At 40.6% G+C, this 57,671-nt stretch carries 61 protein-coding genes (2 of these 61 only partly in view); 53 read left to right on the plus strand and 8 right to left on the minus strand.

Annotation, left to right across the window (positions count from 1 at the left end; translation table 11 throughout):
- The 22 genes from spoIIIAC to ACIQCE_RS09685 form a co-directional block, all read left to right on the plus strand.
- Positions 1–162 carry the 3' portion of a stage III sporulation protein AC gene (gene spoIIIAC, locus ACIQCE_RS09580; RefSeq protein WP_353855275.1) on the plus strand. The gene continues 45 nt to the left of window position 1, outside the view, so the window shows 162 of its 207 coding nt (coding positions 46–207); its start codon lies beyond the left edge, outside the window; it ends in the stop codon at positions 160–162.
- Positions 150–572: a stage III sporulation protein AD gene (gene spoIIIAD, locus ACIQCE_RS09585; protein ID WP_400494983.1), complete on the plus strand. Its 423-nt coding sequence runs from the start codon at positions 150–152 to the stop codon at positions 570–572. Before spoIIIAC ends, spoIIIAD begins: the two co-directional genes overlap by 13 nt.
- A 32-nt stretch (positions 573–604) precedes the next feature.
- The gene (gene spoIIIAE / locus ACIQCE_RS09590) at positions 605–1,786 is read left to right on the plus strand and encodes a stage III sporulation protein AE (protein WP_483861788.1); all 1,182 of its coding nucleotides are present in this window, start codon (positions 605–607) and stop codon (positions 1,784–1,786) included.
- Between the two features lie 14 nt (positions 1,787–1,800).
- Positions 1,801–2,430, plus strand: coding sequence for a stage III sporulation protein AF (gene spoIIIAF / locus ACIQCE_RS09595; protein ID WP_400494600.1), 630 nt, complete (start codon positions 1,801–1,803; stop codon positions 2,428–2,430).
- On the plus strand, positions 2,423–3,094 hold the full coding sequence (spoIIIAG, locus tag ACIQCE_RS09600; RefSeq protein ID WP_400494601.1) for a stage III sporulation protein AG: 672 nt from the start codon (positions 2,423–2,425) through the stop codon (positions 3,092–3,094). The genes spoIIIAF and spoIIIAG overlap by 8 nt, the downstream gene beginning before the upstream one ends.
- Positions 3,094–3,726 carry a SpoIIIAH-like family protein gene (locus ACIQCE_RS09605; RefSeq protein WP_353856511.1) on the plus strand — a complete coding sequence of 211 codons (633 nt, stop codon included), beginning with the start codon at positions 3,094–3,096 and terminating at the stop codon, positions 3,724–3,726. Before spoIIIAG ends, ACIQCE_RS09605 begins: the two co-directional genes overlap by 1 nt.
- Positions 3,727–3,921: 195 nt before the next feature.
- A complete protein-coding gene (gene accB / locus ACIQCE_RS09610) occupies positions 3,922–4,404 on the plus strand; it encodes an acetyl-CoA carboxylase biotin carboxyl carrier protein (RefSeq protein ID WP_400494602.1) in 483 nt (160 codons plus the stop codon).
- Between the two features lie 11 nt (positions 4,405–4,415).
- On the plus strand, positions 4,416–5,765 hold the full coding sequence (gene accC / locus ACIQCE_RS09615) for an acetyl-CoA carboxylase biotin carboxylase subunit (RefSeq protein WP_353855280.1): 1,350 nt from the start codon (positions 4,416–4,418) through the stop codon (positions 5,763–5,765).
- 25 nt (positions 5,766–5,790) lie between these two features.
- Complete coding sequence (locus tag ACIQCE_RS09620) at positions 5,791–6,198, plus strand: Asp23/Gls24 family envelope stress response protein (RefSeq protein ID WP_400494603.1); 408 nt, start codon at positions 5,791–5,793, stop codon at positions 6,196–6,198.
- Between the two features lie 210 nt (positions 6,199–6,408).
- Positions 6,409–6,804 (plus strand): transcription antitermination factor NusB, encoded by a 396-nt coding sequence (nusB, locus tag ACIQCE_RS09625; protein ID WP_400494604.1) that lies wholly within the window; start codon positions 6,409–6,411, stop codon positions 6,802–6,804.
- A 10-nt stretch (positions 6,805–6,814) separates the two neighbouring features.
- Positions 6,815–7,666 carry a bifunctional methylenetetrahydrofolate dehydrogenase/methenyltetrahydrofolate cyclohydrolase FolD gene (gene folD, locus ACIQCE_RS09630; RefSeq protein ID WP_400494605.1) on the plus strand — a complete coding sequence of 284 codons (852 nt, stop codon included), beginning with the start codon at positions 6,815–6,817 and terminating at the stop codon, positions 7,664–7,666.
- Between the two features lie 70 nt (positions 7,667–7,736).
- Positions 7,737–9,083 (plus strand): exodeoxyribonuclease VII large subunit, encoded by a 1,347-nt coding sequence (gene xseA / locus ACIQCE_RS09635; RefSeq protein ID WP_400494606.1) that lies wholly within the window; start codon positions 7,737–7,739, stop codon positions 9,081–9,083.
- Positions 9,080–9,340, plus strand: a complete 261-nt coding sequence (locus tag ACIQCE_RS09640) for an exodeoxyribonuclease VII small subunit (protein ID WP_400494607.1) — start codon at positions 9,080–9,082, stop codon at positions 9,338–9,340. The genes xseA and ACIQCE_RS09640 overlap by 4 nt, the downstream gene beginning before the upstream one ends.
- Positions 9,330–10,220 (plus strand): polyprenyl synthetase family protein, encoded by an 891-nt coding sequence (locus tag ACIQCE_RS09645; RefSeq protein WP_400494608.1) that lies wholly within the window; start codon positions 9,330–9,332, stop codon positions 10,218–10,220. The genes ACIQCE_RS09640 and ACIQCE_RS09645 overlap by 11 nt, the downstream gene beginning before the upstream one ends.
- A gap of 152 nt (positions 10,221–10,372) precedes the next feature.
- Positions 10,373–12,274: a 1-deoxy-D-xylulose-5-phosphate synthase gene (gene dxs, locus ACIQCE_RS09650; protein WP_400494609.1), complete on the plus strand. Its 1,902-nt coding sequence runs from the start codon at positions 10,373–10,375 to the stop codon at positions 12,272–12,274.
- Complete coding sequence (locus tag ACIQCE_RS09655) at positions 12,271–13,119, plus strand: TlyA family RNA methyltransferase (RefSeq protein ID WP_400494610.1); 849 nt, start codon at positions 12,271–12,273, stop codon at positions 13,117–13,119. The genes dxs and ACIQCE_RS09655 overlap by 4 nt, the downstream gene beginning before the upstream one ends.
- Positions 13,120–13,287: 168 nt before the next feature.
- On the plus strand, positions 13,288–13,737 hold the full coding sequence (ahrC, locus tag ACIQCE_RS09660; protein WP_353855288.1) for a transcriptional regulator AhrC/ArgR: 450 nt from the start codon (positions 13,288–13,290) through the stop codon (positions 13,735–13,737).
- 36 nt (positions 13,738–13,773) lie between these two features.
- The gene (gene recN, locus ACIQCE_RS09665) at positions 13,774–15,507 is read left to right on the plus strand and encodes a DNA repair protein RecN (protein ID WP_400494611.1); all 1,734 of its coding nucleotides are present in this window, start codon (positions 13,774–13,776) and stop codon (positions 15,505–15,507) included.
- A 201-nt stretch (positions 15,508–15,708) separates the two neighbouring features.
- Positions 15,709–16,986, plus strand: coding sequence for a SpoIVB peptidase (gene spoIVB / locus ACIQCE_RS09670; protein WP_400494613.1), 1,278 nt, complete (start codon positions 15,709–15,711; stop codon positions 16,984–16,986).
- A gap of 279 nt (positions 16,987–17,265) precedes the next feature.
- Complete coding sequence (spo0A, locus tag ACIQCE_RS09675; protein ID WP_353855291.1) at positions 17,266–18,066, plus strand: sporulation transcription factor Spo0A; 801 nt, start codon at positions 17,266–17,268, stop codon at positions 18,064–18,066.
- A 405-nt stretch (positions 18,067–18,471) separates the two neighbouring features.
- Complete coding sequence (locus tag ACIQCE_RS09680; RefSeq protein WP_400494615.1) at positions 18,472–19,572, plus strand: response regulator aspartate phosphatase; 1,101 nt, start codon at positions 18,472–18,474, stop codon at positions 19,570–19,572.
- 230 nt (positions 19,573–19,802) lie between these two features.
- Positions 19,803–20,540: a glycerophosphodiester phosphodiesterase gene (locus tag ACIQCE_RS09685; RefSeq protein WP_400494617.1), complete on the plus strand. Its 738-nt coding sequence runs from the start codon at positions 19,803–19,805 to the stop codon at positions 20,538–20,540.
- 11 nt (positions 20,541–20,551) lie between these two features.
- Here the strand turns inward: ACIQCE_RS09685 and ACIQCE_RS09690 are convergent, their stop codons facing one another.
- Positions 20,552–20,812, minus strand: coding sequence for a DUF2627 domain-containing protein (locus ACIQCE_RS09690; protein ID WP_353855294.1), 261 nt, complete (start codon positions 20,810–20,812; stop codon positions 20,552–20,554).
- Between the two features lie 154 nt (positions 20,813–20,966).
- Between ACIQCE_RS09690 and ACIQCE_RS09695 the strand changes: the two genes are divergently transcribed.
- From ACIQCE_RS09695 to ACIQCE_RS09735, 9 genes are all read left to right on the plus strand, one after another.
- Positions 20,967–23,039 carry a sigma 54-interacting transcriptional regulator gene (locus ACIQCE_RS09695; RefSeq protein ID WP_400494619.1) on the plus strand — a complete coding sequence of 691 codons (2,073 nt, stop codon included), beginning with the start codon at positions 20,967–20,969 and terminating at the stop codon, positions 23,037–23,039.
- A gap of 125 nt (positions 23,040–23,164) precedes the next feature.
- On the plus strand, positions 23,165–24,070 hold the full coding sequence (gene yqiS, locus ACIQCE_RS09700; RefSeq protein WP_400494621.1) for a phosphate butyryltransferase: 906 nt from the start codon (positions 23,165–23,167) through the stop codon (positions 24,068–24,070).
- 13 nt (positions 24,071–24,083) lie between these two features.
- Positions 24,084–25,178: a branched-chain amino acid dehydrogenase gene (gene bcd, locus ACIQCE_RS09705; RefSeq protein WP_400494622.1), complete on the plus strand. Its 1,095-nt coding sequence runs from the start codon at positions 24,084–24,086 to the stop codon at positions 25,176–25,178.
- Between the two features lie 33 nt (positions 25,179–25,211).
- Complete coding sequence (gene buk / locus ACIQCE_RS09710) at positions 25,212–26,333, plus strand: butyrate kinase (protein ID WP_400494624.1); 1,122 nt, start codon at positions 25,212–25,214, stop codon at positions 26,331–26,333.
- The gene (gene lpdA / locus ACIQCE_RS09715; protein ID WP_400494626.1) at positions 26,323–27,747 is read left to right on the plus strand and encodes a dihydrolipoyl dehydrogenase; all 1,425 of its coding nucleotides are present in this window, start codon (positions 26,323–26,325) and stop codon (positions 27,745–27,747) included. Before buk ends, lpdA begins: the two co-directional genes overlap by 11 nt.
- A gap of 17 nt (positions 27,748–27,764) precedes the next feature.
- Positions 27,765–28,757 carry a thiamine pyrophosphate-dependent dehydrogenase E1 component subunit alpha gene (locus ACIQCE_RS09720; RefSeq protein WP_400494628.1) on the plus strand — a complete coding sequence of 331 codons (993 nt, stop codon included), beginning with the start codon at positions 27,765–27,767 and terminating at the stop codon, positions 28,755–28,757.
- Between the two features lie 13 nt (positions 28,758–28,770).
- Positions 28,771–29,754 (plus strand): alpha-ketoacid dehydrogenase subunit beta, encoded by a 984-nt coding sequence (locus tag ACIQCE_RS09725; RefSeq protein ID WP_353855300.1) that lies wholly within the window; start codon positions 28,771–28,773, stop codon positions 29,752–29,754.
- Positions 29,755–29,772: 18 nt separating this feature from the next.
- On the plus strand, positions 29,773–31,038 hold the full coding sequence (locus tag ACIQCE_RS09730) for a dihydrolipoamide acetyltransferase family protein (protein ID WP_400494631.1): 1,266 nt from the start codon (positions 29,773–29,775) through the stop codon (positions 31,036–31,038).
- Between the two features lie 63 nt (positions 31,039–31,101).
- A complete protein-coding gene (locus ACIQCE_RS09735; protein WP_400494633.1) occupies positions 31,102–31,449 on the plus strand; it encodes a YesK family protein in 348 nt (115 codons plus the stop codon).
- Here ACIQCE_RS09735 and ACIQCE_RS09740 read toward each other — a convergent pair.
- Entirely contained in the window at positions 31,396–32,289 is an 894-nt protein-coding gene (locus tag ACIQCE_RS09740; protein WP_400494635.1) for a YegS/Rv2252/BmrU family lipid kinase, read from the minus strand. The two genes, ACIQCE_RS09735 and ACIQCE_RS09740, sit on opposite strands and share 54 nt — an antisense overlap.
- Before the next feature lie 172 nt (positions 32,290–32,461).
- On the opposite strand from ACIQCE_RS09740, the gene ACIQCE_RS09745 reads away from it, so the two are divergent.
- The 6 genes from ACIQCE_RS09745 to ACIQCE_RS09770 all read left to right on the plus strand — a co-directional run bounded on the left by ACIQCE_RS09745 (position 32,462) and on the right by ACIQCE_RS09770 (position 37,001).
- Positions 32,462–32,899: a BrxA/BrxB family bacilliredoxin gene (locus ACIQCE_RS09745; protein WP_400494637.1), complete on the plus strand. Its 438-nt coding sequence runs from the start codon at positions 32,462–32,464 to the stop codon at positions 32,897–32,899.
- Positions 32,900–33,098: 199 nt separating this feature from the next.
- Positions 33,099–33,866 (plus strand): transporter substrate-binding domain-containing protein, encoded by a 768-nt coding sequence (locus ACIQCE_RS09750; RefSeq protein ID WP_400494638.1) that lies wholly within the window; start codon positions 33,099–33,101, stop codon positions 33,864–33,866.
- A 132-nt stretch (positions 33,867–33,998) separates the two neighbouring features.
- Positions 33,999–34,652 carry an arginine ABC transporter permease ArtQ gene (gene artQ / locus ACIQCE_RS09755; protein WP_400494640.1) on the plus strand — a complete coding sequence of 218 codons (654 nt, stop codon included), beginning with the start codon at positions 33,999–34,001 and terminating at the stop codon, positions 34,650–34,652.
- Positions 34,645–35,367 carry an arginine ABC transporter ATP-binding protein ArtM gene (gene artM, locus ACIQCE_RS09760; RefSeq protein WP_400494642.1) on the plus strand — a complete coding sequence of 241 codons (723 nt, stop codon included), beginning with the start codon at positions 34,645–34,647 and terminating at the stop codon, positions 35,365–35,367. Before artQ ends, artM begins: the two co-directional genes overlap by 8 nt.
- Positions 35,368–35,484: 117 nt before the next feature.
- Positions 35,485–36,438 (plus strand): aromatic acid exporter family protein, encoded by a 954-nt coding sequence (locus tag ACIQCE_RS09765; protein WP_353855308.1) that lies wholly within the window; start codon positions 35,485–35,487, stop codon positions 36,436–36,438.
- Positions 36,439–36,491: 53 nt separating this feature from the next.
- Positions 36,492–37,001 carry a L,D-transpeptidase gene (locus ACIQCE_RS09770; protein ID WP_400494643.1) on the plus strand — a complete coding sequence of 170 codons (510 nt, stop codon included), beginning with the start codon at positions 36,492–36,494 and terminating at the stop codon, positions 36,999–37,001.
- 33 nt (positions 37,002–37,034) lie between these two features.
- On the opposite strand, the gene prli42 is transcribed toward ACIQCE_RS09770, so the two are convergent.
- On the minus strand, positions 37,035–37,127 hold the full coding sequence (gene prli42, locus ACIQCE_RS09775; RefSeq protein ID WP_400494645.1) for a stressosome-associated protein Prli42: 93 nt from the start codon (positions 37,125–37,127) through the stop codon (positions 37,035–37,037).
- A gap of 109 nt (positions 37,128–37,236) precedes the next feature.
- Between prli42 and mce the strand changes: the two genes are divergently transcribed.
- From mce to ACIQCE_RS09795, 4 genes are read left to right on the plus strand one after another with little or no spacing between them, the layout of a single operon-like run.
- On the plus strand, positions 37,237–37,650 hold the full coding sequence (gene mce, locus ACIQCE_RS09780; protein WP_400494648.1) for a methylmalonyl-CoA epimerase: 414 nt from the start codon (positions 37,237–37,239) through the stop codon (positions 37,648–37,650).
- Position 37,651: 1 nt separating this feature from the next.
- On the plus strand, positions 37,652–39,118 hold the full coding sequence (locus ACIQCE_RS09785) for an acyl-CoA carboxylase subunit beta (protein WP_400494650.1): 1,467 nt from the start codon (positions 37,652–37,654) through the stop codon (positions 39,116–39,118).
- A gap of 15 nt (positions 39,119–39,133) precedes the next feature.
- Complete coding sequence (locus ACIQCE_RS09790; protein WP_353855312.1) at positions 39,134–40,255, plus strand: M20/M25/M40 family metallo-hydrolase; 1,122 nt, start codon at positions 39,134–39,136, stop codon at positions 40,253–40,255.
- A 14-nt stretch (positions 40,256–40,269) separates the two neighbouring features.
- The gene (locus tag ACIQCE_RS09795) at positions 40,270–40,734 is read left to right on the plus strand and encodes a chemotaxis protein CheW (RefSeq protein WP_400494652.1); all 465 of its coding nucleotides are present in this window, start codon (positions 40,270–40,272) and stop codon (positions 40,732–40,734) included.
- A 43-nt stretch (positions 40,735–40,777) separates the two neighbouring features.
- Here the strand turns inward: ACIQCE_RS09795 and ACIQCE_RS09800 are convergent, their stop codons facing one another.
- A complete protein-coding gene (locus tag ACIQCE_RS09800; protein ID WP_400494654.1) occupies positions 40,778–41,596 on the minus strand; it encodes a membrane protein insertase YidC in 819 nt (272 codons plus the stop codon).
- Between the two features lie 26 nt (positions 41,597–41,622).
- Positions 41,623–41,904 (minus strand): hypothetical protein, encoded by a 282-nt coding sequence (locus ACIQCE_RS09805; protein WP_400494656.1) that lies wholly within the window; start codon positions 41,902–41,904, stop codon positions 41,623–41,625.
- A 110-nt stretch (positions 41,905–42,014) separates the two neighbouring features.
- Here ACIQCE_RS09805 and ACIQCE_RS09810 point away from each other — a divergent pair, with 110 nt between their 5' ends.
- The 9 genes from ACIQCE_RS09810 to ACIQCE_RS09850 all read left to right on the plus strand — a co-directional run bounded on the left by ACIQCE_RS09810 (position 42,015) and on the right by ACIQCE_RS09850 (position 50,990).
- Positions 42,015–43,271, plus strand: coding sequence for a DNA polymerase IV (locus ACIQCE_RS09810; protein ID WP_400494657.1), 1,257 nt, complete (start codon positions 42,015–42,017; stop codon positions 43,269–43,271).
- A 98-nt stretch (positions 43,272–43,369) separates the two neighbouring features.
- On the plus strand, positions 43,370–44,779 hold the full coding sequence (gndA, locus tag ACIQCE_RS09815; protein ID WP_353855317.1) for an NADP-dependent phosphogluconate dehydrogenase: 1,410 nt from the start codon (positions 43,370–43,372) through the stop codon (positions 44,777–44,779).
- A gap of 111 nt (positions 44,780–44,890) precedes the next feature.
- Positions 44,891–45,736, plus strand: a complete 846-nt coding sequence (locus ACIQCE_RS09820) for a GRP family sugar transporter (RefSeq protein ID WP_400494659.1) — start codon at positions 44,891–44,893, stop codon at positions 45,734–45,736.
- A 12-nt stretch (positions 45,737–45,748) separates the two neighbouring features.
- Positions 45,749–46,534, plus strand: a complete 786-nt coding sequence (locus tag ACIQCE_RS09825) for a glucose 1-dehydrogenase (RefSeq protein WP_400494661.1) — start codon at positions 45,749–45,751, stop codon at positions 46,532–46,534.
- Between the two features lie 151 nt (positions 46,535–46,685).
- On the plus strand, positions 46,686–46,997 hold the full coding sequence (locus tag ACIQCE_RS09830; RefSeq protein WP_400494662.1) for a PTS sugar transporter subunit IIB: 312 nt from the start codon (positions 46,686–46,688) through the stop codon (positions 46,995–46,997).
- 3 nt (positions 46,998–47,000) lie between these two features.
- Positions 47,001–47,333 (plus strand): PTS sugar transporter subunit IIA, encoded by a 333-nt coding sequence (locus tag ACIQCE_RS09835; RefSeq protein ID WP_400494664.1) that lies wholly within the window; start codon positions 47,001–47,003, stop codon positions 47,331–47,333.
- A 26-nt stretch (positions 47,334–47,359) separates the two neighbouring features.
- The gene (gene celB / locus ACIQCE_RS09840; RefSeq protein ID WP_400494666.1) at positions 47,360–48,706 is read left to right on the plus strand and encodes a PTS cellobiose transporter subunit IIC; all 1,347 of its coding nucleotides are present in this window, start codon (positions 47,360–47,362) and stop codon (positions 48,704–48,706) included.
- A complete protein-coding gene (locus ACIQCE_RS09845; RefSeq protein WP_400494668.1) occupies positions 48,690–50,096 on the plus strand; it encodes a glycoside hydrolase family 1 protein in 1,407 nt (468 codons plus the stop codon). Before celB ends, ACIQCE_RS09845 begins: the two co-directional genes overlap by 17 nt.
- 171 nt (positions 50,097–50,267) lie before the next feature.
- A complete protein-coding gene (locus tag ACIQCE_RS09850; protein WP_400494670.1) occupies positions 50,268–50,990 on the plus strand; it encodes a GntR family transcriptional regulator in 723 nt (240 codons plus the stop codon).
- 107 nt (positions 50,991–51,097) lie between these two features.
- Here ACIQCE_RS09850 and zwf read toward each other — a convergent pair whose 3' ends face one another.
- Positions 51,098–52,573: a glucose-6-phosphate dehydrogenase gene (zwf, locus tag ACIQCE_RS09855; protein ID WP_400494672.1), complete on the minus strand. Its 1,476-nt coding sequence runs from the start codon at positions 52,571–52,573 to the stop codon at positions 51,098–51,100.
- 220 nt (positions 52,574–52,793) lie between these two features.
- Between zwf and rnz the strand changes: the two genes are divergently transcribed.
- Together rnz and ACIQCE_RS09865 are read left to right on the plus strand one after the other, a co-directional pair.
- Positions 52,794–53,720, plus strand: a complete 927-nt coding sequence (rnz, locus tag ACIQCE_RS09860; RefSeq protein WP_400494674.1) for a ribonuclease Z — start codon at positions 52,794–52,796, stop codon at positions 53,718–53,720.
- Positions 53,721–53,851: 131 nt separating this feature from the next.
- A complete protein-coding gene (locus tag ACIQCE_RS09865; protein WP_400494676.1) occupies positions 53,852–55,159 on the plus strand; it encodes an aspartate aminotransferase type Ic in 1,308 nt (435 codons plus the stop codon).
- 45 nt (positions 55,160–55,204) lie between these two features.
- Here the strand turns inward: ACIQCE_RS09865 and ACIQCE_RS09870 are convergent, their stop codons facing one another.
- Together ACIQCE_RS09870 and namA are read right to left on the minus strand one after the other, a co-directional pair.
- Positions 55,205–55,969 (minus strand): alpha/beta fold hydrolase, encoded by a 765-nt coding sequence (locus ACIQCE_RS09870; RefSeq protein WP_400494677.1) that lies wholly within the window; start codon positions 55,967–55,969, stop codon positions 55,205–55,207.
- Between the two features lie 119 nt (positions 55,970–56,088).
- On the minus strand, positions 56,089–57,105 hold the full coding sequence (namA, locus tag ACIQCE_RS09875; RefSeq protein WP_400494679.1) for an NADPH dehydrogenase NamA: 1,017 nt from the start codon (positions 57,103–57,105) through the stop codon (positions 56,089–56,091).
- 141 nt (positions 57,106–57,246) lie between these two features.
- Between namA and ACIQCE_RS09880 the strand changes: the two genes are divergently transcribed.
- Positions 57,247–57,671: the beginning of a M20/M25/M40 family metallo-hydrolase gene (locus ACIQCE_RS09880; protein WP_400494681.1), read on the plus strand. Its footprint extends 1,186 nt past the window's final position; the window shows 425 of its 1,611 coding nt (coding positions 1–425); it begins with the start codon at positions 57,247–57,249; its stop codon lies beyond the right edge, outside the window.

Genomic DNA, 57,671 nt, shown 5'->3' on the forward strand with positions numbered 1-57,671 from the left:
ATTGTGGTGGCCTTTCTCCATACCATTTTAGATCAAATGGGAAAAAAGGAGTATGCCCAGTGGGTGACGCTGCTTGGGTTTATTTACATTTTGTTTATGGTGGCAACCATTGTGGATGATTTGTTTAAAAAGATTAAAGCCGTATTTCTATTTCAAGGGTAGGGGAGGGCTTACAAATCGAAATTATACAAATTGTCGGACTTGGTTTAATCGCCACTTTTTTAGCATTAATCGTCAAAGAACAAAAGCCGACCTTCGCCTTTATGCTTGTTGTGTTTACAGGGTGTGTCATTTTTCTTTATTTAATTGATCAAATCTATGCCATTATCTCGATGATTGAAAAAATTGCCGCAAATGCCGGCGTGAACATGAAGTATGTTGAGACCATTTTAAAAATTATTGGGATTGCCTATATTGCAGAATTTGGATCTCAGCTGACAAAGGATGCCGGACAAGGAGCTATTGCTTCAAAAATAGAACTTGGCGGTAAAATCCTCATATTGGTCATGGCAGTACCCATTTTAACAGTCATCATTGAGACCATATTAGGCATGATTCCTTCCATGACTTGATTGAAAAGAGGTGAAGAGGGGTGAAACAGGTTATTGCCGCAATTGGGCTCATGCTTTCCTTATGGCTGATTGCCCCGCTTGCTTATGCAGAGGGAAAGGAGCCTGAAAAAAGTGAAGAACCAGTCGCAGAAGAAGTGGCTAATGGACAGGCTGATGCACTTGAGCTTAGTTCCATCAGTGACTTCTGGGAAACGATTTTGGACGAGTATGGCGGCTTTCTGCCAGAAAGCCAAAAAGGCACAGTGAAAGAAATGATTGATGGCGACAAAGAACTGTCTCCACAAACGTGGCTCAAAGCGTTTGTTCAATATCTCTTTCACGAGGTCATTGCAAATGGGAAACTGTTAGGAACCCTTATTTTACTTACCATCTTTTGTTCTCTTTTGCAGCTACTGCAAAATGCCTTTGAACAAAGCACTGTCAGCAAAGTCGCTTATGCACTTGTTTATATGGTGCTGATCATTATTGCGCTCAACAGCTTTCATGTTGCGATCTCCTATGCAACAGAAGCTATTCAAACGATGACCAGTTTTATTCTTGCTCTTATTCCTCTTTTATTAGCGCTCATTGCTTCATCAGGAGGGCTTGTCTCAGCCGGCTTTTTTCATCCTGTTATTTTATTTCTGATGAACACGAGCGGCATTTTTATTCAATCTGTTGTCCTACCGCTGATCTTCTTGTCGGCCATGTTAAGCATCGTAAGCACCCTGACCGAACAATACAAAGTCACGCAGCTTGCCCAGTTGTTAAGAAACATTGCCATCGGCGGACTTGCGGTCTTTCTGACCGTTTTTCTTGGCGTCATTTCAGTACAAGGTGCATCTGCTGCCATCAGTGATGGAATCGCCTTGCGTACTGCAAAATTTATTACTGGAAATTTTATTCCTGTCTTAGGAAGGATGTTTACGGATGCAACTGATACAGTCATTAGTGCTTCTGTGTTGCTGAAAAACACCGTTGGACTTGTTGGTGTCGCCATTTTGATTTCAATTGCTGCCTTCCCGGCCATTAAAGTCTTGTCGCTTGCCCTTATCTACAAGCTTGCGGCTGCCATCCTTCAGCCTCTAGGCGGCGGACCAATCATTAGCTGTCTTGATGTGATATCGAAAAGTGTTCTCTATATATTTGCCGCACTTGCTGTTGTGTCGCTCATGTTCTTTTTAAGCATCACCGTCATCATCACCGCCGGTAACCTCACAATGATGATGAAGTAAGGGGGGGAACACCTTTGGGCTTTCTCACAGAATGGATTACGAGCATTATCTTATTTATCTTATTTGCGATTGTCATTGATCTTTTGCTTCCTAATTCAAGCATGCAAAAGTATGCAAAAATGGTTGTCAGCTTACTATTAATTGTGGTAATGCTTAATCCCATTTTTGCCTTATTTCGAGCTGATCCGGATCAAATCTTCTCAGAATTAATGAAAGGGAAGGAAGAAGCACAGTCAGATGAAATAAAAAATCAGATGAATTTAGAAAAAAAAGAAATACAAGCTTCTCATCGTGCATATATTTTAAAGCAAATGGCTGTCCAACTAGAAAAAAGTGCAAAGGAGTCACTGGAGAAAGAGAACTATGAAATGAAACAGGTAGAAGTGTTGACAGATGAGGAGCACCTTGATCAGAACATGGAAGCAAATCAGTTTCGTATCAAAGCGGTCATTTCTCCATTAACTCAGGATGCTGTAGAAACTGTGGCAAAGGTTGAAATTGATCTATCCAGTCAAAAGGAAGAGAGAGCTGGATCGTCACAAGAGATGGTGAGGGTGAAAAAGGAGCTTGCAGATATATGGAATATGAATCCTGAACACATTACAGTGCATATTGAGGGAGGTGACACGGTAGATCATGAATAATCAAGACTGGAAACAGAAGCTGAAAGCATTGTTCCAAGCACCTGAAAAGGGTGAGGGAAAACCGAAATTAACAAAACATCACTACTTGTTACTCGTTTTCATTATCGGGGTGTCTTTCATGCTAGTCAGTCAAATGCTGTCACCGCCATCAAGCAATAAACAGGCAGTCGTTCCCGCTTCTAAAAAAACACCCTCAGAAGAGCAAGCGGTGTTTAAACCTTCATCAACAGGTAAATCGAAGGACTCCATTGAGGATGTTGAGCAAGAATATGAAAATCAGTTAAAAGACATTTTAGAGACCATCATTGGGGTCGAAGATGTTTCTATTGTTGTCAATGTGGACGCAACTTCTTTGAAAGTATTTGAAAAAAACAAATCCAATAAAAGCACAACAACTGAAGAAACAGATAAAGAAGGCGGAGTGAGAAGTGTAACCGACCAGACAAAGGAAGAAGAGGTTGTGATCATCAAAAATGGCAATGAAGAAACACCAGTCGTCGTTCAAACGAAAAAACCAGAAATTCGTGGTGTTCTCGTTGTTGCTCAAGGAGTAGACAACGTTCAAATAAAAAAAACCATCATTGAAGCTGTTACACGAGTGCTTGATGTACCGAGCCATAGAGTAGCTGTTGCCCCTAAAAAAATCAAGGAGGATTCGGAATGATGTTAAAAAAACAAACGGTTTGGCTATTAACGATGCTAAGTTTAGTTGTCGTATTAAGTGTGTACTATATTATGTCTCCACAAGGTGAGAACGCAGTGACAGTAGAGGATACAAAATCAAAAGGAACTGAAGAGAAAAAGACAGAAACAGAAAAAGGAACTGATAAAGGAACAGAAAAAGGCAGTGACTTAAAGTCTTCTGACAAAGAAACAAGCGGTGAACAAGAGGATGTTGAAACAAGTGGTGAAGAAGGAAAAGCTGTCTCAGAGCAAACAGACGACGAACTCTTTACAACTTATCGGCTAGAGCTTGAAGACAAACGAAGCAAGCAGCGCGAAGAATATAATGAGATCGTCTCTAGTGACGATGCAACAGCTCAAGAAAAAAGTGAAGCCTATGATCAAATGACGGCACTCAGCGAGGCAGAAGGAACAGAGCGCCAATTGGAAACATTGATCAAAACAAAAGGCTATAAAGATGCGCTTGTAAGTGCTGAAGGAGATAAAGTGAGCATCACAGTGCGTTCTGATAAAAAATCAAAGTCTCAAGCAGCGGATATTATTGATATGGTCACAAATGAAATCAAAGGATTAGATAACGTTGCCGTCACGTTTGAGCCGTCCAATCAATAAAAAAATGAAAAAAACGTCCTTCACGAAAAAGGGCGTTTTTTCATGCGGCTTGACGCCTTGTTTAAGAAGTGCGTACAATGTGCCTGTTCACAATAGTAGTTGAATTCAACGAAATCCTCCTGTAAGATGATTATAGTATGTACTTTTAGTACTAGCCTATAAAAAAGATAAATCCATACATAGGGGTGCAAATCCATGTTAAAAATTGAAGAAATTCATGAACTGATTAAATTAATTGACGAATCCACAATTGATGAATTTACGTACGAAAACGAAGGTGCAAAAATTAATCTCAAAAAAAATAAAGAAATCGTTCAGCAAGTTGCGGCACCTGCACAAGTGGCTCCTGTTCAAGCAGCTCCAGCACAACAAGCTCCTAAAGCACAAGCTTCTGCTCAGACCGAAGCCCCTGTGCAAGAGGTAACTGCATCTGAAAATCTGCATAAAATTACATCCCCAATGGTTGGCACATTTTATGCTTCATCTTCACCAGAAGCAGATCCTTACGTGACAACAGGTTCTAAGGTGAAGGAAAATACAGTTGTATGTATCGTTGAAGCGATGAAACTGTTTAATGAAATTGAAGCAGAAGTAAAAGGCGAGATCGTCGAAGTGTTAGCGGAAAACGGTCAGCTTGTAGAATTTGGACAACCCCTCTTTCTAGTGAAAGCAGAGTAAGGAGTACAATCATGATTAAAAAGCTATTAATTGCAAACAGAGGAGAAATCGCAGTTAGAATCATCCGCGCTTGCAAAGAGCTAGGAATAGAAACAGTGGCAGTATTTTCTGAGGCAGATCGCGATGCACTGCATGTTCAAATGGCTGATGAAGCATATTGCATCGGACCCAAGGCATCAAAGGACAGTTACCTAAATGTTACAAACATTGTCAGTGTGGCAAAGCTAACGGGTACTGATGCTATTCACCCAGGATACGGCTTCCTAGCTGAAAATGCGGACTTTGCAGAGCTATGCGAAGAGTGTAATGTGATCTTTGTTGGTCCAACTGCATCAGCTATTTCTAAAATGGGAACCAAAGATGTGGCAAGAGAAACAATGAAACAAGCAGGTGTACCAATTGTTCCTGGTTCTCAAGGAATTGTAAAAGATCTTGATGATGCCGTTTCAACGGCAGCAGATATTGGGTATCCTGTTATTATTAAAGCAACTGCAGGCGGCGGTGGTAAAGGTATCCGCGTGGCTCGTACAGAAGAAGAGCTGATTAACGGAGTGAAAATCACCCAGCAAGAAGCCGCACAAAACTTTGGGAACCCAGGAGTCTACTTGGAGAAATTCATTGAAGACTTTAGACACGTAGAAATTCAAGTGCTTGCAGATCAGCATGGCAATACCATTCACCTAGGTGAGCGTGATTGCTCGATTCAAAGAAGGATGCAAAAGCTTCTTGAAGAAACGCCATCACCAGCCTTGAATGCAGATATTCGCGAGCAAATGGGTGAAGCAGCAGTGAAAGCCGCCGAGGCTGTTGAATACACAGGAGCAGGAACGGTCGAATTCATTTACGATTATAATGAAGAGAAGTTTTACTTCATGGAAATGAATACACGTATCCAAGTGGAGCATCCTGTTACGGAAATGGTCACAGGTGTCGATTTAATTAAAGAACAAATTAAAGTTGCATCAGGTGAGCCGCTTTCTCTTACGCAAGATGAAGTGGTCTATGAAGGCTGGGCGATTGAATGCCGTATTAACGCAGAGAACCCAGAGAAAAACTTTATGCCTTCTGCTGGTGAGATTAAAATGTATCTTCCGCCAGGTGGTTTGGGTGTACGTGTTGATTCTGCAGCTTATCCAGGATATGTCATTCCGCCATATTACGATAGCATGATTGCAAAAGTGATCACGTATGCTAAAACGAGAGAAGAAGCCATTGCAAAGATGAAACGTGCACTTCAAGAATTTGTCATTGAAGGAGTGTACACGACAATTCCATTCCACTTAAGACTGCTGGAGCATGAAACGTTTGTGAGCGGTCATTTTAATACGAAGTTTTTAGAAACGTATCAAATCATGAAATAATCACAGTTTTCGGAGGTGAATGATCGTGTCAGAAAACAATTTGCTTGAAATGAACCTTGATGAAGATCAATTGGGGAAAGTGCAAATTGCACCAGAAGTGATTGAAGTAATTGCAGGGATTGCAGCTTCAGAGGTTGAAGGAATCGCTGAAATGCGCGGCAACTTTGCTGCTGATGTAGCAGAACGTTTTGGAAAGAAAAATCACCGTAAAGGTGTAAAGGTAGATGTCTCTGATAAAGGCATTACAATTGATGTGTATTGCGTGGTTGAATTTGGTCTATCCATTCCAAAAGTATCCACTGCTGTTCAAGAAAATATTCGTCAAACCCTTTTAAACATGACTGCTTTAACCATTAATGAAATCAACATTCATGTGGTCGGCATTCAGTTTGATACAAAATCATCTGAGGCTGAAGTAGATCAAGAAATGTAAAAGCGGTTTGAAATGAAACCAAGGAGGAATCCCCTCTTTGGTTTTTTAAAAGCCTATTTTTGGGCAAGTTCCGAATATTGATTACGTCACGTGTTTATTTATTCGTTTTTTATCACAGCTGGCATGGATCTTGGTGCGACCTCGGTCAAAATATGTTATGATCTCTGTATGGCTTAACGACAAGCGGATAAATGGTTAAAGGAGTAAATGATGAAGAGAAGAACTGCAAGAGAAAAGGCGCTACAAACATTATTCCAAATTGATGTCAGCAATATTGATCCGAAAGAAGCAATCACGCATGCTCTTGATGAACAAGAATCAGATCCTTTTTTTGAGGAGCTGGTTTTCGGTGTGCTTGAATACAAGGATAAGCTAGATGAAATGATTTCAAAGCATCTTGTGAATTGGAAGTTTGATCGTATTGCAAATGTAGACAGAGCCATTTTAAGATTGTCTGTTTACGAAATGGTTTATCAAAAAGATATTCCGGATAGTGTCTCAATGAATGAAGCCATTGAGCTGGCCAAACTGTTTGGTGATGATAAAGCGCCGAAGTTTGTAAATGGTGTCCTTTCGAATATTAAAAATGACCTAAAGCAACAATAGGAGGATTGACATGACAGCAACGATCATTGATGGGAAAGAAACAGCAAAAGAAAAGCGTAAACAATTAGCACAAGAAGTAGAAGAGCTAAAACAAAAAGGCGTCACACCTGGTCTTGCCGTTATTCTGATCGGTGATGATCCGGCCTCACTTTCTTATGTACGCGGGAAGAAAAAAGCAGCAGAAGCGATGGGTATGCACTTTCAGCTTGATCATTTAGATGCTTCTTTAACAGAAGGAGAATTGCTAAAGCTTATTGATCAATATAATGCTGATGATCAATTCCATGGGATTCTTGTTCAGCTTCCACTGCCAAAACACATTTCTGAAAAAGCCGTCATTGAACGTATTTCACCAGAGAAAGATGTTGATGGTTTTCACCCATTAAATATCGGGAAAATGTTACTTGGGGAAGACACATTCCTTCCTTGTACACCAGCGGGTATTATTGAGCTGCTCAACAAAACAGGTGTTGATCTTTCTGGGAAAGAAGTTGTTGTGGTCGGACGAAGCAATATTGTTGGCAAACCTGTTGGTCAATTGCTCTTGAACGAAAATGCAACTGTCACCTATTGCCATTCAAAAACAGCTAATATTTCAGAACACACGTTAAAAGCGGATATTCTAGTTGTTGCCGTCGGTCGAGCAAACTTTATGAAAGCTGACCAAATAAAAGAGGGCGCTATTGTCATTGATGTAGGAGTGAATCGTTTGGATAATGGTAAACTTGTGGGAGATGTTGATTTTGAAGAAGCGAAAGAGAAAGCTTCATATATCACACCTGTTCCTGGCGGAGTCGGTCCAATGACAATTACCATGCTTGCACATAATACTGTCAAATCAGCAAAACGTACATTAGCATAAGCTTTATTCATTCATCCACCTGCATCTTGCTGGTGGATGAATGTGCGTTTTTGAAGAGGAGGAATACGTCATGAGTGAAAGAGCCTTTGTGACGGTCACAGCCCTTACAAAATACATAAAAAGAAAATTTGATGTTGACCCTCATTTAGAAGACATCTGGATTAAGGGTGAGTTATCTAACGTAAAAATTCACTCTAGAGGTCACGTTTACTTCACCTTGAAAGACGAGCATGCTCGAATGCAAGCTGTCATGTTCCAGCGTTCTGCATCGAAGCTGCCTTTTTCACCAGAGAGCGGAATGAAGGTGTTAGTGCGCGGCGGAATCCAAGTATATGAGCCGAGTGGCAACTATCAATTATATGCAAAGGAAATGCAGCCTGATGGTGTGGGTGCGCTTCATCTTGCTTATGAAGAGCTGAAGAAAAAATTGGCAAGTGAAGGCTTATTTGATGCGCGATATAAAAAGCAAATTCCTGAATATCCAGAAGTAGTTGGCGTCATTACATCACCAACTGGTGCAGCGGTTCGTGATGTCATTACAACCATCAACCGGCGTTACAAGCAAGCCAAAATCATTGTGCTTCCGGCGTTAGTCCAAGGAGAAAATGCGACTCGCTCCATCGTTGAACGAATCAAAGAAGCAAACGAAAAAAAGCTGTGTGATGTCTTGATTGTCGGAAGAGGCGGAGGTTCGATTGAAGAACTTTGGGCCTTTAATGAAGAAGCAGTCGCAAGAGCAATCTTCGCATCAGACATTCCGATCATTTCTGCGGTAGGACACGAAACGGACTTTACAATCAGTGATTTTACCGCCGACATGAGGGCACCTACACCAACAGCAGCAGCCGAGCTGGCTGTTCCAAGTACAACCGATTTAATTGAACGAATCAAATCCATTGATGTCCGCTTAACAAGGGCTGTGAAAAATCGATCCTCCCAAGCAAGGGAGCGACTTGTTGCTCTTCAATCTTCATATGCCTTCCGTTTTCCAAAACGATTACAAGAGCAAAAAGAACAGCAATTCGATATGGTATACGACCGTTTTCAAAAACAACTGTTGAGACAGATAGAATTAAAACGTGGTCAACTTGAACGCCAGATATACAAACTAAAACCTCTTCATCCAAAAGAGCAACTGCTTCAGGCGAAAAAACGTCATGCAAAGGAAACAGACCAACTCATCCGCGGGATGAATGTACAATTAAAATCAATTCATTCGCAGTTCCAATCCGTTCTTGGTAAACTAAATGCATTAAACCCGCTTCAGGTGATGGAGAGAGGCTACAGTTTAGCTTATAAAGAAGATGAACTGATTAAAAGCGTGAATCAAGTAGAAACGCAAGATCAACTGACGATTACGATGAAAGACGGACGTCTCATTTGTGAAGTGATTGAAAAGGAGGGGCAATCATCATGACAGAATCAAACAAAACCAAAAAAGAACAAATGACATTTGAAGAAGCAATGAAAGGTCTTGAAGAGATTGTAGGCAAGCTCGAAGAAGGAGACGTACCACTTGAACAAGCCATTCATTATTTTCAAGAAGGCATGACACTTTCAAAGCTTTGTCATGAAAAATTACAACAAGTTGAAAAGCAAATGGACTTCATTTTAAAAGAGGACGGTGAGCTCGCTCCTTTTTCAGTGAAGGAGGCAGATGCTGGTGACAAATAAATTAAATGAATTTTTAATCACACGAAAAAAGACCATTGAAGATTACCTATTTACATATGTTCAGAAATTACACATCCCAGAAAATCTGAAATCTTCTATGCTCTATTCACTAGAAGCAGGCGGAAAAAGGCTTCGTCCTATTCTCGTCCTAGCACTATTACATGCTTATGGGAAAAATGAGAAAGACGGTATACCGGTAGGCTGTGCAGTTGAAATGATTCATACGTATTCTTTAATTCATGATGATCTTCCATGCATGGATGATGATGATCTCCGCCGAGGAAAGCCTACCAATCACAAAGTATACGGCGAAGCAACGGCTGTTCTTGCCGGTGATGCACTTTTAACCGAAAGCTTTCGCCTGATCACCTCTCATTTATCTGATCATGTACCCGCAGAGAAGAAGTTGAAAATCATAGATGAGCTGGTACAGTCAGCCGGTGCGCAAGGAATGGTTGGTGGTCAATTTGATGATATGGAAGCAGAGCAAAAACAAGTATCTCTTGCTGAGCTAGAATCAATCCACGCCCGAAAAACAGGAAAACTGCTGACATTCAGTGTGACTGCGGGTGCTATTTTAGCAGGCGCACCTGATGTTGAAATCGAAAAGTTGAAAGAATTTAGCTATCATATTGGGATTGCATTCCAAATACGTGATGATATTTTAGACCTTGAAGGAAGCGAAGAAAAAATAGGGAAGCGTGTAGGCTCTGATATAGCAAACGAAAAGTCGACATACCCTTCTTTATTAACGCTTTCAGGAGCAAAAGAAAAACTAGATGAGCATATGACTTGTGCGAAAGAGATTGTCTCAAAGCTTCAGCTAGAGCAGCACTTGTTGCATGATTTATGTGATCTGATTGCCTCAAGAGATCATTAAAAACAGCCTAGATTTGAGGGTTCTCAAGCAATTGTGGTAAACTGTAAACAGTTTATCATGATGAGACAACTCTTATCCTTTTTTTTGATTTGTGCAGGGATAAGGCATTATATATGTTTATAGAAATTTTGTTGAAAGCGAGTTGATCCTGATTGGATCTTTTATCAATAAAAAATCCAACGTTCCTAAAGGGTATGTCAATTGCAGAATTAGAGGAGCTAAGTGCTGACATTCGTACGTTTTTAATTGAGTCTCTGGCTAACTCTGGCGGTCACATTGGTCCAAATCTTGGTGTAGTCGAACTCACCATTGCACTTCATAAAGTATTTGACAGCCCGAAAGACAAATTCCTTTGGGATGTTGGGCATCAGTCTTACGTTCACAAGCTATTAACTGGAAGAGGTGCGGAGTTTGATACACTTCGTCAATATAAAGGTCTCTGCGGTTTTCCTAAACGAAATGAAAGTGAACATGATGTATGGGAGACTGGTCACAGTTCAACCTCATTATCAGGGGCAATGGGTATGGCGGTTGCACGTGATATAAAAGGAACAGATGAATATATTCTCCCAATCATTGGAGATGGTGCATTAACGGGCGGTATGGCATTAGAAGCTTTAAACCATATCGGTGATGAAAAGAAAGACATGATTGTGATTTTAAACGACAATGAGATGAGTATTGCACCGAATGTGGGCGCAATTCACACGATGCTTGGCAGACTGCGGACAGCGGGTAAATATCATTGGGTAAAGGACGAGCTCGAATATTTATTCAAGCGAATTCCTGCGGTGGGCGGAAAACTTGCCGCAACAGCAGAGCGCATTAAAGACAGCTTAAAATACTTGCTTGTCTCCGGCATGTTTTTTGAGGAAATGGGATTTACCTACTTAGGTCCTGTAGATGGTCATTCCTATGAAGATTTATTTGAAAACCTTGAATACGCTAAAAAAACAAAAGGTCCTGTCCTTCTTCATGTGATCACGAAAAAAGGAAAAGGCTACAAGCCAGCAGAATCCGATAAAATTGGAACTTGGCATGGTACAGGTCCTTACAAAATTGATACAGGAGATTTTGTCAAACCGACAGCAGCGGCCCCGTCATGGAGCAGTCTGGTAAGTGAGACAGTTAGGAAACTTGCGCGAGAAGACGAACGAATTGTCGCCATCACACCGGCTATGCCTGTAGGCTCAAAGCTAGAAGAATTTGCAAAAGAATTCCCAGAAAGAATGTTTGATGTTGGGATTGCAGAGCAGCATGCGGCAACAATGGCAGCTGGACTTGCAACACAAGACATGAAGCCATTTCTAGCGATTTATTCAACCTTTCTTCAAAGAGCCTATGACCAGGTGCTTCATGATATTTGCCGGCAGAATCTCAATGTGTTCATCGGGATCGACCGTGCAGGTCTCGTTGGAGCAGATGGAGAAACGCACCAAGGCGTGTTTGACATTGCTTTCTTGCGTCATATGCCGAATATGGTGTTAATGATGCCAAAAGATGAAAATGAAGGACAACATATGGTTCATACAGCAATTCAATATGATGACGGTCCAATCGCAATGCGCTTCCCGCGTGGGAATGGATTAGGTGTCAAAATGGATGAACAGCTAAAAACCATTCCGATTGGGTCATGGGAAGTTCTTCGTCCAGGTAAGGATGCTGTTATTTTAACTTTCGGTACGACAATTAAAATGGCATTGCAGGCAGCAGAAGAATTACAAAAAGAAGGGAAATCTATTCGTGTGGTCAATGCTCGTTTTATCAAACCGCTTGATGAACACATGCTAAATGATATATTATCCGAAGGGATTCCGATTTTGACCATTGAAGAAGCTGTTCTCCAAGGCGGTTTTGGAAGTGCAGTATTAGAATATGTACATGACAAAAAAGCATCACATATAAAGGTAGAACGTATGGGAATCCCAGATGAATTTATTGAGCATGGAAGTGTGGATGCGCTGCTCGAAGAAATTGGTCTGACAAAAACACAGGTTGCTCAGAACTTACGTGACCTGCTTCCCGCAGCACCAAGAAAAGGAATTGGATCATGACTTCAAAGAAAGAACGACTTGACGTTTTATTAGTCGAAAAAGGACTAATGGACACGAGAGAGAAAGCAAAACGAGCCATTATGGCAGGGATCGTTTACTCGAATGAAAATCGCTTGGATAAACCTGGAGAGAAGATCGACCGTGATACACCGCTTACCGTAAAAGGAAATCCTTTGAAATATGTGAGCCGCGGTGGTTTAAAACTTGAAAAAGCGCTAAAGGAATTTGACTTAACTGTAGAAGGGAAGCTGCTTATCGATATCGGCTCATCAACGGGCGGTTTCACAGATTGTGCACTCCAAAATGGCGCAGTCAAATCATACGCAGTGGACGTTGGATACAATCAGCTTGCTTGGAAACTAAGGCAGGATGACCGTGTAATTGTCATGGAACGCACCAATTTCCGTCATTCCGTTCCAGCGGATTTTACTGAAGGTTTGCCTGAGGTTGCGTCAATTGATGTATCCTTTATTTCACTCAAGCTGATCCTCCCAGCATTAAAGCATATTCTTGTTCCGGGTGGTGACTGTATCGCTCTTGTCAAACCTCAATTTGAGGCAGGCAGGGAGCTTGTTGGGAAAAAGGGCATTGTACGAGACCCTTCCGTTCACCTTGGTGTGCTAGAAGAAATAAATCAATTTGCTTCAAAGCAAGGATATGACGTAAAGAATGTTTCTTATTCACCAATTACTGGCGGTGACGGGAACATTGAATTCCTGCTTCATTTGGTGCTTCGTCCAGATCAAGAGAAGAATACGGCTTTGCCGTTTTCAGCGCTCGAAGAGATAGTAAAAGAAGCCCATATAGCACTGAAAGAAAAGAAAAACAATCCGAAAGCTGAGTGAGATCAGATCAATTGATACAGAAGGAATAATAGCTCGCTATTATTCCTTTTTACATGGCAAAAAGACGAGAATTGACAGTTTCTAACGTAATGCTTGTTTTTTAAAGTGCGCATCATATAACATAGAACGTATAGACATTCTGAGAAGAAAACGCCTAGGGGGGTCAAAATGAATAAAGGTCAAAGGCATATTAAGATAAGAGAGATCATTGCGAGTCAAGAAATAGAAACGCAAGATGAATTAGTAGATATTTTGAAAGCTGATGGATATAACGTCACACAAGCAACCGTTTCAAGAGATATTAAAGAATTGCATTTAGTGAAAGTGCCGACGAACAACGGAACGTATAAATACAGTCTTCCTGCCGATCAACGATTTAACCCACTTTCAAAACTAAAGCGTGCCCTCATGGATGCATTCATTAAAATGGACGCAGCCAGCCACTTAATCGTACTGAAAACAATGCCGGGAAACGCTCAGGCCATCGGTGCCTTAATGGATAATTTAGACTGGGAAGAAATCATGGGAACAATTTGTGGTGATGATACCATTTTGATCATTTGCCGTACAACGGATGATGCTGAAACGGTCTCTACCAAAATTCTAGAGCTTCTATAAAAAGTGATAAGGTTGACAAAAAGAGGTGTCAAATGAGTGTTAGCAGAACTAACCATTAAAAACTTTGCAATCATTGAAGAGTTAACGGTTTCATTTGAAAAAGGGCTCACCGTCTTAACGGGGGAAACAGGTGCAGGGAAATCGATTATGATTGATGCTGTTTCACTTCTCGTAGGAGGAAGAGGATCTTCTGAATTTGTTCGATATGGAGAAAAAAAAGCAGAGCTAGAAGGACTTTTTCTTGTGCCGGAACATCATCCAGTTTTTGCATTGTGTGAAGAACAAGGAATTGAAGCGGCTGATGGAATGATAATCCTTCGCCGCGATATTAATAGTAACGGGAAAAGTATCTGCCGCATTAATGGCAAGCTAGTGACCATCTCACTTTTAAGAGAAGTAGGGAGGCTGTTGCTTGATATTCATGGGCAGCACGATAATCAGCTATTGATGGAGGATGAAAATCATCTGCACTTGCTAGACCAATTCGGGGAAGAAGAAATTGCACCTGCCTTGTCTCAATATCGCGAAGTATATGATCAATATATCAAGACCGCCAATAAGCTAAAGAAGCTGTCTGAAAATGAACAAGAAATGGTGCAACGATTAGATTTATTGCAATTTCAGTTTGAAGAGATTGAAGCGGCTCAATTAGAGCCAGGTGAAGATGAAAAGCTTCAAGAAGAGCGCCACCAAATGAGTAACTACGAAAAAATCTATTCCTCTCTTCAAAATGCTTATAATGCTTTGCGTAATGAGCAAGGAGGGCTGGATTGGGTTGGCATGGCTTCAAGTGAGCTTGAGCAGGTATCTAATATCAACGATGATTTAAAGAAGCTGTCGGAGCAAGTCTCGAATTCCTATTACTTATTGGAGGATTCAACTTTCCAAATGCGCGGACTGCTTGATCAATTGGAATTTGACCCAGCACGTCTTGATTTTATTGAGTCTAGGCTAAATGAAATGAAGCACCTGAAGCGAAAATATGGCTCAACTGTTGAGGAAATTTTAGAATATGCTGCAAAAATCGAAGAAGAGATAGATCAAATTCAAAATCGAGACAGCCACTTGCAAACGCTCAAAAACAAGTTGGATGCGATAAGTCGAGATGCATTACTGGAAGCACTTAACGTATCTGAACTTCGCAAAAAATGGGCCAAAAAGTTAGCAAAACAAATTCAAGCTGAATTAAAGGATTTATATATGGAGAAGTCATCCTTTGATACGGATTTTGCGATTCGCTATGCGCCTTTTGGCAGTAGTGATTGCCCATTTTTAGATGGAAAACCAGTTCAGCTTGGGAAAAACGGAATAGACCAAGTGCAATTTGTGATCTCAACAAATCCCGGTGAACCGATGAAATCTTTATCAAAAGTAGCATCAGGCGGAGAAATTTCACGTGTTATGCTTGTTGTGAAAAGCATTTTTTCTGCCAAACAAGATGTCACGTCCATTATTTTTGACGAAGTTGATACAGGTGTCAGCGGCAGAGTAGCACAGGCCATTGCTGAAAAAATTCATAAAGTTGCGGCAGGCTCACAAGTGCTATGCATCACGCATTTACCGCAAGTTGCTGCGATGGCTGATACACATCTGTTTATATCTAAACGCTCTAAAGCTGGAAGAACATTAACAAGTGTGAAGCCATTAAGTCACGAAGAGAAAATCAATGAAATCGGGCGAATGATTGCGGGTGTTGAAGTAACCGAGTTGACAAAACAGCATGCAAAAGAATTATTACACCAAGCAAATAATGTCAAAACGACAGGGTAGCTGGATAATTAGCTACCCTCATTATGTTGTCTCAAATTCGCTGTATATACGCATGAAATCGTCTTTTTCTTTTATCAATTTATCCAATCATTTTCTAAACGACTCGGTTATAAATCCAAGCTAAGAAGGCAAAAGTAAAGATGTAGCCAAAACAATCACATTGTTCTGGTGTGGGTAAGGAGCGAGGAGAGTGAAAAATGAATGCCCGAAAAGATGAGAAAAGCCATTGGTGTAATTCTCCTTGTTTCTTTAATAAGTACAGGGTTTATGAGCATAGTGAAGCAATATGTCAGTATTCCAACGAATGTCACTGTATTTGAAAAAGAGCAGCAATCGATTAAAACATCAATTGAAGCTTCAGCAAATGCCTCTTCAACTGCCTTTCGTCTGTCAGAGAAAAAGAATCAGCTTGAAGTGACTGGGCAAAAGGCTGGAAAAGCCGAAATTGTTTATGATTTTAAAGGGTTTCCTATTAAGAAAACAAAAGTCGATGTTCTTCCAGAATTAAAAGTCGTTCCTGGAGGACAGTCCATTGGTGTCAAGCTCCATTCCGTTGGTGTTCTCGTTGTGGGGTTTCATCAAATCACAACGGCAGACGGCAAAAAATCGCCAGGTGAAGCCGCAGGTATTCAATCAGGGGATATGATTATGGAAATTAACGGTCAAAAAATGGAGAAGATGAATGACCTCACCCCATTTATTCAAAAAGCAGGTAAAACAGGGGAAACACTTTCTTTACTGATTAAAAGAGATCATAAGACGTTTCAAACAAGATTAACACCAGCAAAAGATGAAAGTGAAGGAATTTATCGCATTGGTCTCTACATTCGTGATTCCGCAGCAGGGATCGGAACTATGACATTCTTTGAACCGACATCTAAAAAGTATGGTGCACTCGGACATGTGATTTCTGACATGGATACAAAAAAACCAATCGTTGTCGATAACGGAGAAATTGTGAGATCGACTGTGACCTCAATTGAAAAAGGGTCAGATGGTAATCCTGGAGAAAAATTAGCCAAATTTTCAACAGAACGAAAAACAATTGGTGATATCTCACGCAACAGTCCATTCGGTATATTCGGTAAACTAACTGAAAAGCTCGAAAATCATGTAGTGGATAAAGCACTTCCAGTCGCTTTATCGAATGAAGTAAAAGAGGGACCGGCAGAAATTTTAACGGTTGTCGATCATGATAAAGTTGAAAAATTTGATATCAAAATTGTCAGTACAACACCACAAAAGTTCCCAGCGACAAAAGGGATGGTACTAAAAATAACAGATGAACGGTTACTCAGCAAAACCGGCGGCATTGTTCAAGGCATGAGTGGAAGTCCAATCATCCAAAATGGCAAAATCATTGGTGCAGTTACTCACGTATTCGTGAATGACCCAACAAGCGGTTATGGAGTACACATTGAATGGATGCTTTCAGAAGCAGGGATTGACCTTTATCAAAAAAACAAAAAAGCTAGCTGAAGAAAAACTGCCGAAAATGAGGCAGTTTTTTTCTCCCTTACTTTCTAGGTAATCGTGTTATAATATAGGAAAAAGAGATTTTTCGACAAAATGGAAAATGAAATGTTGTCAAATTGTATTTATCGTCGAATAGTTAAGAAAAACGTAGAAAAAGCTAGATAATGCTCTATTATTCGGAAATTTAAAGTTTTTTAAAGGGGATAGCTTGGTTTTGTCGAATTGAACACTCAGAAGAGAATTTCAAAAGAATAAAGGAATCGACATTGGGGAGGAAAGAACGTGGAGAAAATTAAAGTGTGTGTAGCTGATGACAATCGAGAACTTGTTGGCCTTTTGACAGAGTATATTGAAGGACAAGAAGATATGGAAGTACTTGGCGTGGCGTATAATGGTCAGGAGTGTCTGACATTATTTAAAGATAAAGAGCCTGACGTTCTCCTCTTAGATATTATCATGCCTCATTTAGACGGTCTTGCAGTACTTGAACGACTTCGTGATTCTGATATGACTAAACAGCCAAGTGTTATTATGCTGACGGCGTTTGGACAAGAAGATGTGACGAAAAAGGCAGTCGATTTAGGCGCTTCCTACTTCATTTTAAAGCCATTTGATATGGAAAACCTTGTAGGTCATATTCGTCAAGTCAGTGGAAACGGCACACAAATCACACATCGATCTTCATCTATCCAAAGCAGTGTCCTTCGAAACAAACCTGAACCGAAACGTAAAAACTTAGATGCCAGCATTACAACGATTATTCATGAGATCGGTGTTCCAGCCCATATTAAAGGGTATCTATACTTAAGGGAAGCCATTTCAATGGTTTACAATGACATTGAACTTCTTGGGAGCATCACAAAAGTTTTATATCCAGACATTGCAAAGAAATTCAACACCACCGCTAGCAGAGTGGAGCGAGCGATTCGTCATGCAATTGAAGTAGCTTGGAGCAGAGGAAACATTGATTCCATTTCTTCGCTCTTTGGCTATACTGTCAGTATGTCTAAAGCCAAACCAACTAACTCCGAATTCATTGCCATGGTTGCAGACCGCCTGCGTCTAGAGCATAGAGCAAGCTAATACTTTACCACATAAAAAGCGTTTCTTGATTGAAACGTTTTTTTATTTTGTCTAGGTCAAAAAATGGTTCGATTATTTTCATAAGAAAATGAAAAAGAAAGCATGAATGAAAATAAAATGACATAAAGTAGTGATAATCAGCTGCGTTATTCAATCAATGGTATTGTGTGAAAGAACAAAAAATTCTCGACCATCAGAAAAGAGTGGGAGAACAAAATCTTATGTGTTGGAAGATAAATCAAATAAGATCAAAAGTTCTAATTCTATTTACCTGATTGATTGACGTTTTAAAGTCAATGGCTTCTTTGAGGTTGTGCCATTTGTACTGAATATTCCCCTTGACGAATTTAATAATTTTCACAATCTTTTACTATGCTATAATAATGAAAAGAAGAGGGTGAGGTTATGGGAAAGCTGAAGATCCACTCTGCTGAGGTTGCAAACGAAATTAGCAAGTGGACGAGGGTCATTTCTCAAAATGATCTAGAAAAATCTGCTGTCTATAAAGATAAAATTCAGAATTTGCTAAAAAATACAGACGAGGACAGAGAAGTTCTCCTTTATTACCAGCTCGTTGATGGCAGGCATGAAATGTTACTTGGAAATATTGAAAAAGCCAATCAGATCATGAAAAGTGTCGGAACGTTAGATGAAAAAGCAGATGACATTATCAATTTTTACTTTTACTTTTACAAAGGCCAATATGCCGCCTATGTGAAAAAGTATGATGAGGCGATAAGTTTCTACAAGATTGCAGAACAGCGTTTAAAACGTGTGAATGAAGATCTGGAAGTCGGAACATTTCACCACAAAGTCGCTTCCATCTATTACGAGTTGAAGCAAAACTTTATTTCCATTAACCATATTAAAAAAGCGATCGATACATTCAAAGCGCATGAAGAATATACAGCGCAGGCGATTGATAGTTTAATTTTACATGCGAGCAATTGTATTGATCTATTCCAATTTGATGAAGCGGAGTCTAAATACCAAGAGGCTTTGGAAAAAAGTAAGCGCATGAACAATGAAGTGCTCATTGGAAAGTGCTATCACAACTTGGCTGTGCTGTATTATGCAAAGCGCGATTATGAGAAATGTTTGGAATATGCAAAAAAAGGAATGGGGATTCAAATTCATCGTGACAATAGCCATTATTACATTCAATCCTTATATGTACTAACGAACGCTATGGTTCATTTAGGACTTCATGAGGCGAAAGAATATGTAAAACAGGGGATTCAATACAGTTGCGATATCCAAAATGATGAATATATAGTAAAATTTGAAATTTTAGATTTAATGTGCGAAAATAGTGAAGCGGCAGACATATTCTCTGAAAAATTAGACTACATAGAAAAAAATAGATTATATGTGGAGCTTGAGGATTTGTCTGAACAAATATCGAAATATTTCAAGGAACGAAATGATTATCAAAATGCCATGCGTTTTCTTGAAAAGAAATTCGATGCGCAAATACTTCAAAAGAAAGTGGAGGTTATTCTATGAAAAAGTTGTTGTTAGGTGTAACAGTCGTTACAGCAGTCGCAGTTGTTTCTTCCCTTTTTGCTCTTGACGCAGAGACGACAGAGCAAGCCATCAGAGCGATTACGTGATCAAAAACATCTATACAACCTCTTCTGTCTCTGTAGGAAGAGGTTTTTTTATATGTCTTCAAACTGGAAAAATAGAAAAAAACACGTCATAATAGATGTACGCATTATATTTAGAGGTGACATATGACGAAAATTTTTGCGCATAGAGGCTTTAAAGGAATTTATCCTGAAAACACCATGATAGCCTTTGAACATGCAATGAACTCTGGAGCCGACGGGATTGAGCTTGATGTTCAGCTAACGAAAGACGGCAGACTGGCTGTCATTCACGATGAAAAGCTAAACCGTACAACGAATCTAAAAGGCTTAGTAAAAGACCATACATATGAAGAATTAAAAGCAGCGGATGCAAGTCATACTTTTTTTGAAAAAACAGGAGCTGTATCGATTCCACTTTTAGAGGAAGTGTTAGAGCTTGTTGTGCCAAAATCGTCTTTACTCATCAATATCGAACTGAAAAACTCGATTTTTCGATATCCAGGTATAGAAGAAAAAGTGAAAGAACAAATTGAGCACTTTCAAATAGAGGATCGGGTGCTTGTCTCTTCGTTCCACCACGGAAGTTTAGCCCATTTCCACAAGCTCATGCCAGATGTTGAGCTTGCTGTGCTGACAATGGATGTCATTCATCAGCCTGAAGTGTATATTAAGACGATACCGGCAAAGGGTTACCATCCGAATATGAAGGGAGCAGGGGTGACAAAAGAGGTCGTAACCGCTCTTCAGTCAACGCATCAAGCGATCAGACCATTTACTGTGAATAGTGAAAAACAAATGAAAAAGATGTTTTCCTTAGGTGTAGATGGCATTTTCACTGATTTCCCTGACCGTGCAGTAAAAATAAGAGATGAAATGAAATAAAGACTTGCCGATTATGGCAAGTCTTTTTTGATTGTTCGCTTTTGTTTAAAGCGATTTGCGACTTTATTTCGTTTGCGGTCTCTGTATAAAATAAATCCAGCCAGAACATACAGTCCTGCTCCTAAAAATAATAACCCTGCAATTCCTTGCAACCACAAAAATGGAAATGGCGCAATAATGATCCCAAACACGGTATCACGGAGCAGCTTAATCCCAAGAGCGGCTAAGGCGCCAGGTATCAATATAATGACTAATGCAAGTATTCTCCCCATCAAATATCCCCTTAAACGTCATTTACTTTTATTGTCTAATTCAAAAAATATTTTGTCAAGAAAGGAAAACGTGGTAATATAAGAGTTGTGCAATTTTTTGCAACGGAAGAATATAGTATAGTATGCAAAATTTTTCATATAAAGGGGTAATGGGATGCAGAGAGTCTTGATTGTCGGTGCAGGACAAGGTGGATCAGCTTTGCTGGAAACATTGTTGAAAACAAATATGATTCAAATCATTGCAATCGCCGATCTTGATCTTGGGGCGCCGGGGATGGAAGAGGCGAAAAAGAATGGAATTAGGACGACAACAAATTGGAAAGAATACATAAAAGATGATATTGATATCATCATTGAAACAACAGGAAGCTCAACTGTCTTAAAAGAGCTGATAGAAGAAAAGCCTGAGGATGCCGTCATTGTACCTAGTTCCATGGCATACGTGATTTCTGAGTTAATGGAAGAAAAACAACAGCTTATCCAAATGCTAAAAGAACAAACCTATAAACATGACCGCATTTTTAATGCGACCAATGACGGCATGATTTTTATTAATATGGACGAACAAGTTGTTCTGTTTAATCGCTCAGCTGCTAAGATGGTGGGGTGTTCTCAAAAAGACGCAATAGGCCGACACATTAGAGAAGTGATTCCGAACACGAAACTTCCTGATATTTTAAGATCAAGAGAGCCGGAATTTAACCAAAAACAATTTTTGAATCAACATATACAAATTGTGACAACGCGTCTTCCGATCATTGATGATGCTGGGAAAATGTTAGGTGCCTTGTCTATTTTTAAAGATATTACAGATGCGGTAGAGCTTGCTGAGGAAGTGACGAACCTAAAGGAAGTTCGTACGATGCTAGAAGCTATCATTCAATCATCAGATGAAGCCATATCAGTCGTCGATGAAGAGGGCAAGGGTATTCTAATTAACCGTGCTTATACGAAAATGACCGGTTTAACGGATAAAGAGGTTGTTGGTAAGCCTGCGGGTGCAGACATTTCTGAAGGGGAAAGTATGCATTTGAAGGTACTTGAAACAAGAAGACCGGTTCGAGGCGTGAGAATGAAGGTGGGTCCGAATAAAAAAGATGTGATCGTGAACGTAGCACCTGTCATTGTTGATGGCATTCTTAAGGGTAGTGTAGGGGTGATTCACGACGTGTCTGAAATTCAATCACTCACCAATGAATTAAATAAAGCGAGACAACTCATTCGCACACTTGAAGCGAAGTACACCTTTGAAGACATCATTGGAGAAAGTGAACAAATGCTTGTTGCGCTAGAACAGGCAAAGCTTGGTGCGAAAACACCTGCAACGATTTTACTCCGAGGGGAATCAGGTACCGGGAAAGAACTGTTTGCGCACGCCATCCATAATGAAAGTGATCGGAAATATAACCGATTTGTCCGGGTAAACTGTGCGGCATTGTCAGAGACTCTCTTAGAATCAGAGCTTTTCGGATATGAAGAGGGGGCGTTTTCTGGTGCAAGACGCGGCGGGAAAAAAGGTCTGTTTGAAGAAGCGAATCAAGGCAGTATCTTTCTTGATGAGATTGGTGAAATGACCCCAAGTACACAGGCGAAATTACTTCGCGTCATGCAAGAGAAGGAAATCGTCAGAGTGGGCGGAACAAAGGCAATTCCAGTAGATGTCCGTGTAATTACGGCGACAAATGTCAATATTGAAAAAGCAATGGCGGAAGGAAAATTCCGTGAGGACTTATATTATCGAATGAACCGATATCCGATATCGATTCCCCCGCTTAGGCAACGTCTCGAAGATATTGAGTCATTAAGTAAACGATTGATTCAAAAAATTAATTTAGATTATGGACGGAATGTCCACGGTTTAACAGAGAAAGCACTTCATAGGCTGCGTACGTACAGTTGGCCTGGGAATGTAAGAGAGCTCGAGAATGTTCTAGGACGAGCCATGATCTTTTTAAATCCACAAGAAGAGTGGATAGATGAAGGGCATATTGCTTTCATGGAGACGGAAGAAAATGAAGAAAAAGAGAAAAATGGTTTTGTTATAGATCAGTATGAGGGCGAAACATTGTCAGACGCTGTAGAAGCATTTGAAGCTCAGCTCATCAAAAAAACCCTTGAAAAGCATCAATTCAATCGGACGAAAACAGCTAAAACATTAGGGATTAGCATTCGGAACCTTTACTATAAAATGGATAAATATGAACTTGCAAAAGATAGCATGCAATAAAATGCACGTTACCTGCAAAGAATTGCACTGTGCGATAGCTAAAAGGTATTTTACCTATAGTTTTTAAGCTGGCACACAACTTGCATAAAAAAAGGTGAACTGAGCATAAGGAAAGGTGGGCATGTATGAAGCTTGACGATCTGATTATTAAAGCCTCTAAGCTTCAGAATAAAACAGCGGCTGTAGCTCATGCAGAAGACGAAGAGGTGCTTCTTGCCATTAAAATGGCCATTGAACGAAAGGTTGCTCGCTTCTTGCTGGTTGGCAACAAACGCAACCTAAAAGAGCTAGTAAAACAGCATGAGATCAATGAAGGCTGGATAGATATTATACATTCTGATTCACCCGAAGAATCTGCGAAAATCGCCGTGCAGGCAGTCAGTGAGAACCATGCAGATATATTGATGAAGGGCCATGTGCCAACTGCAGTACTTTTAAAAGCCGTGTTAAATAAAGAATACGGTCTCCGTACAACCAGTGTTTTATCACATGTTGCGGCATTTGAAGTACCGGGATTCGACCGCTTTATTTATGTAACAGATTCTGCGATGAATATCGCACCGGACTTAAAAATGCTCAAAGAAATTACGATCAATTCAGTTCAAGTAGCGCATGCCGTCGGCAACGACATGCCAAAGGTGGCTGTATTATCTGCGATAGAGGTTGTAAACCCTGCAATGGATTCAACCTTGACGGCAGCAAGTCTTGCACAAATGAATCGACGAGGTCAAATTTCCGGCTGCCTGATTGATGGGCCTCTCGCTTTAGATAATGCCATTTCTCAATCGGCTGCTTCTCATAAAAATATTACGAGTGATGTAGCCGGAGATGCAGATATTTTGCTTGTTCCAACAATTGAAGCAGGCAACATCTTATATAAATCACTTATTTACTTTGCGCACGCAAAAGTGGGAGCAGTGGTAGCAGGAGCAAAGGCACCGATTGCTTTAACAAGCCGGTCCGACTCAGCCGAAAGTAAGCTTTATTCAATTGCACTTGCCATCTGTACATCAAATGAAGTGGAACAATAGGAGGATATGAACAATGGAGCTTTTTAAATATATGGAAAGATATGATTATGAACAGCTTGTTTTTTGTCAAGATGAACAGTCTGGCTTAAAGGCCATTATTGCTATACATGATACGACACTTGGTCCAGCACTTGGTGGAACGAGAATGTGGACATATGAAAATGAAGAAGCAGCGATTGAAGATGCTCTTCGTCTTGCAAAAGGGATGACGTATAAAAATGCAGCAGCAGGGTTAAATCTAGGCGGTGGGAAAACGGTCATCATTGGCGATCCGAGAAAGGACAAAAATGAAGAAATGTTTCGAGCGTTTGGGCGGTACATTCAAGGACTTAATGGCCGCTACATCACAGCAGAAGATGTAGGAACAACTGTAGAAGATATGGATCTCATTCATGAGGAAACCGACTTCGTAACAGGTATTTCTCCTGCATTCGGCTCATCTGGGAATCCATCTCCTGTGACAGCCTACGGTGTGTATAAAGGAATGAAAGCCGCTGCAAAAGCCGCATTCGGCACAGATTCACTAGAAGGAAAAACGATCGCCGTACAAGGTGTTGGGAATGTCGCCTACAATCTTTGCAAACATCTTCATGAAGAAGGTGCACAGCTGATTGTAACAGATATCAACAAAGACTCTGTTCAGCGTGCCGTCGAGGACTTTGACGCAAAGGCTGTAGACCCTGACGATATTTATGATCAAGATTGTGATATTTATGCACCGTGTGCACTTGGCGCAACAATCAATGATATGACGATTCCGAAATTAAAGGCAAAAGTCATCGCTGGTGCTGCGAATAATCAATTGAAAGAAACCCATCACGGTGATTTGATTCATGAAATGGGCATTGTGTATGCACCTGATTATGTCATCAATGCAGGTGGTGTGATTAACGTTGCAGATGAGCTGTATGGATATAATGCTGATCGTGCCATGAAAAAGGTCGAAGGCATCTATCAAAATATTGAGCGTGTCATTGAAATCTCAAACCGTGATGCTATCCCAACATATAAAGCAGCAGACCGTTTAGCTGAAGAGCGAATTGAAAGAATGCGTAAATCAAGAAGTCAATTTCTGCAAAATGGTCAACATATTTTAAGCCGTCGCTAATTTGATGAATGAGTTGAAACGGAGGTTTTGTTTTTGCTGACAAAAGAATGGCGTATTCTCACTATTAATCCAGGCTCTACTTCAACAAAAATTGGTGTGTTTCATAACGATCGATCGATCTTTGAAACAACACTTAGACATACAGATGAGGAATTGAAGAAATTTCCTCATATCATTGATCAATTCTCATTTCGTAAGGAAAAGATTTTGGAAACACTTCATGAGCAGGGAATGAACATCTCTAAATTTGATGCAGTTTGTGCCCGCGGCGGTCTTCTTCGTCCGATTGAAGGCGGGACGTATGAAGTAAATGAGCAGATGGTTCAGGACTTAAAAGAAGGTTATGCAGGTCAGCATGCTTCCAATTTGGGCGGAATCATTGCAAGAGAAATTGCACTTGGTCTCAATATACCTGCGTTTATTGTTGATCCAGTTGTGGTGGATGAACTAAAGCCGATTGCTCGAATATCTGGTTTGCCAACCATTGAACGTAAAAGTATTTTCCATGCACTGAATCAAAAAGCTGTCGCAAGAAGAACAGCTGCTTCATTTGGGAAACGTTATGAGGATTTAAACATGATCATTACGCATATGGGCGGCGGCATTACAATTGGTGTTCATGAAAAAGGGAAGGTCATTGATGTCAATAATGGACTGCATGGTGAAGGTCCTTTTAGTCCAGAACGGGCAGGTACAATCCCAACAGGAGATCTCGTCAATCTTTGCTTCTCTGGAGAATACACACAAGAGGAGATGCTTAAGCGCATTATTGGTGAAGGCGGTCTTGCAGGCTATCTTGGCACGACAGATGCTGTAAAAGTAGAGAAAATGATTGAAGCAGGTGATGAGCGTGCTGCACTCATCTATGAAGCGATGTGCTATCAAATCGCAAAAGAAATTGGAGCCGCAAGTGCTGTCTTAAAAGGAGTAGTTGATGTCATTGTCTTAACGGGCGGTCTTGCGTACAGCAAAAAAATCACCTCAAGTATTAGAGGCTATATCGACTGGATTTCAGATGTCGTGGTATATCCAGGTGAAAACGAATTGCAATCCTTAGCAGAAGGTGCACTACGTATTTTAAAAGAAGAAGAAGCAGCGAAAGAATATCCAAATGATCAAAGGGAGAAGAAAGGAGTGACAAGTCATGGCAACTGAATATGACCTCGTCATTCTTGGTGGAGGCACAGGCGGCTATGTTGCTGCCATTCGTGCCTCGCAACTTGGATTGAAAACAGCAGTTGTAGAAAAAGCAAAGCTTGGAGGAACATGTCTTCATAAAGGCTGTATTCCATCTAAAGCGTTACTTAGAAGCGCAGAAGTGTACCAAACAGTAAAGCGTGCAGCAGATTTTGGCGTTGAGACAAATGAAGCAACCTTACAGTTCAAAAGCGTACAAAAAAGAAAATCAGATATTGTTGAGAAATTAGCTGGCGGCGTCAAACATTTGATGAAGCAAGGGAAAATTGATGTATACGAGGGGATTGGCCGTATCCTCGGTCCTTCTATTTTTTCACCCATGCCGGGAACCATTTCAGTCGAAATGACGAATGGAGACGAAAACGAGATGCTTATCCCAAAGCAGGTCATCATTGCTACTGGATCAAGACCGCGTGTACTGCCGGGTCTTGAGGTAGATGGTACGCACATTTTATCATCAGATGAAGCACTTGAACTAAATGAACTTCCCCAGTCTATGTTGATTGTAGGCGGCGGTGTTATTGGTATTGAATGGGCATCAATGATGAACGATTTTGGTGTGAAAGTGACTGTGATCGAGTTTGCTGATCGCATTTTACCAACAGAGGACAGGGACATTTCTAAAGAAATGGAAAAGCTCTTATCAAAAAAAGGCATTACATTTATCACAAATGCGAAAGTCCTTCCGGATACAGTAGAAAAGCATGAACACCTTGTCAAAATTCAAGCTGAAAAAGGTGGAGACATCCAGTCCTTTGAAGCGGAAAAACTGTTACTTTCTGTTGGGCGTGTTCCGAATATTGAAGGGATCGGTCTTGAAAACACTGAGATCCAAACAGAGAAACACGGCATTGTGGTGAATGAACATTATCAAACGAAAGAATCTCATATTTACGCGATAGGAGATGTGATTGGTGGACTTCAGCTTGCACATGTGGCTTCGCATGAGGGCTTAATTGCCGTGGAACATATGGCTGGAAAAAAACCGAAACCGCTTGATGAAACACTTGTGTCAAAATGTGTATACTCTCATCCAGAAACAGCAAGTGTTGGACTGACTGAACAGGCAGCAAAAGAGCAAGGCTATGAAGTCAAGATTGGTAAGTTTCCTTTCATGGCTATTGGAAAAGCGCTTGTATTTGGCGAATCAGATGGATTTGTCAAAATCATTGCAGACAAAAAAACAGATGACATTTTAGGGATTCATATGATTGGTCCTCATGTAACAGATATGATATCTGAAGCTGGATTAGCCAAAGTGCTTGATGCAACGCCGTGGGAAGTGGGTCAAACGATTCATCCTCACCCAACTTTGTCAGAGGCGATTGCAGAAGCAGCACTTGCTGTTGAAGGTAAGGCGATCCATTTTTAATCAAGGAGGGAAACATGATGAGTAACATGCGTCATCAAGAATTAGGATTATCAGATGAACAAGCAATTGACATATATAAGACGATGCTTCTTGCGAGAAAAATCGATGAACGGATGTGGCTGTTAAATCGTTCAGGAAAAATTCCGTTCGTGATTTCTTGCCAAGGACAGGAAGCGCAGCAAGTCGGAGCTGCCTTTGCATTAGATAGAGAACAGGATTACTTATTACCTTACTACCGTGACATGGGACTTGTACTTGCGTTTGGAATGACGGCCAAAGATTTGATGATGTCAGGTTTTGCGAAAAAGGACGATCCGAACTCAGGTGGAAGACAAATGCCAGGTCATTTTGGGCAAAAATCAAACCGAATTGTGACAGGATCGTCTCCTGTGACGACACAAGTGCCGCATGCAGTTGGTATTGCACTCGCTGGGAGACTAGAGCAAAAGAACTTTGTCAGCTTTGTCACATTTGGAGAGGGCTCTTCGAACCAAGGTGATTTCCATGAAGGAGCAAACTTTGCTGCTGTGCATAAATTGCCAGTTATTTTCATGTGCGAAAATAATAAATATGCGATTTCCGTTCCATATGACAAACAAGTGGCATGTGAACGTATTTCTGATCGAGCGATTGGTTACGGTATGCCGGGTGTAACAGTGGATGGGAATGATCCGCTTGAAGTATATGCAGCAGTCAAAGAGGCAAGAGACCGTGCGATAAGAGGTGAAGGTCCAACATTGATCGAGGCAATTTCCTACCGCTTAACTGCGCATTCAAGTGATGACGATGATTCAAGCTATCGAGAAAAAGAAGAAGTGCTCGAAGCAAGAAAGAAAGACCCACTCATTCAATATGAAACCTACTTAATTGAAGGAAACATCATGACCTCTGACATGAAAGAAGAGATGTCTAAAGAAATCATGCAAATTGTAAACGAAGCTACTGATGAAGCGGAAAACGCAGCTTATGCAGATGCAGAAAGTGCGCTTCGTTATGTGTATGCGGAGTAAGGGGGAAGAAAAAGTGCCTGTTATATCATATATAGACGCCATTACACTGGCAATGAAAGAAGAAATGGAACGTGATCCGAAAGTGTTTGTGCTCGGAGAGGATGTTGGGAAAAAAGGCGGCGTGTTTAAAGCGACATCTGGTCTTTATGAACAATTTGGAGAAGCGCGCGTGATAGATACACCACTTGCAGAATCAGCCATTGCTGGTGTTGGCATCGGGGCAGCCATGTATGGAATGCGCCCGATTGCAGAAATGCAATTTGCGGATTTTATTATGCCTGCTGTCAACCAAATTATTTCAGAGGCTGCAAAGATTAGATACCGCTCAAATAATGATTGGAGTTGTCCGATGGTCATCCGTGCACCTTATGGTGGCGGTGTTCATGGTGCGCTGTATCATTCTCAATCGGTTGAAGCCATTTTTGCAAATCAGCCTGGTTTAAAGATTGTCATGCCTTCTACACCTTATGATGTAAAAGGGCTACTGAAGGCCGCAGTGCGTGATCCGGATCCTGTATTGTTCTTTGAACACAAACGTGCATACAGACTCATTAAAGGCGAAGTGCCGGAAGAGGATTATACTCTCCCAATTGGGAAAGCAGATGTGAAACGTGAAGGGGACGATATCACTGTGATGACGTATGGCTTATGTGTACACTTTGCCATGCAAGCAGCAGATCGTCTTGCGAAGGACGGCATTTCTGCTCATATCCTAGATTTACGAACAGTTTACCCGCTTGATCAAGAAGCGATTATCGAAGCGGCATCGAAAACAGGGAAAGTTCTTCTATTAACGGAAGATACAAAAGAAGGAAGCATTATGAGTGAAGTTGCGGCCATTATTTCGGAACATTGCTTATTTGATTTAGATGCGCCAATTAAACGACTAGCAGGCCCTGATATTCCTGCAATGCCTTATGCGCCGACAATGGAGAAATTTTTCATGGTTAACCCAGATAAAGTAGAAGCTGAAATGAGAGCGCTAGCTGCATTTTAAGAAAGAGGAGGATTTCAAGTGGCTATTGAACAAATGAAAATGCCTCAGCTAGGTGAAAGTGTAACAGAAGGAACCATTAGCAAATGGCTCGTTGCACCTGGCGATCATGTGAATAAATACGATCCGATTGCAGAAGTGATGACGGATAAAGTAAACGCAGAGGTTCCGTCATCCTTTACGGGGACGATTGCAAAGCTATCGGCTGAAGAAGGCGATACACTTCAAGTAGGGGAAGTGTTTTGTGAAATTGAAGTAGAAGGCAGCGGTAGCCCACAACAGAGCGCAAAAGAAGAAAGAGCACCTGAACAAAAAGAAGCGGCGGCTGTTGATCAAATAGAGACAGATCAAAGTCAAAAGAAGCGTTATTCCCCAGCAGTACTACGTTTAGCAGAAGAGCATGGAATTGATTTGTCAACTGTTCAAGGGACAGGAGCAGGCGGACGAATTACAAGAAAAGATTTATTGCAAGTGATAGAAAATGGAGGCACTGAAGAGAAGGCAGCTTCCATGACAAATCATACAGACGTTCAAACGGAGCCTGTGCAGTCAACTCAAGAACAAACTGCATCTTCTATCGCGAGAATGTCTGGTGACGTCGAGCTACCAGTGACACCGATCAGACAGGCGATTGCAGCAAATATGCTAAGAAGCAAACATGAAATTCCGCATGCATGGACCATGATGGAGGTTGACGTGACAAACCTTGTGTCGCGAAGAAATCAACTGAAGGACCAGTTTAAAGCAAAAGAAGGGTTTAATTTGACATTCTTTGCGTTCTTTGTAAAAGCTGTGGCACAGGCATTGAAGGAATTCCCAGAAATAAATAGCATGTGGGCAGGAGATAAAATTGTCCAAAAGAAAGCTATCAATATATCCATTGCAGTTGCAACAGAGGATGCTCTTTTTGTACCAGTTATTAAGGATGCTGATGAAAAGACAATTAAAGGCATTGCCAAAGAAATCCATGAGCTGGCAGTCAAAGTTCGCCAAGGTAAGCTAAAGCAGAGTGATATGGAAGGCGGCACGTTCACGGTGAACAACACTGGATCATTTGGTTCTATTCAGTCAATGGGCATTATTAATTATCCTCAAGCGGCGATCTTGCAGGTTGAGTCCATCGTGAAGCGACCAATGATTGTAAATGGGATGATTGCGGCAAGAGATATGGTCAATCTTTGTTTATCACTGGATCACAGGGTACTCGATGGTCTTGTATGCGGCCGCTTCCTTCAGAGAGTGAAACAAATTCTTGAAGGAATTGACGAACAAACATCAGTTTATTAAACGACTTTTCCCCCTCCATACGATGAGAGGGGGATTTTCCATCAAAGAGAAAGGAGCGGCAGTATGTCGGGATTAGACTTTTTTGCGTTTCTGACAATCGGACTCATGTTTATAACGGCGATTGCGCTTGCATTTCTTCGATATATTTCGAAATCACGCAATCATCCTGAGAAATTATTCCTCTTATTATCCATCGTTTCGTTCATTCAAATGGCGTACTGCTTGTTCATTGTCGGCGGATTTAAAGGGGCTGCGAATAGCTTTCTAGGCGTCTCGTTGCTGCTTGGTATACACTTGAATATTTATACAGACGCTATATCAAAAAAACGCCCGAATCCAAATGAATTCGGGCGTTTTTTATTCTGCTGGAACAATAAAGGTCAGGTGCTGTTTAAGAACCTCAAGATGTGAGGGTGCTTTCATGTAGACTTCACCATCTGTATCTGCATCCATCTCCTTTTTTGTTAGAATATTGATGTGAGACGCCTGTATGAGGGATAAGTCACCTGTAAAATCCTCTAGTTCTTCTCGATTCATTGAAAAAATTTCTTTTAAAGCAGAGAAACTTGTGTTTCTGCAAATCAAAATTTCGGCTTTTCCGTCATCAATCGCTGCATTCGGTAAATCGATTTTATTTGTTCCGATGTATTGCCCATTCATGACAAGAACGATGACGGCTTCTTCTTCCCAGTTTTCCTTTTCAGTTTCAATCCGAACGTGAAAAGGCTCGGTTTGCTGAAGTGTCCGAATGGCGCTTGTGAAATAACTGATTTTACCGAGCACGGCTTTTTCTTTGTCATTAATATTATTTGAGGTTTCTGCAATGAGCCCGATTCCCCAGAAGTTTAAAAGGTATCGATCCTCGGCTTTGATCAAGTCAACCTTTTTTTCAGTCCCATTCACGATCATTTGAGCTGCTTTTTGTATTTGTTGCGTCATTCCAAGTGTTCTAGAGAAATCATTACACGTCCCTCCCGGCAAAATGGCAACTGCAGGCCTTTTTGTTAAACCGGCAATTCCATTGATACACTCATGAACGGTTCCATCACCGCCTAATATGATTAGTAGCTCAATCGTCTCATCAATCGTGCGGCAAAAATGATAGGCATCCTCAGGCTGTCTAGTAGGTTTAAGAATGAGTTCATCGATATGTAGAGAGAGGAGAGGCACTGTTTGAGCTAGTATTTTTTCAATGTTTTTTTGTCCAGCATTTCCATTATAAATGAGCATTGCTTGATTAAATTGTGCCACGGCGCGGTTCTCCCTTCCAACTTTTTATTCATCACTTTTCCCCAATTTGGCATCTCATAAACGATGGTGCTGAAAAAGAGGGGATGAAAAAGACAACACATTTGCCCGTTCCAGCTTTCCTTGATATGATGAAGTGAAAATGATGAAGGATACGTAGAAGGAGTGAACGGATATGAATATTGATTTTAACTTATTTATGAATGATATTGTCAGACAAGCAAGAGAAGAGATCAGGCAAGCAGGTTACACAGAACTTACAACACCTGAAGAAGTGGATGAAGCACTTACTAAAAAAGGAACGGCACTTGTGATGGTGAATTCAGTTTGCGGATGTGCAGGGGGAATTGCAAGACCAGCAGCTAGCTATTCTGTTCATTACGATAAGCGCCCAGATCAATTACTGACAGTGTTTGCTGGTCAGGATAAAGAAGCGACTGCGAGAGCACGTGAATATTTCGAGGGCTATCCGCCATCCTCTCCATCTTTTGCACTTTTAAAGGATGGGAAGATCATAAAAATGATAGAACGTCATGAAATTGAAGGGCACGAGCCTATGGAAGTGGTCTCGAAGCTTCAGGCGGCTTTCGATGAGCATTGTGAAGAAATTTAAAGAACCCCTACAATTGTACTAAATAGATGTGAAACAGTTTGGTCTTTAGATCGGACTGTTTTTTTGTTTTATAAGACATTAGAATCAAAATGATTTTAGCAAAATACTATTGCATCTTAAAAAGAAAGTGTTTAAAATACATTATAGTGAATAAATATTCAAACCTACACATGAGTTTAAATACTGGGAGGCATTTTATATGAAAAAGTGGTTATTATTACTTATGACAGTTGGTCTTGCAACTGCACTCGCAGCTTGCGGAACTTCTTCTAATAATTCAAACGCATCAGGAGACGACAAAACACTCGTGATGGCGACATCAGCAGACTATCCGCCATTTGAATCTAAAGATGGCGATAAAATTGTCGGTTTTGATGTAGACCTTGCAAAAGCACTTGCGAAAAAAAATGGCTATAAGCTAGAAATTCAAGACATGGACTTTGCGAGCCTTGTATCAGCCCTAAAAACGAACAAAGCAGACATTGTTCTTGCGGGGATGACACCGACAGAAAAACGTAAAAAACAAGTCGATTTTTCAGACATTTACTACAATGCAACAAACATGCTCGTAACTAAGAAAGATAGCGGTATTCAATCTGAAAAAGACCTTCAAAACAAAACAGTAGGTGCTCAGTTAGGCTCTATACAGCTTGATGATGCCAATGCAATGAAAGATAAATATCACTTGAAAGTAGAAGATCGTAATAAAATTTCTGATTTAGTGCAAGAAATTAAAGCAGGTCGCTTTGATGCAGCGATTATCGAAGATAAAGTGGCTGCTGGCTATTTGAAAAAAGAAAAAGATTTCCAAGCATTTCAATTAAATAGTTCAAACGAAGGCTCAGCGATTGCATTTAAAAAGAATAGCGATTTAACAGCGAAATTTAATCAATCATTAAAAGAAATGAAAAAAAATGGCGAGCTTGATCAATTAATTGAAAAATGGTTTGCGAAAGAAGGCAAATAAACCATCATAAAAGGTCAGCGTCATCTTATTTAAGCTCATGCACAATCACGCTGAAAAGTTCAACATGTGTTGAGCTTTTTTCCTTTTATTTTAATCATTGCCTTTATATGAAGGCAAAAAGGAGATTTGAAAATGAATTTCACAGAAGTTATTCCTCAAATGCCATTTATTTTAGAAGGATTAAAGGTAACACTCTCAATTGTTGTTGTTTCTCTTTTTCTCGGATTTATTCTTGGCGTTTTATTAACCCTATGTAAAATTAGTGTGTTTACACCACTCATTTGGATTGCAGATTTTTATACATCGATTTTTCGAGGCACACCACTTGTTCTTCAGCTATTAATTATTTATTTTGGATTACCTCAATTGATTGGTTTTCAAATTGATCAGTACTGGGCAGCAGTAGCGGCATTTTCATTAAACTCAGCAGCGTATGTATCAGAGATTATTCGTGCAGGCATTAATGCGATTGATAAAGGTCAAAAAGAAGCTGCGATCGCTCTAGGTGTTCCTTATGCTAAAATGATGAAGGACTTACTGCTTCCACAGGCATTTAGGAATATTTCACCAGCCCTTGTGAACGAAATGATTACACTGACAAAAGAATCCGCTATTGTGACCGTCATTGGACTAGGTGATGTCATGAGGCGTGCCTATCAAGCAGGGGCGATTACGTATAGTTATCTCGAACCGCTTATTTTTGCCGGTCTCATTTATTATGTTATCGTGCTGATTCTCACCTTTGTCGGCAAAGCGGTGGAAAGGAAGTTAACAATAAATGATTAAAATAGAAAAGCTCACAAAATCATTTGGGAAAAATGAAGTATTGAAAGGAATCGACACAACCATTGAAGAGGGACAAGTTGTGGCAGTCATCGGACCGTCTGGTTCAGGAAAATCTACGTTCCTTCGCTGCATGAACTTACTTGAGAAACCGACTTCAGGCGTTATTACGATTAAAGATACTGAAATCACTAACCCTAAGACAAATGCTTTAAAAGTGCGTGAGAACATCGGAATGGTATTTCAGCACTTTCACCTATTTCCACACAAAACGGTATTGGAAAATATTACGTATGCACCTATAAATGTGAAAAATCAGTCTAAGGAAGAAAGTATCAAAAAGGCCGAGTCCCTTTTGAAGAAAGTCGGGCTTTTAGAGAAGAAAAATGATTATCCGAACCGTTTATCGGGTGGACAAAAGCAGCGTGTAGCCATTGCACGTGCTCTTGCCATGAAACCAGACATCATGCTTTTTGACGAACCAACCTCCGCACTTGACCCTGAAATGGTCAAGGAAGTATTAGACGTCATGAAAGAGCTAGCTCAATCGGGTATGACGCTTGTGATCGTGACACATGAAATGGGCTTTGCCAAAGAAGTGGCTGACCGTGTAATCTTTATGGATGATGGGAAAATTGTGGAAGATGCAAATCCTGTTCAATTCTTTGAAACGCCATCTTCACAGCGAGCTCAAGAGTTCTTACAAAAAATATTATAAAGAAAAAAGAAGGAGACTTAACATCTTCTTCTTTTTTTGATTATAATGGGAAAAGTAAAAAAGTTCATCATTTCACAAAAGTGAATAGAATAAAGACAGAAAAGAGTGAAACGCATCATGTTTAAAATCGGCTATCGAACGCTGAAAACAGCTTTAGGAACAACTCTAGCCATCTATATTGCTCAATTGCTTGGTCTGCAAAATTATTCATCTGCTGGCATTATTACGATTCTTTGTATTCAAGTAACGAAAAAACGGTCATTGCACGCATCGGGAGCTCGTTTTGCAGCGTGTAGCCTTGCCATTTTATTCTCTTACTTATTTTTCGAGCTCATCGGTTATCATCCATTCGTCATTGGTTTGATGTTGCTTCTCTTCATTCCTACAACCGTCTTATTGAGAATGAAAGAAGGCATTGTGACAAGCTCTGTCATCATCCTTCATTTATACATGTCTGGCGGGATTACCCTTAGCTTAATCTGGAATGAGCTTCTTTTAATTACAATTGGTGTCGGTGTTGCCCTTATTATGAACCTGTACATGCCGAGCGTTGATAAAAAGTTAAAACAATACAGTGAACAGATCGAAGCCAATTTTGCCAAAATCTTTGAAGAAATCGAACAATACTTAATGACAGGGAAACAAGATTGGACAGGAAAAGAAATATCAGAGACACATCAATTGATCAAAGAAGCGAAAGCCCTTGCTTACCGAGATGTCGAAAATCATGTACTGCGGCATGAAAATCTGTATTATCATTACTTCAACATGAGACAAAAGCAATTTGAAATCATTGAGCGTGTCCTTCCTAAAATTACGTCTATATCTATTACTACAGAGCATGGACAAATCATTGCAGAATACATCAGAGATTTACGTAAGCACATTCACCCAGGGAATACGGCGCATAAGTTTTTAAGAAGGTTGATTGATATGAAAAAAGAGTTTGAAGCACTTCCGCTTCCAAAAACAAGAGAAGAATTTGAAGCAAGAGCAGCACTTTTTCATTTCCTTGGAGAAATGGAACAGTATTTAGTGTTGAAAAGCTATTTTAAAGGGATAAAAGAATAGAGACGCATGAGTTCCCCCTTCATTGGTCAATCTAATGAAAAAAGGAGGAGCTTATGCGTCTTTTATTTTATACAATGCTTTCTATGTCTCTCTCGCCCATATGGCCGCTCGGACAGAACCCGCTTCCGGGAGACCCCTTTGTGATTATTAATAAACAGACGAATGAACTTGCTTATATTGATGATGGAAAGGTGCAAGCAGTGTACCCAGCTTCTACAGGGAAAACGGCTGATTTGACGCCAGAAGGAGAGTTCACCATTATGATCAAAGCGAAAGACCCTTATTACAGAAGAAAGAATATCGAAGGCGGTGCAAAGAACAATCCTCTAGGCCGAAGATGGATTGGATTTGATGCAAGAGGGACAGATGGAAGAACTTATGGAATTCATGGAACAAATGACGAAACATCAATTGGAAAATTTATCACTGCAGGCTGCGTGAGACTGCATAATCGGGATGTGGAACAGTTATTTGATCAAATCCCGATTGGAACAAGAGTATGGATTACGAAAACAAGCGATTCGTTTGTAAAGCTTGCCAAAGACAAACAGGCGATTCGTTAACAGAACGAGTGACCTGTTTGTCTACTTTAAAACTTATAAAAAAGTAGCAGCTCCTGCTAATAGTGAGGAAATAAGTAGCAAGCTAATCATAAGTAACACCATAAATTTCATGAATCTCTGTGACATATCGCACCCCTATAACCCAAGTTTTTGCGACCAGCGCACCTTTTTTTATTTTATCTGGTTTTTTCATACTCGACAAGTAATCAGAAAAAGGAAGTGAACATGTGAACAGATGAACCAAATTGATCATATTGCCATTGCTGTTTTCTCTATTAAAGATACGAGTCAAACGCTTCGGGAGCTTTTCAACTGGCGATTTTCAGTCGTTCAAGAAATCCCTGATCAGCTTATCAGGGCTTCGTTTGCATCACTTGGTGACATTCACATTGAATTGATTGAACCGATGTCAGATGACAGCAAATTGCATACTTTCTTAACAAAAAGAGGAGAAGGTCTTCATCATATCGCCTTAAAGTCGGATGATCTCAAATATCATCTCAAGAATTTTGATCAGCTTGGTGTACAACTGCTTCAAAAAGAGGCGGAAAAGGGTGCTGACGGGAAGCGTATTGCGTTTATTTCTCCGAAGGAAGCTTCTGGTGTGTTATTTGAACTGTGTGAGCCTTTGAAAGGAGAGGGAATATGACATGAATGAATCGATCAATGAGTTATATAAATGGCGTAAGCAAGCGGCAATGGGCGGCGGAGATAAGCGTTTAAAGGCTCAAGAGGACAAAGGAAAGCTTTCCGTCAACGAACGGCTCGATATGCTTCTCGATCCAGGAAGCTTTATGGAAATTCAACCATTTGCAAAAGGTCATCACTCTGAGCACCTAGGAGACGGAGTCATCGTTGGAACGGGTTTGATTCATGACAGACCTGTATGTGTCTATGCACAAGATGCAACAGTATATGGCGGTTCATTAGGAGAGATGCATGCTAAAAAAATCACATCCTTAATGGATTTTGCCGCTAAAAATCAGATGCCGATCATCGGTCTGAAAGACTCAGGTGGTGCGAGAATTCAGGAGGGTGTGGTATCATTAGAAGGGTACGGTCAAATTTTTAAACGAAATGTGTTGTACTCTGGTCAGATTCCGCAAATATCAGTTATTCTAGGCTCATGTGCAGGTGGTGCTGTGTATTCACCTGCATTGACAGACTTTGTATTGATGACCGAACAAACGGCCCACATGTTTTTAACTGGTCCTAAAGTAATAGAAAAGGCAACTGGAGAAACGGTCTGTCCTGAGCGGCTAGGCGGTGCATTTATTCAGCACCAGACAAGCGGCAATGTGCACTATACTGGGAAAGATGAGAAGGACGTGTTAAAGGCTGTTCGCACACTTTTAACGTACATACCGACTAAACAAAAGACTGCCTGTCATGCTGTGGAAAAAACGAAGCATGACCCAAGTGACCCTGGTACTATTTTACCAAAGGATCCGGCACGAACCTATGATGTGAAAAAAATGATTACTGCTTTAACTGATCACGTCTCATTTTTTGAAACGCAGCCTTGTTTCTCTAAAAATATTGTCACTGGTTTTGCAAGATTACAAGGGTCTTCTATTGGAATTGTAGCCAATCAGCCCAAGGTGCTGGCAGGAAGCCTTGATCTTGACGCTGCAGATAAAGCAGCAAGGTTTATTCGTTTTTGTGATGCGTTTCATATTCCTATTTTAACGCTTGTTGACGTCCCAGGTTTTTTACCTGGGGAAAAGGCGGAGCATGCAGGGATTATCCGGCATGGAGCAAAGCTGCTTTATGCGTATGCTGAAGCAACTGTACCTAAAGTCACTGTTATTTTAAGAAAAGCGTTTGGCGGTGCTTATGTCGCAATGAATAGTAAGGGCTTAGGGGCTGACTTCGTATATGCATGGCCAGAAGCAGAAATTGACGTGATGGGAAAATTATTTGCAGATGAGATTGTTAAATCCGTTACGCACAAGTCAGACGACGAACCAACTGTATTGAAAGCGGCTCAGTTGGGGATCATAGACGATATTTTAACTCCAACTGAAACGAGAGAGCGATTGATTCGCTCGTTTGACCTGCTTCGCAGTAAAGATGAAGATAGACCATTAAAAAAGCATGGCAACATGCCGCTATAGAGGAGGAGCACGATCATGATCAATGAGAAACGCTTACTAGACGAATTTTTAGAACTTGTTCAAATCGATTCTGAAACAAAACACGAAGAAAAAATTGTTGAAGTATTAAAAGAGAAATTTACGCAGCTTGGTCTTAAGGTGGTAGAAGATGACTCTAAAAAGACAACAGGTCACGGTGCAGGCAACTTGATCTGCACACTTGAGGGGAATCAAGAGGCGGATACAATCTATTTCACCTCTCATATGGACACAGTTGTTCCAGGTAAAGGTGTGAAGCCGATCGTTGAAGACGGCTATGTCAAAACAGATGGAACAACAATTCTAGGTGCAGATGACAAAACAGGACTTGCTGCTATGTTTGAAGCCATTAGGGTGCTGAAAGAGAAAAATTTGCCTCACGGTACCATTGAATTTGTCATTACAGCCGGCGAGGAATCAGGGCTAGTCGGAGCAAAAGCGTTAGATCCTAAGCTGATGACGGCTAAATACGGCTATGCACTAGATTCAGACGGTGAGGTCGGGACCATTATCGTTGCGGCCCCAACACAAGCGAAAGTAAAAGCAACCATCTATGGAAAAACGGCTCATGCAGGAGTTGCACCTGAAAAAGGCGTGTCAGCGATTACTATTGCAGCAAAAGCGATTGCGAGCATGCCGCTGGGGCGCATTGATGAAGAAACAACGGCTAATATCGGTCGTTTTGAAGGCGGAACTCAAACAAATATCGTCTGTGAACAAGTAGATATTCTTGCTGAAGCACGCTCATTAGAACCTGCAAAAATGGAGGCACAAGTAGCAAAAATGAAAGAAGCCTTTGAAAAAACCGCTAAAGAAATGGGCGGAAGTGCCGATGTACAAATTGACATCATGTACCCAGGCTTCAAATTCTCTCATGGCGATCAAGTCGTTGAAGTGGCGAAAAAAGCGGCTGCAAAAATTGGCCGTCCTGCTGAACTTCAAACAAGTGGAGGAGGCAGTGATGCAAACGTCATCGCAGGTAACGGCGTTCCAACAGTGAACCTTGCTGTTGGATATGAAGAGATTCATACAAAAAATGAGAAAATGCCGATTGGAGAATTAGTCAAAACAACTGAAATGGTTCTCGCCATTATAGAAGAAACGACAAATCCATCGTAAAGGCAGGAGACACTGTGAGCACCCAAAAGATCATTATTTTCCAAGTAGGACAAGAGGATTTTGGCATCAGTGTAGAACATATTCGTTCAATAGAGAAGGTCCCCTATTTACAAGAGGTATCTAATCTTCCAAAAGAGATCAAAGGACTCATGTCATTAAGAGGAGAAGTCATTCCAGTCTGTGATACTGGCACGATGCTTCACGGCAAACCTCTTGAAGTCAACGAAAAGTCTAAGATTCTGCTATTTGAACTAAACGATCACATGATTGGTTGCCTTGTCTCAGATGCAAAGGATATCATTAATATCACGCTGGACGAGATTAAGCCATTTCATATGAACACGAAAGCATCCGAGTATTTCTTCGGGGTAATTGAGAGAGAAAACAAGATGATTTTACAAGTGGACCCTAATAAGTTTCTCGGGAAAATTGATGATGTAGATCATTTGCCACAACTCATCAAAGAAGAAATGGCTTAATAGAAAAGCCCTCTTATCAAAAAGTGATAAGGGGGCTTGTTTATTAATCAGCAGCTGGCTTTATTTGCTCATTTTTCGTAGCTTTCGTTTTTGACTTTTGGTACATCTCATTTAGAATAACCGTTTGGATCGTAAGTAAAAATCCACTTGTCATCCAGTATAAAGGAAGAGCTGCCGGAGCATGAATTGAGAGAAATAGCATCATGACCGGAAAAATCATGCCCATGATTTGTGCTTGCTTTAGTGCAGCTTCCGTTTGTGTACCTGATTGCTTCGCATATCTTTGCGTGACATAAAATTGCAAGAAATACATCGCACCTGCAAAGATCGCCACCAATAGATCGGTTTGTCCTAAGTTAAACCATAAGAACGAATGTGTAGCAATCTCTGGTGTAGAGCGAATCGCAGAATAAAAGCCAAGAACAATCGGAATTTGAATGAGCATTGGCATACAGCCCATAGCCAGCGGATTGACATTGTTCTCTTTGTAAACTTTCATCATTTCCATTTGTAGTTCTTTTTGTTTTTCAGGTTCTTTCGTTTTCTTTAGTTTGCTTTGAATTTGGTCAATTTGTGGCTTGATCTGAGCCATTTTTTCCTGCATCACTTTTTGTTTTTTAAATTGATTAGCAAAAAGCGGGAAAATTAATAGGCGGACAATCAGCGTCACAAACATAATTGATAAACCATAATCATCATGAAAGAAGTTCGCAAGCCAAATGATCAATTCAGAAAAAGGTTGTACAAAGTAATGATGAAAAAACCCATCAGTATTCGTATTTGTTTGCGCACTTGTAGCAAATACGGGAGAAGCTGCCATCATCAAAAATAAAGTAAAACCTACAGTAAATAAACGTTTCAATTCGTTTCCTCCTTCAATTATTAAATCTAATAAGAGAGAGGAAGCGAATGGTCTTCGTCATCATTTGATGATCTTTTCATTCGAATGACTTTACTAATCCAAGTTGTAATGCGATCATAGATGATAAACAGAAAGTCTGTTCGATTCAATAAAGATGCGCTCAACTCTTCTAAACGATCTCCACCAAGGTGCTCGTTCATCCGGCAATCTTTTAATAAGAAAGCAATGCCGATGGCCGTAAGCGCTGGAAGAACAATCGTAAAGAATTCAACAAGGAAAAAGACTTCATTGAATGTATCAATAATCATGATTATCACATCCATTTCATTACTGACAGTGTACTATACACCATATGAAATGTCTATTGGAACAAACAGGTCAAATCAGGATAAGACATAAGGATGAAGGAGGAAAGGAAATGGCGAATTCTCACAGGAAGGGACGTATCATTTTTCACATTGATATGAATAGTTTTTATGCATCGGTTGAAATGGCGTATGATCCTTCACTGAGAGGAAAACCTGTAGCCATTAGCGGAAATGCAAAAGAGCGTAAGGGAATCGTCGTGACTTGTAGCTACGAGGCAAGGGCATTAGGTGTGAAGCCGCCGATGCCATTGTGGGAAGCGAAGCGGCTTTGTCCTGGACTGATTGTACGAACGCCAAATTTTGACCGGTACCGTAGCTCTTCACAAGAAATGTTTGCGATATTAAGAGAATATAGTGATTTAGTCGAGCCAGTTTCCATCGATGAAGGTTACATTGATCTCACGCATACACCTTATGCACAGCATGCAGTCAAGACAGCAAATGATATTCAGTCAAGGCTTGTAGAAGAGTTAATGCTTCCTTCAAGTATCGGCATTGCGCCGAATAAATTTTTAGCTAAGATGGCCTCTAACTGGAAAAAGCCGATGGGGATCACCATTATGCGTAAACGAGACGTGCCGAATATGCTTTGGCCGCTTCCAGCAGGTGAAATGCATGGCGTTGGTCAAAAAACTGCCGATAAATTGAAGAAGGTCGGAATTTATACGATTGAAGATTTAGCCAAAGCGAATGAGCACGTATTAAAAGAATTATTAGGCATCAATGGACCAAGGCTAAAGCAAAAAGCGAACGGCGACCATAACGGAATTGTAGATCCAGAGCGAATATATGAATTTAAATCAGTTGGAAACTCTTCAACACTTCCTCACGATTCAGATGATGCCGTTGAGCTGACAGCATTAATAGAGAAGTTATCACAATCTGTGAGTATCAGGCTCAGACGAAAAGAAGTCATGGCGAACCGGCTTTTGATTATGATACGGTATGCAAGCTGGAAGAATATCACAAGAAGTGTCATGCTCACGAATCCAACAGATCGTAAGGAAGACATTTTTGAAGCAGCGAAACAGCTATTTCTAAAGCACTGGAATGATCAGCCAGTGAGGTTACTTGGCGTAACAGGTACAGATCTTGTTGAAAGAAAAGCAGCCGTCAAGCAGCTTGATCTATTTTCTTATACTGAAGATGCGAAAGAAGAGCCGCTTCAATCCATTTTAGATGGATTAAAAGAAAAATATGGCAAACCATTGATTCAGCGAGGGGTGACCATCAAGGAAAATGAGAGCAAAACAAGTGGAACAAGTTTTAATAAAGACTTTTTTCAGGATGAAAGAGGAAATGACTAGCCTGAAAACTTGATAAAAGAGGTGATGTTGTGGTAATTTCAAAGGGTACATCATTTCAGCAGTAATCAATAAAGTGTGTTAGAAGGGACGTCAGAATTATGTCAAAACAACAAATCGGTGTGATTGGATTAGCCGTTATGGGTAAAAACCTTGCCCTTAATATTGAAAGCCGCGGTTTCTCCGTTTCCGTTTATAACAGATCTAGCAACAAAACAGAAGAGTTTCTTCAGGAATCGAAAGGGAAAAACGTTGTTGGAACATACAGCATTGAAGAATTTGTTCAGTCACTTGAAACACCACGTAAAATTCTTTTAATGGTAAAAGCTGGTGCAGCAACTGATGCAACCATTCAATCATTACTTCCTCACCTAGAGAAGGGTGACATTTTAATTGATGGTGGAAATACATATTACAAAGATACACAAAGACGTAATCAAGAGCTTGCAGAAAGTGGTATTCATTTCATCGGAACTGGTGTATCTGGCGGTGAAGAAGGTGCACTTAAGGGACCATCTATCATGCCCGGCGGTCAAAAAGAAGCACATGAGCTTGTGAAGCCAATTTTAGAAGCAATTTCTGCTAAGGTTGACGGTGAGCCATGTACGACTTACATCGGTCCAGATGGAGCAGGACATTATGTCAAAATGGTTCATAATGGAATCGAGTACGGAGACATGCAGCTTATCTCTGAATCATACTTTATCCTGAAGCATGTAGCTGGACTTACTGCACAAGAGCTTCATGAAGTATTCTCAGAATGGAATAAGGGAGAGCTTGACAGCTACTTGATCGAAATTACAGCAGATATTTTTACTAAAGTGGATGAAGAAACAAATCAGCCGCTTGTTGATGTCATCTTAGATAAAGCAGGACAAAAAGGAACAGGGAAATGGACAAGCCAAAGCTCACTTGATCTAGGTGTACCTCTTCCAATTATTACAGAGTCTGTATTTGCCCGCTTTATTTCAGCAATGAAGGACGAGCGTGTTGAAGCAAGTAAATTGATTAAAGGACCTGAGCCGACGCAATCAACTGAAGATAAACAAACTTTAATTGAAGCGGTGAGAAAAGCGTTATTCATGAGTAAAATCTGCTCATATGCTCAAGGATTTGCGCAAATGAAAGCAGCGTCTGATGAATATAACTGGGATTTGAAATACGGCGAAATTGCGATGATCTTCCGTGGCGGATGTATCATTCGTGCAGCATTCTTACAGCAAATCAAAGAAGCGTATGACCGTAACCCTGAGCTGAAAAATCTATTGCTTGATCCTTATTTCAAGAATATCGTTGAAAGCTATCAATCATCACTTCGTAAAGTCATTTCACTTGCTGTAGAACAAGGAGTGCCTGTTCCTTCATTCTCAAGTGCGCTTGCTTACTTTGATAGCTATCGTACAGCTGTACTACCAGCAAACTTGATTCAAGCACAGCGTGACTACTTCGGTGCACATACGTATGAACGTACTGATAAAGAAGGTGTATTCCATACTGAATGGATGAAATAAGATCGAACACATAAAACCTTACCTTTACTTTAGGTAAGGTCTTTTTGCGTTTTTATAAAAATGCGAAAAAGAGGGATGCTATGTAAAAAAGAATAGAAAGTAGGGATTGAAGTGGGCATCTTATATGCGCTTCTCCCAGCTATATTTTGGGGAAGTATTGTTCTAATCAGTGTGAAACTTGGTGGAAATGCGTATCAGCAAACGCTTGGCATCACCCTCGGTGCATTTTTATTTTCGATTGGTGCTTTTTTTATTAAAATGCCAGAGCTAACGCCGCTTATTTTTGGGGTGTCTGTGATTTCAGGGATTTTCTGGAGTATTGGACAGATGAACCAGCTTTCAAGTGTGGTCTATCTCGGGGTTTCAAAGGCTGTGCCTTTATCAACGGGCATGCAGCTTGTCAGCACGACATTATTTGGCGTTCTGATCTTTAAAGAATGGCAAACCATGACGGTGATACTTATTGGTTCTTGTGCGATTTTGTTGATTATTGCAGGGGTTGTGATGACATCTCTCGGTCAAAAAAGGAGTGGTGAAAACGGTGGGGGCAATTTTAAAAAAGGGATCATTATTTTGCTTATCTCAACCGTCGGCTACGTCGGGTATGTCGTCATTTTAAGATGGTTTGATATTGATGGATGGTCCGCACTTGTTCCGCAATCAGTTGGTATGCTTCTTTCATCCTTGGCTATTAGCCTAAAGCAGCAGCCACTTAGCAAGTACACATTCAGAAATATCCTTGCAGGTTTTATTTGGTCGACAGGGAATTTGGGACTTCTTTTGGCCATACCACTCATCGGGGTAGCTGTTAGCTTTTCCATGTCACAAACAGGTATCGTCATTTCGACATTAGGCGGTATTTATTTTTTAAAAGAGAAAGCATCAAAAACAAGCTTTGTTATTGGGGGCTGCTTGATGATCATTCTAGGCGGCGTGCTATTAGGTTTTACAAAATAGGAGGTGATACGAATGTATCCAGATTTGGAAGGAAAAACAGTATTGATTACAGGAGCTGGTACAGGAATAGGTCAAGCGATGGCACTTCGGTTTGGTCAAGAAAAAGCAAATGTCGTTATCAATTATTTCTCTGACCAAGAGAATCCGGATGAAACGATTGCTGAAATTCAAAAGAATGGAGGACAGGCCGTCAAGATTCAAGGTGATGTGTCAAAAGAAGAGGATATGCAAGCAATGATTGACCAAGCAATCCATACATTTGGAAGTCTTGATGTCATGATCAATAATGCAGGAATAGAAAACGAAGTCCCTTCAACAGAAATGACTCTTGATAATTGGAACAAAGTGATGTCAACCAATTTAACTGGCATGTTCCTAGGCTGCCGTGATGCACTTAAATATATGACGGAAAATGGCATTGAAGGGTCCATTATTAATATGTCATCGGTGCATCAACAAATTCCTTGGCCTCATTTTGTCCATTATGCAGCAAGTAAAGGAGGCGCTAAGCTTCTCACAGAAACATTAGCTTTAGAGTATGCGCCTAAGAAAATTCGGATCAACAGCATAGCACCGGGAGCGATTGATACCCCGATTAATGCTGATAAATTCAATGATCCAGCATTGAAAGAAGGTGTCATTGAGCTGATTCCAATTGGTTATATTGGAAAACCTGAAGAAGTGGCAGCATGTGCAGTTTGGCTCGCCTCAAAAGAAGCAAGCTATGTGACAGGATTGACATTATATGTTGACGGAGGCATGACAAAATACCCTGGATTTCAAGCAGGAAAAGGGTAAACAGAAAAGGAAAAAGCAGCGTAAAAGCTTAAAAAACGCTGCTTTTTTATATAAAATACAAACATATAACATTAAATGTATAGACATTTAAAAACAAAAATATATAATATTAATTGGAAGCGCTTTTATTATGAAGAAGGGGTGAGAGAAATTGAAACGTATTTTATTGGCATGTAGCTCAGGAATGTCTACAAGTTTACTAGTCACTAAGATGAAAACTCATGCAGAGGCGATTGGAGAAGAAGCCGAGATTTGGGCAGTAGGGCAAGATCAAGTAAGAAAGGAAATGGCGCAAGCAGACGTAGTGTTAATTGGACCTCAAATGAGTTTTTTAAAAGGAGAGCTTCAGCAAAAGGCGAAAAAATACGGTATTCAGGTAGATGTCATTGATATGCAGGCGTACGGACTCGCGGATGGGCAAAAAGCATATGAACAAGCGGTTTCATTGATGGGAGAATCTTGAAGGATGGAAAAAAAGACACTCGAAGGGCTTACAGAGGAACAGGTCAGTTTTCAATTGATCTTACATAGTGGCAATGCTCGAAGCAAATTGTTGCAATCACTTAAACGATATAGAGAGTATGCAGAAGAAGAAGCGTTCGAGCTGATGAAGGAAGCGGAAGAGGACTTACGGAATGCCCATGATATTCATTTTCAAATGGTTCAAAAAGAGGCAAGCGGAGAAGTCGCAAATTTTTCCTTACTGCTCATACATGCTGAAGATCATTTAATGTCGACCATTACGATCAAAGAGCTTGTAGGGGAGCTCTTGCCGCTATTTCAATCGTTGAAACAATAAAGGGTGTAAAACAAGGGGGGAAACCAATGTTTGATAAAATCAGTGCGTTTTTGGTTCCGATTGCTGGAAAATTGAACAACAATCGCTATTTAGGTGTGTTGCGGGATGCCTTTATGCTTGCGTTTCCGTTAACCATTTTTGGATCCATTATGGTTGTTTTAATGAACTTGCCTTTTTTAAATACAATCATGAGTCAGTCTGCATTGGAAGGGTTCCAGTCTGCACTGAATATTGCACCAAGTGCTACAATTAGCATTATGACAGTGTTTGTTGTCTTTGGGATTGGCTATTATTTATCAAAAAGTTATGAGGTGGAAGCTGTATTTGGAGGCGTGATCGCTCTTGCCTCTTTCTTATTACTTACTCCATTTTTATTAGAGCAAGAGGGAGTCGGATCAATTGCTGGTGTCATTCCCGTCGATCGTTTAGGTGCAAAGGGAATGTTCCTTGGAATGATTACAGGCTTCTTATCTGCTGAAATTTATCGGTATTTTGTCAAAAAGAAATTGGTGATCAATATGCCACAAGGTGTGCCGCCAGCTGTTTCAAAATCCTTTGCTGCACTGATTCCGGCTACCCTTACACTGACAGCCTTTTTGATGATCAACATCATCATAACACAAGGTTTTCACACAAATATGCATGATCTGATTTATCATGCAGTTCAAGCGCCGCTTGTTGGACTTGGGAGCGGTATCATTCCGACGCTTATCGCTGTTTTCTTTATTCAAATTCTTTGGTTCTTTGGCTTACATGGCCAAATTATTATCAATTCGGTCATGGATCCCATCTGGAATACCCTTTCTATTCAAAACCTTGAGAGCTATACAAAAACAGGTGAGGTTCCAAACATCATTAGCAAACAGTTTATCGAAGTATACACAGTTGGAATGGGTGGAACGGGCATGACGCTTGCAGTTGTGTTTGCGATTTTAATATTCCTAAAAAGCAAGCAATTAAAACAAGTGGCCAAGCTCGGCTTAGGACCAGGATTATTTAACGTGAATGAACCGATTATCTTCGGTTTACCAATTGTGATGAATCCGCTCATATTGATTCCATGGATATTGGCTCCAATGGTCATTACATGTGTGTCTTATTTTGCAATGGTAGCAGGAATTGTTCCGCCGCCTACAGGCGTGAATATTCCTTGGACGGTGCCTATCTTTATCAGTGGGATTATGGCAACTAATTCATTAGCCGGTGGTCTGCTTCAACTGTTTAATTTAATGATTGTGTTTGTCATTTGGTTCCCATTCCTGAAATTTATTGACCGTATGAATGTCAAAAATGAAAAAGTATCAACAACAGAAAAAACGAAACAAACAAACATCAAAGGAGAAGGGGATTCAATTCATGTCGATGGAAACTAGTCAGCAAACATATACATTTCCAAAAGGTTTCTGGTGGGGATCAGCAGCATCTGCTACCCAAACAGAAGGCAGCGTCCCTGGAGATGGGAAAGGTCCGAATATTTGGGATTATTGGTTCGAGCAAGAACCGACTCGATTCTTTAACGGAGTAGGGCCAGGAGAAACATCACAATTTTATCGAAAGTATAAAGAAGATATTCGTCTCATGAAAGAAATTGGGCATAATTCGTTTCGATTATCCATTTCATGGTCACGCCTTTTACCTGAAGGGAAAGGAGCCATCAATGAGGAAGCTGTTGCTTTTTACAATGATGTGATCAACGAGCTTATCGCAAATGATATCGAACCATTTGTGAATCTGTACCACTTTGACATGCCAATGCAATTACAGAAAATTGGTGGATGGGTGAACAGGCAGGTGGTGGACGATTATGTGAACTATGCCACATTATGCTTTCAATTATTTGGCGACCGTATCAAAAAGTGGTTTACTCATAATGAACCCATTGTGCCTGTAGAAGGCGGGTATATGTATAGCTTTCATTATCCAAACGAAGTGGATTTCCAAAAGGCTGTACAAGTAGGTTTTCATGAAATCTTATCAAATGCCAAGGCGATTCAGGCCTATAAACAGCTCAAGCAAGGAGGGAAAATTGGCATCATCCTAAACCTGACACCATCGTATCCTAGAAGTCAGAATCCACAGGATGTAGAAGCAGCAGAGATCGCCGATGCTTTCTTTAATCGGTCATTTTTAGACCCTGCTGTGAAAGGAAATTTCCCGGGAAAACTAGTGACGATTTTAAAGAAAGAAGGGTTTATGCCTCATATGGAAGAAGGAGACCTTGCACTGATCAAAGAGAATACTATCGACCTTCTCGGAATCAATTATTATCAGCCGAGAAGGGTGAAAGCGAAAGAGCATTTGCCGCACCCGAGTGCACCTTTTATGCCAAACCATTATTTTGATTCGTTTGACATGCCGGGCCGAAAGATGAACGTATATCGAGGCTGGGAAATCTATGAAAAAGGCATTTACGATATTTTGAAAAAGATTCAAGCAGACTATGATAATATTGAATGCTTTATCTCCGAAAATGGAATGGGTGTTGAAGGAGAAGAACGTTTCATGGATGAGGAAGGTGTCATTCATGATGATTACCGAATCGAATTTATTTCAGAGCATTTAAAGTGGGTCCATCAAGCGATTCAAGAGGGAAGCAATGTAAAAGGGTATCACTTGTGGACGTTTATGGACAACTGGTCATGGACGAATGCGTATAAAAATCGCTATGGGTTTGTCTCTGTTGATTTGCAAGAAGACGGAAAACGAACCATAAAAAAAAGCGGACATTGGTTTCAATCGGTTTCAGAGAAGAATGGTTTTTAACGAAATATTTACTTGCTCTTTCATCAAAAAGAGCAGTTGTTTTTCTATAGCTACGGAGAGAACGAAACTTTTAAGCTGATCAGGCTTCGTGTAGAATGAGAGAAAGGCAAAAGATCGCTGCCATATAAACAGAAATAACGCGAAATAAAACATGTCAGTTGGTGGTGTGAGATGGCAAAGTATGAACTCATTTCAGAAGAAATTAGAAAACGAATAGGATCTGCATTTTATCCAGAAGATGAACCCATTCCAGATGAAAACACGCTTGCCGCTGAATTCCAATGCAGTCGAATGACGATGAAGCGTGCGCTCGATATTCTTGTTGCTGAAGGTTTGCTCTTTAGAAAGAGAGGTCATGGCACATTTATTGTGAAAACCGCGCTAAACCAAAGCGCAGTCAATGTATCAGGTCAGGAAAACAAAGGATTAACCAAAGTCATGGCAGACAAAAAAGTCACAAGCCAAATCATTCGCTTTGATGTCCATTTTCCAAGCAAAGAGGTGGCAGCTCATTTATCCATTGAACCGAATACGCCAGTTTATGATATTATCCGGCTCCGCCTTGTAGAAGAAGAACCGTATGTATTAGAAAAGACCTTTATGCCGGTGAACGTCATAAAAGAGATAGATGAAGAAGTCCTCAAAGGTTCTGTTTATGAATACATTACAAGCACACTTCATTTGAAAATTGCTGGAGCGCACAAGAAAATCAGAGCAGCCAAATCAGACGGTCTCGATCAGCTTTATTTAGGGTGTGAACAAAATGATCCGGTCCTTGAAGTGGAGCAGGTGGCCTATTTAAACATAGGTCGTCCTTTTGAATATTCCTTTAGCCGGCATCGCTACGATAAGTTTGTCTTTTCAACTGTGGAAATTACGAAAACAGGTCTTTAAAAAGGGTGAGCTAAGTTCAAGGAATCTTATATCCATATTGTGCTTTCACAATCCCCTTTAAAAAAGAGCAGCTCCCCTGAGGAGACTGCTCTTTTTTGCAAATCATTTTATATATTCCACCAATGATATCCGTCTTTTTCAAGAAGCTGATCGGCTTCTTTTGGTCCCATAGAACCAGAAGGATAATTTGGCTTTAAGTCTTTGTTTTCTGCCCACTTCTCGGAAATTGGGTCGACAAAGTTCCAAGATAGAGCCACTTCATCCCAGTGAGCGAAGTTCGTTGCGTCGCCTAATAAACAGTCATGAATGAGCTTTTCATATGCTTCTGGTGTATTCATGATGTCATTATAGTTTGTTTGGTAGTCCAGTTTAATTGGTTTTGCATAGGTTCCACCATCAAGTTTACGAGCGTTCAGGTGAAGGGTAATCCCTTCGTCAGGCTGAATGTGAATGACCAGTAAGTTCGGGTGCATGGAATTGCCGTTTCCATAGTACAGATTCATTGGAATGTCTTTAAATTGAACGACGATTTGAGTGGATTTCTTCTCTAATCGTTTTCCTGTACGAATGTAAAATGGAACGCCTGCCCATCTAAAGTTGTCAATCAGCAGTTTCCCAGCAACAAAGGTTTCTGTATTTGAGTTCGGGTCCACATTTTGCTCTTCAAGATATGAAGGAACAAGGTTGCCATCAATTGATCCAGCGTCATATTGACCGCGGACGAAGAATTGATCGACCTCTTCTTTAGAAATCGGACGAAGGGCACGTAGCACTTTCCGTTTTTCGCTTCGGATTTCCTCTGTATTCAACTTAATTGGAGGCTCCATAGCTAAGAGTGCCACCATCTGAAGCATATGGTTTTGTACCATATCTCGCAGAGCACCCGAATTTTCGTAATATCTGGCTCGGTCTTCTACACCTAAAGATTCACTAGATGTAATCTGGATGTTAGAAATATAACGGTTTGTCCACAGTGGTTCAAAAATCGCATTTGCAAAACGAATGACTTCGATGTTTTGAACCATTTGTTTACCGAGATAGTGATCAATACGATAAATTTGGTTTTCTGAAAACGCACCACGAATCTCTTCATTCAATGTTTTCGCACTAGGTAAGTCATGTCCAAATGGTTTCTCAATCACAAGCCTTGACCAGCCGGTTGTTTCGGACACACCTTCACTCTTTAAGAACTTCGCAATCGTTCCGAAAAATTCCGGTGCCATTGCTAAATAGAACATGCGATTATTTGGAATACTGTATGTCCCTTCAAGTCTGGAAAGAAGTGTATTGAGTGTTTGATATGAAGCAGGACTTGATACGTCAAAATCATGATAATAGAAATGAGAAATGAACTCTTCTGTTTTCGCTTCCTCATCATCAGATGAGACGGATTCTTTCACCACAGCTCTGAGGTCCTCGTGAGACCAAGGACGGCGTCCAACACCCACAACGGCGAATTGATCTCCAAGCTTTCCGCTATGATAAAGTCTATGTATAGAAGGGTACAGCTTGCGTTTTGCAAGGTCTCCTGTTGCGCCAAAAATGACAATCACTGCTTTTGGATAGTTCGTTTCTGTATTCACGAAAAGTACCTCACTTTATTCGTAGCATTGTAGTAAAACCAAGAAGGTATGTACATTTTCTTTATTTTAAAGGTTCATTGTTCGTAAAGCAAACATTTGATTCGACTTTTTACGATAACGTTTGACTTTATTCAAAATTTCCGTTGAATTCACTTTTAATCATTCTTCATGTATTCTATATGAATGAGGACATTGTATACCGGTTGTAGGAGGAAAAGTAATGGAACTGCTCTTTTTAGGAACAGGTGCAGGCATTCCTGCAAAAACAAGAAACGTCACTTGCACAGCGCTTAAACTTTTAGAAGAGAGAAAAGCAGTGTGGCTTTTTGATTGCGGAGAAGCAACGCAGCATCAAATATTACATACAAGCATTAAACCAAGAAAAATCGAAAAAATTTTTATTACCCATATGCACGGTGATCATGTTTACGGTCTGCCAGGATTGCTTGGCAGCAGATCCTTTCAAGGTGGAGAAGATGAGCTGACAATTTATGGTCCAAATGGGATTAAAGCATTCGTGAATGCTGTGCTTTCTGCCACACAAACGCATTTGACATATCCGCTACATATTATAGAGATTGATGAAGGCATTGTCTTTGAAGATGATACGTTTCAAGTAGAAGCGAAATGTGTGTCTCATGGAATTCCTGCATACGGCTATCGGGTCGTTGAAAAAGATGTGCCAGGTGCATTAAATGCCGAAGCTCTAAAAGAAATCGGCGTTAAACCTGGACCTTTGTATCAGAAGTTAAAAAATGGGGAAACCGTCACCCTAGAAGATGGAAGAATGATTGATGGAACCGATTATTTGGAACCTCCTAAAAAAGGGAGAATTGTAGCATTTTCAGGAGATACCCGTGTATGCGAGAATATAAAAAGGCTTGCCAAAGATGCGGATGTGTTGGTCCATGAAGCAACATTCGGTAAAGAAGATGCGGAACTTGCCTACAATTATTATCACAGTACGACAGAACAAGCAGCGCAAACAGCGCAGGAAGCAGGCGCAAAAAGACTCATTTTGACCCATATTAGTGCAAGATATCAAGGAGAAGAGGCACTAAAACAACTACTAAAAGAAGCCCGTGATATTTTCCCGCTGACAGAAGCTGCATATGATTTCTATTCCTTTACCATTCACCGTACGTAACTGTCCAAAATCGTTGTGCGATTTTTTTGATATTTTTGATGTCGCTCTTTTTCAGGAAGTGATAAAATGGTGAAGAAAATTTAAACTCTTTTTGAATCAAACTATGAAGGATACGGGAGGCAAAATCAAAGATGAGCGGTTTTACAGCGTTAAGTGAAGCAGAATTGAATGAACTTTATTCGAGACTACAAGATGAGTACGAAACGTACAAAAGTAAAAACTTACACTTAGACATGTCTAGAGGTAAGCCTTCGCCAAAACAGCTCGATTTGTCAATGGGCATGCTCGATGTTGTGACGTCAAAGGATGCGATGACAGCAGAAGATGGCACAGATGTGCGTAACTATGGCGGCTTGACAGGCCTTCCTGAAACGAAGCGATTTTTTGCAGATCTCCTCCATCTTAAACCAGAGCAAATCATTATCGGCGGGAATTCCAGCTTGAATATGATGCATGATACGATTGCACGTGCAATGACCCATGGTGTATACGGCAGCAAAATACCTTGGGGCAAGCTACCAAAGGTCAAGTTCCTTGCACCAAGCCCAGGATATGACCGTCATTTTTCTATATGTGAGTTTTTTAACATAGAGATGATCACAGTAGATATGAAGGCGGATGGACCTGATATGGATCAGGTGGAAAAATGGGTCGCTGAAGATGAAGCAATTAAAGGCATTTGGTGTGTACCGAAATATAGCAACCCTGATGGAATTACGTATTCAGATGAGGTGGTCGAGCGTCTCGCTTCAATGAAAACGAAAGCAGACGACTTCCGAATCTTTTGGGATAATGCGTATGCAGTGCATCATTTAACAGATACACCAGATACATTAAAAGATATTTTTCAAGCAGTAGAGGAAGCGGGACATCCAAATCGCGTATTTATGTTTGCGTCCACTTCTAAAATCACATTCCCAGGATCAGGTGTTGCACTGATGGCGTCTAGTCAAGACAATATCAGCTTAACCCAGAAGCAATTATCATTTCAAACAATTGGTCCAGATAAAATCAATCAATTAAGACATCTCCGCTTCTTTAAGAATGCAGATGGTTTGAAAGAACATATGAAAAAACATGCAGCCATCATTAAGCCGAAATTTGATCTTGTTCTTTCCCTTCTTGATGAAAAGCTGGGGGGGAAAGGTATTGCTGAGTGGCATAAGCCAAACGGCGGTTATTTCATTAGTTTAAATACACTGGAACACTGCGCAAAAGCTGTTGTTCAAAAAGCAAAAGAAGCAGGTGTCACACTGACAGGTGCCGGTGCAACTTATCCATACGGGAAAGATCCACTCGATTGTAACATTCGAATTGCCCCAACGTTCCCAACACTTGAGGAACTAAAGCAAGCCATTGACATTTTGACTCTATGTGTTCAGCTTGTCAGTATCGAAAAGCTGCTTGCAAGAAAAAGTCAATCTGCCCCAACGGCATAAAACAAAGAAACTCCTTGATTTATAATAGGTCAAGGAGTTTTTACTTTAATTAGCCGTTTGATAGTAGGAGACAGGTTGTTTGGCTGCGCACCATACATCATATATGGCAAGCTGGACAATATGCGGTTCGTCATGATGAATATAGTGCGAGCTGTTCTGCGCCTGAATCCATCCGCTTTGTGAGGATAAAGTCAGCATTCGTTTATGAAGCCTAAGCCAAGCTTCATGCGCTGGATGAAACAATCGGTTTTTTCCAGAAGAAATAACAAGGAGCGGCATCATGCCAAAATGCTTTTGCTCTTGTTTCATCGTCTTCAGCATCTGTTGAAAGTCCTCATGCGTACATTCTGCTGTGAATTGATTCAAATATGAAGTACGTTCTTCCTTAGATAAAAGCGGCAGAATGACCTGCTCTTGCTCCTCACTTGCTGGGTCTAATAGCACCATGCCAATGACATCTTCTTGTCGGCGGCTTGCCCATAACCGGCTGACAAGGGATCCAAATGAATGGGCCACAATGAGATAGGGCGGCTGAATATTCGCTTGTTTCAGCAATTGATCTAAATCATCGGCTAGGTCATGCAAGGTTCTTCCTTCAGGGTTTTTGCTGCTGCTTCCATTGCCTAAACGGTCATATAAGAAAATGCCAAGCTCAGGGTCAATATCGCGGGCCACTTTTCTCCACGTATTGCATGATTTTCCATAGCCTGCTTCAAAGATGATCGTTGCTTCCCTTTTGCCTTGACGGTGTTTTGTATAAAAACGATGTCCATTTACATCATATGTTCTTTCAATCATTGCCGAATCCATTCTTCCATCTCCTCTAAGTGATTCTTTAGCTAAAAGACGGCACAAAACACGAATATGTTTCTCTTAAAAAACAAAAAAGATGCCTATTTCAAAAAATAGACACCTTTTTCAAATGAGTTTTACCAAGCACGATCGTATTGACGCAGGGGTTCAATGGTTGTACGAAGCTCTTCTGCTGCTGTTTTAGGAAAGTAAGGGTTTCGTAAAAATTCTCTGCCGATAAAGATCAAATCAGCACGATCATTTTGTAAAATTTCTTCTGCCTGTATACCGCTTGTAATCAGACCGACAGCTCCTGTTTGAATACCAGCGCCTTCCTTTATTTTTTCTGCAAAGGTGACTTGGTAGCCAGGGAATGTGCGAATTCGGGTCTGCACCACTGCACCTGAGCTGACGTCAATTAAGTCAACACCTTGTTCTTTCAGCCATGTAGCGATGCCAATATAATCCGCAATATCAAGGCCCTTTGTCGTATAATCAGAAGCGGATACACGAACAAACAAAGGACCATCCCATACCTCATTGACAGCATCAACAATTTCTTTTAAGAAACGGTAGCGGTTTTCTGGTGAACCGCCATACTCATCTGTTCGTTTGTTCGCAAGAGGTGAGAGAAACTCGTTAATCAAATAGCCATGTGCAGCATGAATTTCTATGATGTCAAACCCCGCTTTTTTTGCACGAACAGCCGCAGCCTGAAAGGCTTGGACGGTTTCTTTTATTTGATCAGTTGACATTTCAATAGGTGTTTTTGAATTCTCATCAAATGGAATGCTAGATGGTGCGATAATGTCACCTTCTAATTCTGCTTTACGTCCTGCGTGAGCTAGCTGGATCGCTGTTTTTGTTCCATATGCTTTGATTTGTTCATTTAACGACGCAAAGCCTTCAATGTGCTCGTCACTCCAAATACCAAGATCCAGTTCGCTAATTCTGCCTTCGGGAGAAACTGCACTGGCTTCGACCATAATAAGTCCTGCCTGACCTTGCGCGCGGGAAATATAATGTACAAAGTGGAAAGGCTGCAATTTTCCATCACGGTCATATGATGAATACATGCACATCGGGGACATCACGATGCGGTTTTTAAGTGTAACACCTTTTATTGTCCAAGGTGAAAAGAGTTTTGGTGCCAAATACCTTCGCCTCCTCATCAGTTGTATAGGTGATTATAACAGCTATACAATCTTTTCGTCATCAAAGGTGCTCAAAGGATATAGCTTTCATACACGTTTTTGTATAATGAAGAAAAAGGTACGTTTAAAGGAGGAAGGCGGATGAAATGGCAAACAGAGAGTGAATTAAAAGAACTGCTCACATCTCTTATGCAATATGAAAGTATATCTGGCACAACAGGAGAAGTAGCTTTAGCGGAATATTTATTTTACTTGCTTAGAGAACGACCTTATTTTCAAGAAAATCCAAATCATCTTGCTTTGCATCCAATGAAGGATGGCCGGTATTATTTAACGGCTCTTGTCAAACGCAGTACGCTGTCTCGCACCGTTTTGCTTCTCAGTCACTTTGATGTAGTCGATACAGAGGATTATGGTGAATTTCAAAATATGGCGTGTAAACCTGAAGAATTGATGGCGTTTTTATCTCAAAAAAGTGAGCTTCTTCCAAAAAGAGCAAGAGAAGACCTTGCTTCTGGAGACTGGCTGTTTGGAAGAGGTTCCATGGATATGAAGGCAGGTCTTAC

It is taken from the genome of Bacillus sp. NPDC093026, assembly GCF_044754665.1.
Lineage (GTDB): Bacteria > Bacillota > Bacilli > Bacillales > Bacillaceae > Bacillus > Bacillus maqinnsis.

Coding starts and splice junctions, on each gene's coding strand:
- spoIIIAG (WP_400494601.1), top strand. CDS start 2,423: ATGAATAATCAAGACTGGAAACAGAAGCTGAAAGCATTGTTCCAAGCA.
- ACIQCE_RS09605 (WP_353856511.1), top strand. CDS start 3,094: ATGTTAAAAAAACAAACGGTTTGGCTATTAACGATGCTAAGTTTAGTT.
- accB (WP_400494602.1), top strand. CDS start 3,922: ATGTTAAAAATTGAAGAAATTCATGAACTGATTAAATTAATTGACGAA.
- accC (WP_353855280.1), top strand. CDS start 4,416: ATGATTAAAAAGCTATTAATTGCAAACAGAGGAGAAATCGCAGTTAGA.
- nusB (WP_400494604.1), top strand. CDS start 6,409: ATGAAGAGAAGAACTGCAAGAGAAAAGGCGCTACAAACATTATTCCAA.
- folD (WP_400494605.1), top strand. CDS start 6,815: ATGACAGCAACGATCATTGATGGGAAAGAAACAGCAAAAGAAAAGCGT.
- xseA (WP_400494606.1), top strand. CDS start 7,737: ATGAGTGAAAGAGCCTTTGTGACGGTCACAGCCCTTACAAAATACATA.
- ACIQCE_RS09640 (WP_400494607.1), top strand. CDS start 9,080: ATGACAGAATCAAACAAAACCAAAAAAGAACAAATGACATTTGAAGAA.
- ACIQCE_RS09655 (WP_400494610.1), top strand. CDS start 12,271: ATGACTTCAAAGAAAGAACGACTTGACGTTTTATTAGTCGAAAAAGGA.
- ahrC (WP_353855288.1), top strand. CDS start 13,288: ATGAATAAAGGTCAAAGGCATATTAAGATAAGAGAGATCATTGCGAGT.
- spoIVB (WP_400494613.1), top strand. CDS start 15,709: ATGCCCGAAAAGATGAGAAAAGCCATTGGTGTAATTCTCCTTGTTTCT.
- ACIQCE_RS09680 (WP_400494615.1), top strand. CDS start 18,472: ATGGGAAAGCTGAAGATCCACTCTGCTGAGGTTGCAAACGAAATTAGC.
- ACIQCE_RS09685 (WP_400494617.1), top strand. CDS start 19,803: ATGACGAAAATTTTTGCGCATAGAGGCTTTAAAGGAATTTATCCTGAA.
- ACIQCE_RS09690 (WP_353855294.1), bottom strand. CDS start 20,812: ATGGGGAGAATACTTGCATTAGTCATTATATTGATACCTGGCGCCTTA.
- ACIQCE_RS09695 (WP_400494619.1), top strand. CDS start 20,967: ATGCAGAGAGTCTTGATTGTCGGTGCAGGACAAGGTGGATCAGCTTTG.
- yqiS (WP_400494621.1), top strand. CDS start 23,165: ATGAAGCTTGACGATCTGATTATTAAAGCCTCTAAGCTTCAGAATAAA.
- bcd (WP_400494622.1), top strand. CDS start 24,084: ATGGAGCTTTTTAAATATATGGAAAGATATGATTATGAACAGCTTGTT.
- lpdA (WP_400494626.1), top strand. CDS start 26,323: ATGGCAACTGAATATGACCTCGTCATTCTTGGTGGAGGCACAGGCGGC.
- ACIQCE_RS09720 (WP_400494628.1), top strand. CDS start 27,765: ATGAGTAACATGCGTCATCAAGAATTAGGATTATCAGATGAACAAGCA.
- ACIQCE_RS09735 (WP_400494633.1), top strand. CDS start 31,102: ATGTCGGGATTAGACTTTTTTGCGTTTCTGACAATCGGACTCATGTTT.
- ACIQCE_RS09745 (WP_400494637.1), top strand. CDS start 32,462: ATGAATATTGATTTTAACTTATTTATGAATGATATTGTCAGACAAGCA.
- ACIQCE_RS09750 (WP_400494638.1), top strand. CDS start 33,099: ATGAAAAAGTGGTTATTATTACTTATGACAGTTGGTCTTGCAACTGCA.
- artQ (WP_400494640.1), top strand. CDS start 33,999: ATGAATTTCACAGAAGTTATTCCTCAAATGCCATTTATTTTAGAAGGA.
- artM (WP_400494642.1), top strand. CDS start 34,645: ATGATTAAAATAGAAAAGCTCACAAAATCATTTGGGAAAAATGAAGTA.
- ACIQCE_RS09765 (WP_353855308.1), top strand. CDS start 35,485: ATGTTTAAAATCGGCTATCGAACGCTGAAAACAGCTTTAGGAACAACT.
- ACIQCE_RS09770 (WP_400494643.1), top strand. CDS start 36,492: ATGCGTCTTTTATTTTATACAATGCTTTCTATGTCTCTCTCGCCCATA.
- prli42 (WP_400494645.1), bottom strand. CDS start 37,127: ATGTCACAGAGATTCATGAAATTTATGGTGTTACTTATGATTAGCTTG.
- mce (WP_400494648.1), top strand. CDS start 37,237: ATGAACCAAATTGATCATATTGCCATTGCTGTTTTCTCTATTAAAGAT.
- ACIQCE_RS09785 (WP_400494650.1), top strand. CDS start 37,652: ATGAATGAATCGATCAATGAGTTATATAAATGGCGTAAGCAAGCGGCA.
- ACIQCE_RS09790 (WP_353855312.1), top strand. CDS start 39,134: ATGATCAATGAGAAACGCTTACTAGACGAATTTTTAGAACTTGTTCAA.
- ACIQCE_RS09805 (WP_400494656.1), bottom strand. CDS start 41,904: ATGATTATTGATACATTCAATGAAGTCTTTTTCCTTGTTGAATTCTTT.
- ACIQCE_RS09810 (WP_400494657.1), top strand. CDS start 42,015: ATGGCGAATTCTCACAGGAAGGGACGTATCATTTTTCACATTGATATG.
- gndA (WP_353855317.1), top strand. CDS start 43,370: ATGTCAAAACAACAAATCGGTGTGATTGGATTAGCCGTTATGGGTAAA.
- ACIQCE_RS09825 (WP_400494661.1), top strand. CDS start 45,749: ATGTATCCAGATTTGGAAGGAAAAACAGTATTGATTACAGGAGCTGGT.
- ACIQCE_RS09835 (WP_400494664.1), top strand. CDS start 47,001: ATGGAAAAAAAGACACTCGAAGGGCTTACAGAGGAACAGGTCAGTTTT.
- celB (WP_400494666.1), top strand. CDS start 47,360: ATGTTTGATAAAATCAGTGCGTTTTTGGTTCCGATTGCTGGAAAATTG.
- ACIQCE_RS09845 (WP_400494668.1), top strand. CDS start 48,690: ATGTCGATGGAAACTAGTCAGCAAACATATACATTTCCAAAAGGTTTC.
- ACIQCE_RS09850 (WP_400494670.1), top strand. CDS start 50,268: ATGGCAAAGTATGAACTCATTTCAGAAGAAATTAGAAAACGAATAGGA.
- rnz (WP_400494674.1), top strand. CDS start 52,794: ATGGAACTGCTCTTTTTAGGAACAGGTGCAGGCATTCCTGCAAAAACA.
- ACIQCE_RS09865 (WP_400494676.1), top strand. CDS start 53,852: ATGAGCGGTTTTACAGCGTTAAGTGAAGCAGAATTGAATGAACTTTAT.
- ACIQCE_RS09870 (WP_400494677.1), bottom strand. CDS start 55,969: ATGGATTCGGCAATGATTGAAAGAACATATGATGTAAATGGACATCGT.